Origin of the sequence: Paraburkholderia sp. RL17-337-BIB-A, from assembly GCF_046025895.1 — a bacterium.
Classification (GTDB): Bacteria; Pseudomonadota; Gammaproteobacteria; order Burkholderiales; family Burkholderiaceae; genus Paraburkholderia; species Paraburkholderia fungorum_C.
Map to the genome: position 1 here is coordinate 2,476,739 of NZ_JARESY010000002.1, position 56,672 is coordinate 2,533,410.

The window sequence follows — 56,672 nt, forward strand, 5'->3', positions numbered from 1 at the left end:
TGCGCGCGGTGCTGGCCGCCGGCGCGCTCGGCTTCGTGCCCAAGCGGCAACCCGCCAGCGTCATGCTCAAGGCAATCGAACTGGTGTTGTCAGGCGGAGCCTATGTGCCGATGGAAGCGCTCAGTCTGCTGGGTTCGCGTGAGACGCAAACCGCACCGGCGCACGCCGACACGGCCGCCGACCTCGCCGCGCAGGGCGCCGCACACGCCTCTACTCAGGCCGGCGCTGCACTCACTGAACCGATCACGCAAATCCAGGCGCTGCAACCGCACCAGCAACATTTGCTGGAGAACCTGTCGCCAAGACAGCAGGACATCATGCGGCTGGTGCATCGTGGCTGGACCAACAAGATGATCGCGCGCGAGTTGGGCGTCGCGGAAGGGACGGTCAAGGTACATCTGTCGGTGATCTTCCGGGCGCTCGGCGTGCACAACCGATCCACTGCGATCGCCGTGATCAATGGCTGGCTCGAGGCCGGGAAAACCCTGTAATACCGGGTGGGCGGCTGGCTGCTTCTACTTACAGCTCGCGTTGGGATTGATCTGCGATCGAGCACTCGCCAAGGTGAGCAGCGGCGCTCCGCTTCTCACGTCGCGTCCTTCAGCGCTCCTTTCTCCAGCCCGGTTCCCGCTGCGTTGTGCACGCTCGGCGCTTCGCCCGCACGCATTTCCAGCGTGGGCGCCGGGCGCCCTTTATCCAGTTCCGCCTGCTGCCACAGCATTTCCAGGGTGCGCCGCAAACGCGCCGGCGTGACCGGCTTATGCAGCACCGGAATTCCCTGCAAGGCCAGCGCCGCCAGTTCCGCCGATGCCATATCGCCCGTAATCAGCAACGTCACCACACCTTCATGCCCCGCCCGTGCGAGCACATTGCGCACGGCGGTAAGCGCCTGCGCGCCGGTTCGGTGATTCGCCAACTGGTAGTCGCATAACACGGCGTCCGGCACGAAGCCCTCCTCCAGCGCCGCGAGCGCGTCTGCCTCGTCGCGTGCGCCATGCACGATGCAACCCCAGCGTCCCAGCAGACTGCTGAGGCCTTCGAGAATCGACGGTTCGTCGTCGATGCACAGGACGCGCCGCCCTTGCGCCGACGGCCCGCCCGGCACCGCCTCGTTCAGGCTGGCGACAATCCCGCCGGCGTCGCCCGCCTGCACCGGGAAGCGGAACACCGATCCGCGGCCCGGCGCCGAGCGCATCTGCAACTCCCCGCCGAGCATCTCGACGAGGCGCTTCACCGTAGGCAAGCCCAAACCGTGGCCCTGGCGTGCGTCACGCTGCGGATTGGCAACCTGATAGAACTCTTCGAAGATGCGCTCATGTTCCTCAGCCGGAATGCCGATGCCGGAATCGCGCACCTCGATATACCCACCCGAACGACGCCCGGCGCGCCGATAGCCGACCCAGATCGCGCCTTCCTCGGTATAGCGCACCGCATTCGAAAGCAGATTGCTCAGCACGCGTTCGAGCAGCACCGGATCGTCATGCACGACCGCCGAGGCCGGCGCGATCCGCAGCGCCAGGCCCTTGGCCGCGGCTTGCGGGCGGTACTGGCTGCCGACCCGCTCGAACAGTTCCGAAAGCCGGAAATGCAAGCGGATCACCTGGGTCACGCCGCTTTCGAGCCTGGCGAGATCGAGCACCTGGTTGAACAACTGATTCAACGCCTCGACGTTGTAGACGATGTGCTGGGCCGTCTTCGCGTGCTGCACGGGCGTCGCCGCCGGGTCGTTGAGCGAAGCCGCCAGCAGGCCGATCGCATGCAGCGGCTGGCGCAGATCGTGGCTCGCGGCCGCAAAAAAGCGCGTTTTAGCGAGACTGGCCTCTTCGGCGACACACTTTTGCGCCGCCAGCGACTCCGCCAGGTACTGCTGATCGACACGCGCCTGCACGACCTGCTGGAACAGCTTGCGATAGCTCAGCGCATAGACGTTGATCGCGCAGAAGAAAAACGCGAGGACGATCGCGAGGATCGTGCGGTCGAATGTATGCGCGCCGAAATGCAGCACGATAGTCGGAAACAGCAGAAACGGGATCGCGGTCGAAAAGTTCAGCAAGTCGAAGCCGTTCGACATGAACACGCCGGCCGCCAGCGTGACGAGCATCACCGTATGGAGCAGCGGCAAATCGGTTTGCGGGCTCTGGAACGCGAACCACACCGCGAGGCCAGGCGCACTGTACAGCAGCACGCCACGCACTGCGTGCAGGTTGATCCAGCCGCGCGGCGTCGTGAGATGCGGGTAGCGGCGATTGCAGATCCACAGCGCGAGGCTGCCGCAGTTGGCCACCGCATAAAACCCGAAGCACGCGATGAACAGCGGCGGCGACGGCACATTCGGCCAGTAGATCGCCACCAGCACCGCGATCGAGAACCAGTGCGAAAAGAAGGCGATCGGATCTTGCGCGTACAGCACGCGCACCAGATCTTCGTCGATTGCACGCTGGATGGGGTCGGCCCGCATCATGCGGTCTCCTTTGTCGACCGCAGTTAGTGCTTTAGCACCTACTGCGGTCCCATGCATTCTGCGGTCGACCAGAGTTAGCGCTTTAGCGTGTCGACCCGAGTTGGCGCTTTAGCGCTTACTCGAGTCCAATGCAGAGCACTTACTCCGGTCCCATGCAATTTTGCGGTCGACACGCAAAACGGTTGCTGTCGGGCACGGCAGATTCGATGGCGTGGAACGCAAGCGCAGCGACGCGGGCACGGAAGGCCTGGCATGCCGCGCAGGCGCTCGTGCACAGGTGTTGCGATGCTGCGCCGCGCCGCTGCAGCCTTTTGGTGCAGCGCACGGTTTTCAAACGACAAACAGACAACCAACAACGCCGACGCGCGGAAGGTTTACCCGGCAGTTTACCCATCAGCTACCACTTAATCCATATAGGCGAAGGCGCCGCCGGAAACCATACTGGCTTCACATTCCCGCGCGGCTCACCGTTTCAAACACCCCGTTTCCTTGCCTGCAGTCGAGGCCCCCCGCGCTCCTTGTCTTACCCCTTATGGAGGTTTTCATGGGCGCAGTTCCGAGCCACGCGTTCGTCCGCAATCTCGACGATGCGATCCTGCCCGACCTGTGGCGTCGGCGTACCCAGTTGTCCGCCGACGAAATGGTGTCGATGGTCGAGCTGGTCAAACGGGCGCTGCGGACCTATCACCCGCTCGAGTTGCAGGCGCTCGGCGAGGACAAGGAAGAACTGGTCGCGCAGTTCATCTATTCGAAAGTACTGCGTCTCGCGCCGGGCCATACGGAAACCAATGCCTGCGCCGACAGCGCGCCGTCCAATGGCTACGCACTGTGCGCGTATTTTCGCCGCTACCTGATCGACTGCCTGCGTAGCGCCGGCCACCAGCGCAACGTGTCGATGGAAAACGAAGGCATGGCGCAGGAAATCGATCTGCACGCGCACGCGCTGGAAGACCCCGTCGAAAGCGTGCTGCTGCAATACGGGCTCGATGAACAACGTGTGCGCGTCGCGGCGCGCGCCTTTATCGACAGCCTCGACGAGCCGGAGCGCATCGTGCTGGCCGGCAGCCTCGGCTGGTGCTCGGAAGGAAAAGGCGGTCTGTCGGCGGTCGCTGCTCAGCATCGTGTGCCCTCGTATCACTATCGTGCCGTCAAACTCGGCGTCACCATGAAAAAGACGGCCGGCGCCGACGATTTTTCCAATACCAAGATCGGCCGCTGGCTGACCGACGTGCTCGGCATCGAGATCGCCATCGACAATCGCGCGGCGATGCTGCTCGTGTTGAACCTGCTCGCCGCGGAATCGAGCGACAGCGAAATGAATGAAGTAGCCGCCTAATAGCGCATTGACAGACTCGCGTGGGGCGGCGGCTTCCCCCTTCTGAAAATCGCGCCCGCTTCACGCATACGCCACCCTTCACGCATACGCCACGCGCCACGCGCCACGCGCCACGCGCCACGCGCCACGTACGATGCGCCTTTTTTTGTCATCGCGCACCGCCTACGATAAAAAAGCCTTAGCCACACACCGTCTTCCTTCCGAAGTCCGGGTTCCCCTACCCGGCAGCTCCTTCCTGACGAGGTGGTCTCCATGAACCGCTTATCGAGCGCCCTGACGGCGATGCAAGCGCATTACGACGTGGTGATAGTGGGTTCGGGTTATGGCGGTGCAATTGCCGCGAGCCGCATGGCGCGTGCCGGCAAAACTGTGTGCGTGCTCGAACGCGGACGGGAATTCATGGCCGGCGAATATCCGCGCACGCCGCTCGAAGGCGCCGCGCAGATGCAGTACAACACGGCATTCGCGCAAATCGGCTCACCGCTTGCGCTGCTCGAAGTGCACGTGAATGAAGCTGTGAATGCAGTGGTGGGCTGCGGGCTGGGCGGTACGTCGCTGATCAACGCGAACGTCGCGCTCGAAGCTGAACCGCGCTTATGGAACGACGAGCGCTGGCCCGCTGCGCTGCGCGACGACAAGGCGGGTCGCGACAAGGGCTACGAACTGGCTCGCGCCATGCTGCAGCCGTCGGCGGTATCCGGTGATTTCTTGCAGTTGCCGAAATTGCAGGCGCTCAAAAAATCCGCGCAAGCGCTCGGCATGGAGGACCGCTTTTATCCCCCGCCGGTCACCGTCACCTTCGAGGACCGTGTCAACGCTGCGGGCGTCGAGCAGCAGGCCTGCGTCGGATGCGGGGATTGCAACTCGGGTTGCAATTACGACGCGAAAAATTCGACGCACATGAACTATCTGCCCGATGCGGTCGCGCACGGCGCCCATATTTTCACGGGCACGCCGGTGCATTCGGTGTTGCGCGACGCAACCACGCAAAAATGGATCGTGCGTTTTCAGGAGGTGAAGCTGGGCCGCGAGAGCTACGACGCGCCTGATCTGTTCGTGAGCGCCGATATCGTGATCGTATCGGCCGGCACGATCGGTTCCACCGCGCTGCTGTTGCGCTCGCGCAAGGAGGGGCTGACCGTTTCGGACCTGCTCGGCAAACGCTTCACCGGCAACGGCGACGTGCTGGCCTTTGCGTACAACACCGACGAGGTGATCAACGGCGTCGGCTGGGGTACGCACAAGAAGGGCGACATTGCGCCGGTCGGGCCGACCATCACCGGCATCATCGACCACCGCAACACCGCCGACGTTAAAGACGGCTTCGTGATCGAAGAGGGTTCGCTCGCCGGACCGGTCGGCGCCGCGCTGGTCGCCTTGCTCGGCGGCGCCGCGCCGCTCGAAGGCGTCGAGATTCCCGCGCCGCGCGCCGCCGGAGAACATCCAGGCTACGGCGCACGCGTGATCGAAAGCTTCCTGCGCGGCCCCTATCACGGCGCCCTCAACCACACGCAAACTTACCTGGTCATGGCGCATGACGACGAAAGCGGCCAGATCAGCGTGAATGACCAAGGCAGGCCGCGCATAGACTGGCCAAACGCCGGCAAACAGCCGATCTTCCAAACCGTCGAAGCAACCCTCGAGAAGGCGCAAACGCCGCTCGGCGGCAAATACGTGCGCAATCCCATTTCGACCAAAATGCTCAAGAACCGCACCGTCACCGTGCATCCACTCGGCGGCTGCGGGATGGGCGAGGACGCCGAGCGCGGTGTCGTCGACCATCAAGGCCGAGTCTTCAGCGGCACGACGGGCAATGCGGTGCACGAAGGACTGTATGTGATGGATGGCGCCGTCATGCCAATGTCGCTCGGCGTCAATCCGCTGTTGACGATTTCCGCGCTCGCGGAACGCAATTGCGCGCTGCTCGCAAACGCACGGGGCTGGAAGATCGACTACGTGGCGAAGGGCACGGCCGCCACACCCCCGCCCCAAAAAATCGGCCTGCGCCTCACCGAAACGATGATCGGCACTTACACGCCGGCCGTGCAGGGTGAAGCCGCCACCAGTCCGATCGAATTCACGCTGACTGTCGAATCGGACGATCTGGCCGGGATGCTGAGCAATCCGCAACATCTGGCCCACACCACCGGCACGCTGACCTGCCTTGCGCTCTCCGCGCAACCCATGACGATCACGGACGGCACCTTCAACCTGTTCGTGGTCGATGAATCGGATGTGGACGAGCGCAACATGAATTACCGCATGACGCTCAATTCCATCGAAGGCAAGACGTACCATCTGACCGGGCAAAAGATCATCACGCGCACGTCGCCGATCAATCTGTGGGAACAGACCAACACGCTCTACGCGGAAATCCGCGACTCGGCGCAAGCGGATGCGCCGCCAGTCGGCCAGGCAACGCTGATCATCACGCCCGAAAATTTCCTCAAGCAGCAACGCACGCTTGAAGTGACCAACACACCGGATCTGAAAACGCGTCTTGAATGGACCCTGAAGTTCGGCAAGTTTTTCGCCGGCGTGCTGTTCGCCGAATACGGCGGCGTCGCCGCGCCCTTGCAGTTTTATGATTCGAAGGCGCCGCCACGGCTAAAGCGCGTGCTGCGCGCTCCGACGCCGCAAGTGGTCTTCTTCGACACGCCCGATGGGACCCGCTTGCGGCTCACGCGCTACGCCGGGCCGCCCGACAAACCGCTGCGTCCCGTGCTGCTGATCCACGGCTCAGGCGTGTCGAGCCGCATCTATTCCACCGATCTGATCGCGACCAACCTGGTGGAGTTTCTCAGCGCGGCCGGCTACGACGTGTGGCTGGTCGATCTGCGCGTCAGCATCGAAATGCCGAGCGTGCTGGTACCGACCAACGTCGACAAGGTCGCTCGCGAGGACATTCCCGCGGCAGTCGCCAAAGTGCGGGAAGTGACCGGCGCGCCGGACATTCAGGTGCTGGGCCACTGCCTGGGTGGGTTGGCGTTGACCATGTCGCTGCTGTACGGCCTCGAGGGCGTGCGCTCGGCGGTCATATCGCAGGTGTCCGCGCACCCGGTGCCGGGCACGCTGGAAAAGATCAAGTGCGGCCTGCACGTCCCTGACATCATGGAACATCTCGGCGTGCTCGACCTGACCGCCTTCACGGAGCACAGGTCGTGGCCTCAGAATCTGCTCGATGAAGCGTTGCGGCTCTATCCGCTCAATCACAAACAGGGCTGCGGCAGCCCGATTTGCCATCGGGCGACCTTCCTTTACGGCTTGCTCTACGAACATGAAAAACTGAACGAGACGCTGCATGCCAATCTGCAGGAAATTCTCGGCGTACATGATGTCTCCGTCTTCAAGCATCTCGCCGCGATGGTGCGAGCGGGCAAGGTCGTCAACGCCGAGGGCCGGGACGTCTACCTGAACGGCGCCGACGGCATGAAAGGCCTGGCGGGTATGCGTTTGCCGATCGGCTTTATCCACGGCGAAAAAAACGAAACCTATCTGCTGAAGAGTACGCAACTGACGTACGACATGCTGGTCAAGCACTTCCCCGAGCAGCCTTACGAGCGGCACATCATTCCAGGCTACGGGCACATTGACTGCATCTTCGGCAAGAGCGCGGCGGTGGATGTGTATCCCGTGATTGCGCGGTATCTGAATGCGCATTGACTAAAGTTGAGGGCGGCATCGAGGATCAGGTTAAGACGGCCGGGCGTACCCGGCGAACGTCTGCTGCGAAACCGAAACGCCTTGCCAGCTCCATGTCTTACGGCTGTTCCTCGCTGTTGCAGCTTGAGCCGGTATATACCTACATGGCTCGACTCATATTCCGTATGGACTCGGAAGCATAGTTCGAGACACAATGTGCCCGGCGACGGGCGGTCGGCGCGCGAACTCCCGCTTTGACATTCTCGCGTACACGGAGCACGTGCCATCCGTCCATCTTGCCTGGCAGAACAAAACCAAGCCCCTCCTTCGCTAGCTGCAAAGCCAAGGGGCATCACCCATCAAGGCGATTTCACTAAAAGCTATGGAACAGTTGACCTTCGGGGCCTGCGTAAAAAAAGGCTGGATCAGTTCGTGGCAAGCCGTCACGCAAATGCCCTGGTTGTTCCTGGGCGTTTGCGCGGTACTGGCCTGCACGTCGTTGCTGGCCGGCCCGCACCCTGCCGCCGTCACGCCCGCCAGCGGCGTCGACGCGATGGCAAATCTCGGGCAGCGGCTGCTTCCGCTGGTCTGGACCGCGCTGCAATTGGCCGTTGGTGGAACGCTGACCATCAAGGTCCATCGTTTCGTGCTGCTCGGCGAAGGCGTGCAGCCGCTCGTACCGCTCAACGGCAAGCCGCTCGGCCGCTACGCGCTGGTCTCGCTTGCCGTCGTGCTGACGATGCTGGTGTTTGCCGGCCTGGGTTTCGTCGCCATGCGCACGGTGCGGCTGGGCGTCCTGATCTACCTGCCCATGCTGGTGATCTATCTGTTCGTCACCATGCGGCTGATTCTGCTCTATCCGGCCATTGCGCTCGGCAGCAGGCTCGCGTTGCGGGCCGCCTGGAGAGACAGCCGCGGGCATGTGTGGAGCATGGTCGCCGTGGGCTTCGTCACGTATCTGCCGGTCTTCGTGCTGAGCGCCATTTTCCTCTTCATCGCGGGCCCCAAAATGCAGGCCGCGCATGCGACCCAGGAGGCGGCTGTCATCGCGATCGTGCAGGCGCTGCTCAATGCCATCTTCATCGTGTTCGCCGCGGCCTCACTGTCATGGCTGTACCGGCGTTATGCCAGCGAACTGCTGACACACGCCGAAGGCGCATCGCAGTAAATGGCGCGGCAGGGAGTTCCGCGCTGAGTGTATGGCGGCGTTGCGCTGCGTGCCTCGCCTCTGCGGACCTCGCTTCTGCGGACCCCGCAGCGGCCTGCACGCGTTGCTCAAAACAGCTTGCCCGGATTCAGAATGCCGTGCGGGTCCAGCGCATGTTTGATCGCGGCCATTGCGGCCAATTCAGCAGGCGAGCGCGAGATCGGCAAGAACTCGCGCTTGAGCAGACCGATCCCGTGTTCAGCCGACACCGACCCGTGCAACGGCCCCAGCATCTCGTAGACGAACGCATACACCGCGTGATGGTCGACGCCGGGGATCGAATGGCCGTCAACGGTGACATGCAGATTCGAATCGCCGATATGGCCGAAGAAATACGACGCATTGCCCGGCCAGCGTTGATCGAGCGCCGCGCGGCAACGGTCGACGAAAGCGCCGATCTCGCTGATCGGCAGGCTCACGTCGAAGTTGATCGCATCGAGCCGCACCGGAAATTCCGCGGTGCATTCGCGAATCGCCCATAACGCCAGGACGTCGGCCACCGATTGCGCGATCACCGCGTCACGAATCGCTTCCGAGTCGAGTGCATCGGTCAGCGCGGCGGAGAAACGTTCGCCGTCGTCGCCGGCGTCGAAACTCGCGTGTTCGATCAATGCATAGAGCGAGTGCGATTCCCCGAACGGCGAGCGCGTGCCCGTCAGCTTCACGCCGAAATCGTAGAAATCCGGCCACATGATTTCGAACGCGCCGATGTCGTTGCCAAAGCGCGTCGACAGGTGGCGCAGTAGGCTCACGGCGGCCTCGTAACCGTCGAGCGCGACGAGCGCCGTGTGCCGCGCCGCGCGTTGCGGATGGAGCCGCAGCACCGCGCGCGTGATCACGCCGAGCGTACCTTCCGAGCCGATGAACCAGTGCTTCAGGTCGTAGCCCGTATTGTTCTTGACCATCTTGCCGAGCGACGTCAGCACGTCGCCATTGGCGAGCACCACTTCAAGGCCAAGTACCTGGTCGCGCGCGGTGCCTGACTGGATCACGCGATTGCCGCCTGCGTTGGTCGCCAGATTGCCGCCGATCTGGCACGAGCCGCGCGCGCCGAGATCGAGCGCGAGTTCGAAGCCCGCTTCGGCGGCGGCTTCCTGCGCGGTTTGCAACGTGGTGCCGGCGCGTACGGTCAGGGTAGCCGAGGCGGTGTCGATTTCCTCGATGCCGGTGAGCCGTTCGAGCGACAGCGCGATATCGGTGGCGCGCGCAATCGCGCCGCCGGCGAGACCGGTCATGCCGCCCTGCGGCACCACCGGTTGATGCGCGTCGTGGCAAATGGCCAGCGCACGCGAGACTTCTTCCGTGCTGCGCGGTAAGAGCAATGCAGCGGGACGCGTCGGATCGTGACGTGTCCAATCGGTCATCGCGCGTTCGCCGATCTGCTCGCCGACCCGCACCGCGTCGTCACCGAGCGCGGCACGCAGCGCCGCGAGTGTTGCGGAAAGCGGCGCTGCGCTGCTGCTTGCGTTATTGCCTGCGTTGGTGGCCGCGCTACTGCCTGCGTGGCTACCTGCGTTGGTACCCACGCTACTGCCTGCAGTGCTGCTTACGTTGCTGCCCGCGTTGCTGCCTGCGTTGCCCGCCGCGCCACTTGCCAAACTGTTATCTGTCATGCAGTGGTTCCTTGCGTGCCTGCAACGGCCGCTTTCTTCCGATAACCCATCGAATCGTTGATTCGCCCGAGGATATAGTCACCCGCGGCGACCGGCTGGTACCTGAGGTCCGCGTCGCTCGTACCGAGCTCACGCGGATCAACCATCGCACCGTAAGTGGGATCATAGAACGTCGCGATCGAATAGCGCTCGCGCCCCGACGCATTGATCACGCGATGCAAGGTGGAGCGAAAGCGATCATTGGTCCAGCGCGCCAGCAGATCGCCGACATTCACCACGAAGCTGCCTTCGACAGGTGGCGCATCGACCCACGTATCGTTGGCGATCTCACGCACCTGCAAACCGCCCACCTGATCCTGCCACAACAAGGTAATGCAACCGTAGTCGGTATGGGGCGCGACACCGAACTGATCCGCGTCCGACTGAGGCGGTTGCGGCGGATAGTAGACCATCTGCGTGCGCTGCATCCGCTTCGTATAACGCGGCGCGAAGAACTGCTCGCCGACGCCAAGACTTAGCGCCACTGCCCGCAGCAGATCGGCGCCGCACGCGGCGACCGCTTCGTAGTAGCCATAAAGCGCGGGCCGCAGTTCCGGCATGAAATCCGGCCAGTTGTTCGGCCCACGCAGCGCCTGCCCGGCGAGCACATCGGGATCGTCCTCCGGCAACTCGAGGCCGATGCTGAAAAATTCCTTGTAGTCGGGGCGCTTCGCCTGATACATGGTGGCGTCGCCAAGCGCATTGAAACCCCGATGCCTTTGATTGACCGCCGCGCGCCGCTTCGTCTCCACCGGAAACGCAAAAAACCTGCGTGCCGCCTGTTCGGCTGCGTCGATCGCTGCTTGCGGAACGCCATGATTGACGATGTAGAAGAAGCCGATCGTCGTGCATGCTTCGCGGATTTCGTGCGCCACGCGCGTCACCGCCTGGGGATCGCCCGCGCGAACGCCGGCGAAATCGATGATCGGAATGCGGGTCACGGCCATGACGTTGCTCCCTAGAGGGGTGTGCCGATTTAGCTGATGAAAGAGGCCCGCAAATCCCAGGCTTGCAAATCACGCGCGCGACTCGCTCGCGTGCCTCGTTCATCCCAGTTGTATATACCGCCAAAAGCGCACTCGCAAGTGGCTTGCCGGTGCTTCACGTAAGGGCTTTTCTCTACTCGCGCGATTATTTATTTCGCGCGAAAACTGCGGTATATACTGCCTCGCATGACTCGCGCCGGGCCCGCTGCCGAACTGCTTGCGCGCGACACCGCTTTGCCAACCGGAGAATCCCATGAGCATCCTTGCAGGCTGGAAGTGTCGTTTGGTCATGCTGGCGTTGTGCGCGGCAAGCGTCACCGCCCATGCGGAAGACCAGCTCGCCAAAGTGAAAAAAGCAGGCGAACTGGTGGTCGGCACCGAGATGCAGTTCGCGCCCTTCGACTTCCTTGAAAACGGCCAGCAAGCGGGCTTCAATAAGGATCTGTTCGCCGAGGTCGGCAAGGAAATGGGCGTGAAGGTGCGCTTTATCGACTTGCCGTGGCCAAGCGTGCTGCCGGGTCTCGAAGCCGGCAAGTTCGATATGGTGGGCGGCCCGCTGACGGTCACCAAGGCGCGCATGGAGCGCTACACTTACACCCTGCCGGTCGCGGACGCCACCGACGCGCTGCTCAAGCGCGCCAACGACACCTCCGTCAAGCAATCGTCGGATATCGTCGGCAAAACGGTCGGCGCGGGCAAAGGCTCGGCCCAGCTCGACCAGTTGAAGACCTACGTCGCCACCTTGCCGAAACCGCCTGAAATCCGCGAATACGTCGACAACAATCAGGCTTATGCCGATCTCGCCGCCGGCCGCATCGCCGCGGTCGCGAACTCGATGACCAACATCGCGTACGTGGCCAAGCAACGCCCCGAAACCTTCGCCGTGGTGCAACCGCCGTTCGGCGCGAAAGTGTACTTTGCTTACTGTCTGCGCAAAGACGCGGACAGCAAGCCGCTCGCCGATGCCTTCAACGCCGCGCTCGTGAAAATGCACAACGACGGGCGCCTCGCGGCCTTGCAGAAAAAGTGGTTCGGTGTCGCGATGGATGCGCCGACCACGATGCCCGCGCCGAACTATTGATGTTCAGCACAAGATGTTCAGCGCAACCGTCTTTCTCCAGGGCTTGCCACTGCTGCTGCATGCGGCGCTCGCCACCATCGGCATTTCGCTGACGGGCCTTGTAATCGGCTTCTTCGTCGCGATCGGCGTGTGTGCGGCACGCCTCTCCCCGAAGCGCGCGGCGCGCATGTTCGGCGGCGCCTACGTGTTCTTCTTTCGTGGCGTGCCGATGCTGGTGCAACTGCTGCTGGTGTACTACCTGCTGCCGTTCGCCGGAATCAATGTATCGCCCATCGTCGCGGCACTCAGCGCTGTGTCGCTGTGTTCCGCTTCGTATATCGCCGAGATTCTGCGTGGCGGCTTCCTCAGTATTCCGCCGGGTCAGATCGAAGCCGCGCGCATGCTCGGGCTTGCACCGTTCGATATGCTGCGGCGCATTCTGGTGCCGCAGGCGTTCCGGTTGACTCTGCCCTCGCTGGTCAATGAAATGGTGCTGCTGATCAAGGCTTCGTCGCTGATCTCGGTAGTGGGGGTCGCCGAGTTGACGCGTACGGCGCAGAACATTGCGGCCAGCACCTATCGGCCGCTCGAAGCCTACGTCGCGGCCGGGCTGATCTACTTCGTGATCTGCGGCACGTTGGCGCTCGCCGCGCATACAGCCGAATATCGTTTGCAGCACGCCTGAGTGCCCTTGAGCTTGAGATCGACCCAGTCATGCAAAAGCTCGACCCCACCGTCATCACCCACAACCTGCAGCCCATCGCCGCCGGTCTGGCGACCACGCTCGGCACCTGGGCCGCTGGCGTGGCGATCGGCATGCTGATCGGCTTTCTGATCGCCGTGCTGCAACTCTTTTGCGGACGCTGGGTACGCGGCATATTGCGCTTCTATATCGAACTGTTTCGCGGCACGCCGTTTCTCGTGCAACTGTTTTTGCTGTACTACGGCGGCCCATCCTTGGGCCTCACGCTCGAACCGATGACGGCCGGCGTGCTCGGCTTAGGCCTCTACGGCAGCGCGTATTTCGCCGAAGCATTCCGCTCGGGCTTTCAATCAGTGCCGCCGGGCCATCTCGAAGCGGCGTCCTGTCTCGGACTCACTCGCTGGCAGGCCGTCCTGCGCATTCAGGTGCCGCAGATGCTGGTGCTGATCGTGCCCGCGCTGACCAATCTGATCATCGTGCTGAGCAAGGAAACCGCAGTGCTGTCGATCGTCACCGTGCCCGAACTCACGTTCGTGCTGACCGGCATCGGCTCGGCCACCTTCGCTTTCGTCGAAACGCTGCTGGTGCTGTGCCTGTGCTACCTCGCGCTGGTCGAACTGACTTCGCGCGTGGGGATGTGGGCCGAAACCCGCATCTCGCGCTTCATGGCATGAACGGAATCCGCACCATTTTATGAACGCTATCGCCGACATGCCGTCCTCCACGTCCCCTGCTGCTTTCGATACGCCGTCCGGCGCGCCGCTGATCGAAGTGCGCGACCTGAAGAAACGCTTTGGCGAAGTTGAAGTGCTGCGCGGCGTCGATCTCGAGATCGCCCGCTCCGAAGTGGTCTGCATCATCGGCCCGTCGGGCTCGGGCAAGAGCACGCTGCTGCGCTGCCTCGCCGCGCTCGAAACCTACGATCAGGGCGACGTGCGCATCGAAGGCGAACTGCTCGGCTATAGCGAGCGCAATGGAAAACGCGTGCGAGCCTCGCAAAGCGAAATCAATCGCGTGCGGCGCAACGTCGGCATGGTGTTTCAGCAGTTCAATCTTTGGCCGCATATGACGGCGCTCGGCAATGTGATGGAAGCCTTGCTGCGCGTGCGCCAGATGTCGCGTGACGAAGCGCGCCGCCGCGCCAATGCGATGCTGGACACCGTCGGCCTTGCGCACAAGGGCGATGCGTACCCATCGAAACTCTCTGGCGGCCAGCAGCAGCGCGTGGCGATTGCACGTGCGCTGGCGATGGAGCCGCACCTCATGCTGTTCGACGAGCCGACCTCGGCGCTTGACCCCGAGCTGGTTGGCGAAGTGCTGCAGGTGATGAAGCAACTCGCGCGCGACGGCATGACGATGGCCGTCGTCACGCACGAAATGGGCTTCGCCGCCCAGGTCGCCGACAAGGTAATGTTCATCGACCAGGGGCGCATCGCCGTGCAAGGCAAGCCGCGCGAAGTCTTTCACGATGCCGGGCAGCCGCGCTTGCGGCAGTTTCTGCAAAACTACTTCGACCGCAATGCTTTCTGGGCGCGCGGTCCTGAGGATGCGGAGCCGGTATGAAGAAGCTGCGCAGGCGCTCGCAGGGTTCGTTCGGCTTGTGCGGTTCGCCGGGCTTGTGCGGTTCGCCTGGTTCGCCTGGTTCGCCTGGTTCGTGCGGCTCGTGCGGCTCGTGCGGCTCGTGCGGCTCGTGCGGACTGTAGCGTAAAGGCCGCCGATGACCCCCCCCGTTCGCAGCAACGCTCACGACACCCCGCCCGCCGCAGCGATGAAAACCGCGCGCGTGGCGACCGACGCACCGGCCGCCCGCTACGAACAGGTCAAGAACCACATCCGCCAGATCATCGAATCGGGCGCGCGGCAAGCGGGCGATCGCCTGCCGTCCGAGCTGGACCTCGTCGCGACCTTAGGCGTGTCACGCATGACGGTGAATCGCGCGCTGCGCGAACTCGCCGATCAAGGTCTCGTCACCCGCGTGTCAGGCGTCGGCACCTTTGTCGCACAATCCAAGCCGCAATCCACGCTGCTGATGATCGCCCATATCGGCGACGAGATCCGCTCGCGCGGTCACGAATACAGCTACGACACCGTCCTCTCGCAACGCGAAACCGCGCCGGTGACGGTGTCGAACGCGTTAGGGCTGGCGCCCGGCGCGTCCGTGTTCCATGTGATTTGCGTGCATCGCGAGAACGGCTTGCCGGTGCAGCTCGAAGACCGCTATGTCAATCCGGTAACCGCACCGGACTTCCTCAAGCAGGATTTCTCCACCACGAGGCCGTCCGAGTATCTGTTCGAAACCGTGCCGGCGCACGACGTCGAACATGTCGTCGACGCCGGTTTGCCGACGCGCGCCGAAGCCGAGTGGCTGGAAATTCGCGCCGATGAGCCGTGCCTGACGCTGATGCGCCGCACATGGACGAGCGGCGTTGCGGTCACGTTCGCGCGTTTCGTGCATCCGGGCTCGCGGTATCGGCTAGGTTGCCGGTTCACGCCCGATCTAGCGCAGCGGCAAGGCTAGGTTAGCGGTGCGAACGCCCCCGCGCCCGCGCGCGCGTCTTGCCGCTCACACGTTGCCTGCCAGATGAAAACGCGATGCCGGATGCCACAACTGCACCGACGTCGCGACATCATCACCGACCCATGTGCGGCGCCATAGCTGCAAACAGGGCTCGCCGATATCCATCATCAGATTCGGATTGACCCAAGTGCGCGGCAAGCCCCGTCGTTCACGGCTGAGCTTTACCCACAAGTTACGGACCTGAAGCAAAGATGCGGAACATCTCGGTGATTTCGTGCAAGACGAGGAAGCCTCGCCAGATGACCGTGGCGCCGGGTGGTGGATCGTGGCGGCGATTCAGGTAGCCGCCCAAGGCGGCAATCCATCGTATCGCCTGGTGCAGCGACGGCACCGTGTCCGGTGGCCGGGTGGTTCGATGCATGCGGCAATACAGGGCTTGCCATTCGACGGGCTGGAGGACCGCCTCACAAGGCAGGTCACCGTCCAGCCGCGCCAGCAGCGTGGTGTAGAGGATGCGCCAGGCAATGACCGCGAACAGGGAGGTAGCCCGAACAAAGCGTTCGAGCGTGCCGAACTGGCGGGCCTCGATGCGGCAGCCGCTCTTGAGTACCCGGTGCCAGGTCTCAATCGTCCAGCGCCGTGCGTACCATTGCAGCCGCTCAAGTGCCTGCCCGGGCGAGTGCGTGGGCACCGAGGTGAGCAGCATCCATTCGAGTGGCTCGATACCGGCAGGCGGTTCGTCCTCGATGACGTGCACGGCGAAGACGTCCAGCTCGGGCAAGCGGGTCCGTGTCTGAGGCGGTCGCAGACGTACGCATGCGTATCGCAATGTCAGGCATGCGGTGCGCTGGGGACGACTCCCTTTGGCTGGCACCAGCAACTCGGTGTGACCTGCTGCGGGAGCGTCCAGTACCGCCTGCCAAAGATAGCGCTGGGGATGGCGGGCGCAGCGATTCCATGCCGCGCGCACCAGCCAGTCCACCCCGTCCGGGCGTTGCGCAGCAAACAGTTCATAGACATCGCTTTCGCGATCGCCGATGCCAATGAGTTGCGTGTGCTCACAACGCGACTTCAGTGCCGACAGGTGCGCAAGTCCCTCGATCCACTTGATGCTTTCCTTCTCATGGATGGGGCGGGATTTGCGCTGCGCGGCGCTGCCCTGGGTTCCTTCACGACGTGCCCACGTCTTCATGCCCAGTACCCCGAGCGGCAAACCTTCCGGACTGACCGCCAGCAGGCTGTGCATCAAGAACCCGCGCTCATTGCCACCGGTACAGCGCCCCAAACCATCTGTGGCAGGCAGATGCGTCAGGTTAAATTCGGTGGTGTCCTGTATGGCCAGCACCACCGGGATCTGCTCCATACGGTCCAGCGTCTGCGCGATATGCGGCGCCAGTACACCGTCAGTGTCGACCTGGTCGTTGTCAAAGAACCGGTAGGCCGCCTTCAGTTCAGCAGGCGACAGCGCCTGCGGCAGCGATGTGTGAGGACTAGCGGACAATTGTCGGGCCAACGCCACCAGTCGGGACGATAGACGTGCGTCACCGAGATTCGCCGATGCGAATTCGTCGCTCGCCCAGTCCGTCGTATCGTCGTCGATCGCCAATCCGCTGCCACCGCTTCAACAGATTGGACGAAAGTTAACATCGTTCGATCCAGTTTACAACCGGACTTGTGGGTAAAGCTCAGTCGTTCACGGCGGGGAAGGAAAGCGCGGACGCCGTAGGCGTCCTTCCAGGGCCTTAGTGCGGCGTTCGCTGTTGCTCGATGTATTGGCGAATCACTGAGACAGGCGCCCCGCCGCAGCTACCGGCAAAATAGGACGGCGACCAAAGCGCACCATTCCACAGTTTGCGCCGAATGCTCAGGTAGTTCTTCTTGCGGATCATGCGGCTCGAAACGCCCTTCAGGCTGTTCACGAGCGCCGAGACGGCGACTTTGGGCGGGTAGGTCACCAGAAGGTGTACGTGGTCGTCCTCGCCGTCGAACTCCACCAGTTCGGCCTCGAAGTCGGCGCACACGCTGGCGAATACCACGCGCAGGTCGTCGATGATTTCTTTCGTGAACACGCCGCGCCGATACCTGGTCACAAAGACCAAGTGCACATGCATCACGAAAACGCAGTGTCGCCCGTGTCGAATATTGTTGTCGGTAGTCATAGACCAAAGTATATTTTCAGCTATGGAACGACTTCAAGCCTTCAAATTCGAATTCATGCCGACCGGTGAGCAAGCGCGCAAGATGCGCCAGTTCGCCGGAGCAGGCCGGTTCGTTTTTAACAAGGCGCTCGCGGAGCAGCAGAAGAATCGCGAGGCTGGCGGGAAGTTCGTAGGCCATGCAGGCATGTGCAAGTGGCTCACAGATTGGCGCAACAGCGCTGATACGCCGTGGCTCAAGGATGCGCCGGTCCATACCCAGCAGCAGGCACTGAAGGACCTCGATCGCGCGTTCGTCAATTTCTTCGGGAAGCGCACCGGTTTCCCCCGTTTCAAGCGCAAAGGCATGAGCGATTCGTTTCGCTATCCCGACGCAAAGCAGATCAGGCTGGACCGCGAGAGCGGTCGCATCTTTTTGCCGAAGCTCGGCTATGTCCGCTACCGCAACAGCCGCACCGTGCCCGGCGAGCTCCGCAGCGCGACGGTATCGCTGCGCGCGGGCAAGTGGTTCGTCTCGATCCTCACGAAGCGCGAGGTCGAACAGGCGGTTCCACACGGCCCGGCGGTCGGTATCGACGTCGGCGTGACGCGCTTCGCCACGCTGAGCGACGGCTCGTTTATCGCGCCGCTCGCGAGCTTCAAAAGGCACGAACAGCGGCTCGCGAAGTATCAGCGCCGCATGTCGCGCAAGGTCAAGGGTTCATCGAACTGGAAAAAGGCGAAGGCCCGCGTGCAGCGCATCCATGCGCGCATCGCGAACGCGCGTAACGACTTCCTGCACAAAGCATCGAACACGATCAGCAAAAACCACGCAATGATCGCCGTCGAGGATTTGCAGGTGCGCAACATGGCCAGGTCATCAAAGGGCAGCGTAGAAGCGCCAGGGCGCAATGTCCGCGCCAAGTCGGGCCTCAATAAGTCGATTCTCGACCAGGGCTGGTTCGAGTTTCGCCGCCAGTTGGAGTACAAAACGGCATGGCGCGGCGGGTTCTTCGTCGCCGTGCCGGCGGCCAACACGAGCCGCACGTGCCCATGCTGCGCCCATATCTCAACCGATAACCGCCGCACGCAATCGCTGTTCGCGTGCGTGCGCTGCGGCCACGAAGCAAACGCCGATCACGTCGGCGCGATCAATGTTTTAGAGCGCGGACAGCGCTTGTTAGCCTGTGGAGAGAGGGTGCGCTCGGGCCGCTCGAAGAAGCAGGAACCCGCCGAAGTGACTCAGGCCATCGCGGCCTAAGCACCGTAGGAATCCTCGTCCTTCAGAGGCTGTCGCAAAAGGTACAACTCGAAACAATTCGGCTTTGTAAGTGCTTGAATTGTCAGGGCGAGAAAAGCCGTCGCGTTCGGCTATGTACCCTTTTGCGACAGCCTCTTCAGGGCGGGGAGGATGTCAAGTAGCGATCTTCGTACTGGATCGGCTCGCCCTCTTCGCTATGCACGATGCACGAATGAAACGCGGGACCGCCGGCGAGGCCGAGCGCTTCGAGCGCGTGCGGATCGCCACTCGGTCCGAGCGTCAGCACACGCGCTGAATGACGATGGCCGCGCGCGGCGATTTCGTCGGCGATAGTGCGGATTTCCAGCACCGTCGATTCGTGGCGCTGCGGCGCGACGAAGGTGCCGGAACCTTGCACGCGCGTCAGGACACGTTCGGTGGTGAGCTCACGCAGGGCGCGCGACGCCGAATTCCTTGACCAGTTCCGTTTCTGAGGGGATCAGGCCGCCCGGCTTCCAGTCTCCCTCGCTAATGCGCCTGATCACGTAGCGCTTGATCTGCTCGTAGGCGGGCATCGCCTTGGCGGGCCGTCTCATGGGTGCGATCCGGGCGGTCCTGCGTGGCCCCCCCCGGCGAGAATGCCGCTATCGGCAAGCGCGGTACGCATCCGTTCGCCGACCAGGTTCAGGCCCGGTTAAATGCGCAGCGCCAGCGAGTCTTCATCGAAGGCCGCGAGCTGTCCCCGCAGATTCTCGAAGCTCATCGCGGCGACTACGTCGGTCCAGTCGAGCAGACGTGCGGCGCGCGCGAGAGCCAATGCGGCGAGCCCCGTCACGCACGGCGAGCCGTTGATGAGGCTCAAGCCCTCCTTCGCTTCGAGCATGAGCGGTTCGAGGCCGAGCAGCTGCAACGCGTCACGCCCTTTGAGGCGTTCGCCGCGATAGCGCACGACCGACGCAATATGCGCCATATGGCTCAGATTACCGACCGAGCCGAACGCCGGCACTTCCGGCAGGCAACCGGCATTGAGCAACGCGACCAGCTGATCCGCGACTTCGAACCGAATCCCCGAGTGCCCGTGCGCAAAATTGTTCACGGCGGCCGCCATGATCGCGCGCGTTTCGGCGACACCGAGCGGCGCGCCCACGCCGACCGCATGGTTCATCAGAATGTTGCGCGACAGCATGCGTTGTTCGGCCGGCGACACGATCACGTCGCACAGCGCGCCGACGCCGGTATTCACGCCATACGCGCGAATCCCGCGCTCGACGATCTGCTCGACGAGCACTCGCGCCGCCGCGATGCGCGAGCGGGCGTCGGCGGAAAGCTCGAGCGGTTCGCCGGCGGCGATGGCCACCACCTGAACCCAGTCGAGAGGACGATCGGAACGGATCACGGCCATGATGGTGCTTTGCCCGGTGAAGTGACGAAGTGGTGAGCAGCGAGTGCTGTTCGGTTAGTTAGTCGTGCGATCCTGGTTGCTCGACACGAATTGGCGGAAGCGATCCGACTTGCATTCGACGAACACTTCGTCCGGCGTACCGTCGGCTTCCACCTGACCCTGATGCACGAACGTCACGCGATTCGACACATGGCGCGCGAACCCCATCTCGTGCGTGACGACCAGCATCGTGCGGCCCTCGTCGGCGAACGAGCGCATCACGCGCAGCACTTCGCCAACCAGTTCGGGGTCGAGCGCCGAAGTGGGTTCGTCGAACAGCATTACCTTGGGATGCATCGCCAAGGCACCCGCGATCGCCACACGCTGCTGCTCACCACCGGACAAATGTGCCGGATAGTGACCGCGCTTTTCCGCGAGACCAACCTTCGCGAGCAGCGCTTCCGCTTCTTTGACCGATTCGGCGCGACTGCGCTTTTGTACGCGCATCGGCCCCTCGATCAGATTCTCCAGCCCGGTCATATGCGACCAGAGGTTGAAGTTCTGAAACACCATGCCGAGTTGCGAGCGCACCCGGTCCACCTGGCGGCGGTCGCTCGGTTGCAGCTTGCCGTCGCCACGGCGTTTCATTTTGAGTTCTTCGCCACCGAGCGCCACCGAGCCGTCATCCGGCGTTTCAAGCAGATTCAGGCAGCGCAGAAACGTGCTCTTGCCCGAGCCGCTTGCGCCGAGAATCGAAATCACGTCGCCTTGATGGGCATCGAGCGAAATACCTTTGACCACGTGGTGGTCACCGAACGACTTATGGATGTTCTTGACCGACAGTGCGACAGGTGCCGTAGCGTTCATGAGATTCTCCAGATTCTGCAGGACGTGCGTTCGTTCAGGGTGCGGCGCGGCGTGCTTCGGTCGCGCTGGAAACCGGCCGGTTCGGTGAGCTTGACGCGGGCGCTGCACGCAGATGGCGCGACAGACGCGTTTCGAGGAAGCCGAGCAAACGCACGATGACGAAATTCAGGAAAAGATAGATCAACGCGGCGCAGATGAACAATTCAGTGGTGCGATAGGTTTCCTGAATGATCTGCTGCGCCACGCCAGTCACTTCCCACACGGTGACAAGACTCGCGAGCGCGGTCGATTTGACGAGCAGCACGGCCTCGGTCGAATACGCGGGCAGACATTGCCGCAATGCAATCGGACCAATCACACGGCGCAGCAGCGCGAAACCCGACAGGCCGATCGAGTAGCCCGCCTCGATCTGACCGACCGGCACGGCCATCAAACCACCGCGGATAATCTCGGCGGTATATCCGGCGGTGCACAGTGCCAACGATAAAACCGCGCACATGTAGGGCTCGCGCAGCACCGGCCACAGGAAGCTCTCGCGAATCACGCCGAACTGACCCATGCCGTAGTACACGAGGACCATCTGGATCAGCAACGGCGAGCCGCGGAACACGAGGATGTAAGCGCGTGCAAAGCGATTTGGCAGCCAATGCGGCGAGACGCGCATTGTCACGATGACGAGCAAGAGCAAGCCGCCGAGGATCAGCGAGCAGAAGAACAGGCCGAGGGTGGTCGGCACCGCCGCGATCAGTTGCCGCAGCGTGTCGAGCAGAAAATCGAAGTCGAAATGCATGATGTCCGGTCCCCGTCAGTTGCGCGCGAAGTTGCGCTTGAAGGATCGGCCCACGCGCGCTTCGGCGCGGTTGAAGACCCGGTTCGAGATGCTGGTCATCAACAGATACAGCGCGCCGCCCACCACGAAGAACGTGAAGTACTGATGCGTCGAACCCGCCGCCACCTGACTGGCGCGCAGCAGTTCAGCAAGACCGGTGACGGAAATCAGCGCCGAATCCTTCAGGCTCAATTGCCAGACATTGCCGATGCCAGGCAACGCGAATCGCAACACTTGCGGAATCAGAATGCGGCGCGCCATGGTCATGGTGGGCATGCCGATCGAGCGCGCGGCTTCGAGTTCGCCGCGCGATACCGCGAGCACCGCCGAGCGATACACCTCGGCCTGATACGCGCCTGAAATCATGCCGACCGCGAGCGCACCGATCACGAACGGGGGCACGCCGACAAAGCCGTCCGCGCCGAACCACTGACCGATCGTGGTCACGAGCGTCGAGCCGCCGAAATAGAACAGATAGATGACGAGCAACTCAGGCACACCGCGAAACACCGTGGTGTACACGTCGCCGATCACGCACAGCGTGCGAAACCGCGACAGCTTGGCCGCCGCGATCAAGGCGCCGAACACGGCGCCGACCGCGAGTGCGGCCAGGGTGAGCGCGATCGTCATCAATGCCGCGAGCAGCAACACGCCGCCCCAGCCTTCCGGCCCGAAGCCGAGCATCTCTATCAGAGCCATTCCCTATTCCTCCTCCATGACGGCGGATCGAACCGGCCGGCATGCACGCTTCTTCGCACCGCGTATGCCGCTACAGCTGAACGCTCAGGCGAATCAAGGCGTGACGTCGGTCTTGAACCACTTGGCGGAGAGCTTCTTGACGGTACCGTCGGCAAGCGCGGCGCTGATCGCGGTATCGAACTTCGCTTTCAGGTCGGCGTCCTGCTTGCGGAATGCGAGGCCTTCGCCCGGACCCCAGATCGGGCCGCCGATCTTCGGGCCGGCCATCACGATCGACGACGTTTCCTTTCTGTCGATGTTGGCGGCGTATTAGGTCACGTCCTCGAACGAGGCGTCGATGCGGCCGTTGGCCAGATCGAGGTCACGCTCAGGCGAGGTCTTGTAGACGCGGATCGTGGCGACGTCCTTGAAGCCGTCGTTGATGAACTTGGTGTAGACCGTGCCTGACTGAATGCCGATGGTCTTGCCCTTCAGCTGTTTGCGCAAGGCGTCGACGGTGGGCTGGTCGGTTTTCGGATCGCCCGACAGTTTGACGACGCCCGCGGTCGGCACGGCTTTCGGCAGCACTTTCGCGTCGGTCACGGCGAACGTGGCCGGCGTGGTGGCGTACGGCTTCGAGAACGCGATGATCTTTTCGCGCTCCGGCGTGATCGAGATCGCATCCATCAGGACGTCGACCTTGCCGGCTTGCAGACCGGGGATCATGCCGTCCCAGTCTTGCGCGACGAGGTTGCACTGCAGCTTGATGCGCTCGCACAGATTCGCGACCAGTTCAGGTTCGAAACCGCCCAGCTTGCCGCCCGGCAAGGTCAGGTTCCACGGTGCGTAACCGCTCTCCAGCGCGATCGTCACGGTCTTCCAGTCTTTGGCCTGCACCGGTGCCGCGAAGATCGTCGCGGCGCCGACAACGGCGCCCATCAATGCTTTTGCTAACGTCGTGCGTTTCATTTTCACGTCGAAACTCCTTGGATTGAGGAAATCGTCGAGCTGGATTTTTAACCGGCGCTTAATTTGTATAGACAAGTCTGCATAGTCAAAAAACCCTCGCAAGCGGAATTTCAAAATCGCATGGATCATCGGGTAAGCCCCTACGAACCGACGCGCGACAAGGCTTTTAAGGGAGCTTTGAAAGCAGGAAGAGGATGCAGCGGACCTCAGCGTGTGCGTCAGCGTGGTGCGCTTTGTCTAGACAGGTTGGTGCTGGAGGTGCTGGAGGTGCTGGAGGTGCTGGAGGTGCTGGAGGTGCTGAGGTGCTGAGGTGCTGCGGTGCTGAAGATGCTGAAGGTGCTGAAGCTGAGGCTGAGGCTGAGGCTGAGGCACTGAGGCACTGAGGCACTCAGTGTTGCAACACTTCGAGTGGCGGCAGTGCGCGCCCTACCAGATAAACGGCACGAAGCGGTAACGCACGCGTGACGTGTAGTCGGTATAACCGTCGAGTTGCTCCGCCAGTACGCGCTCCTCGCGCACCGCGCGCCAGCCGAGACCGACGATCAGCAGCGGCACGCAGGCAAGACCCCACCACGAGCCCAGCAACAGCGGCGTGCCGACGAACAGCAGAAGCGCGGCGGAATACATCGGATGACGGACATGGGCGTAAGGGCCCGTGTCGATGACTTTGTGACCACGGCTTGCCTGAATCTTCACGACGGGCGCGGCATAGCTATTGGCCCGGAAGACGATCAGACACATGAAAAGACAGACGAAGATGCAGAGCGAGCCGAAGCTCACCAGCCAAACCGGCAACGGCGCCGACCAGCGATAGCGCATGGCGTCGAGTCCCATCAGGACGAGCCAGGCGCACCACGTTACCGCCACGGCCACCATGAAGACGCGGTCCCAGCGGTTTTGTTGCGCCTGAATGATCGGCGCGAGACGTTCGGCAAGCAGGCCGGGATCGTGGCGCGCCAGCCAGAACCCGATCCATAGACTCAGCCCGCCGGTTTCGATCAGATACCACCAGCCGGCCGGCCACGCGAAGGTGCCCGCGGCGCCGAACAGCAGCGCACCCATGCATGCCAGCCAGACCACCGTTTGCAGGATGAGGCGCGTGATCATGGTGCGTTCGTGGCGCTCGTTGATGGTGGTTCGTGGCTACGAGGAGTTAGCTGTTATCGTGGGCGCCCGCTACCTTGTCTCAGGCGGAAGCCGCCGCCGGTGAGCGCACGCGCCCGAATACTTCCGCCATGTCGATGTCCCCCGTGTTCAGACCGAATTGATCGCGTAGACAGGTTGCGAGTTCGTCCGCGCTTTTCAGTTGCCGTTCGCTGATGACGTGGCCGTCCGCCGCGCGTTCGTTCAGTTGATCGTTGAGCAGTGTCAGGCGCGATTCCGCCAGGACCCGGCAAACGATCAGATTGTTCAGGAAGACAGAATCCGGCGCGGTCGAGGTGTACCAGTTCGACGTCTCATAGTCGATCCATTCGACCGGGTGCAGATCGAAACGGTAGATGCTCGCCCAGGTTTCATCCGGGGATTGCACTTCGAGGTAGAGCGCGTCGTGCGATGCATCGGCGAGCCGAAACGTGCCAAGTGGCGTGAACTGCGCGGCACCTGCGATCAGGCGCAGCGGCGCTGTCAGCGTCACGCTGCCGAAACCGACATCGGCGATCCATGCTTCGTTGTTGACGTCGACACGCAAGACCATGTGCGTGCGCGGGGGGACATCGGCGGATTCGCGGCCCCAAAGAACCCGCCCTAGCAGAGGCGTGACCTCGAAGCCCAACTGCATCAGCACGTTCGCGAAGAGTGCGTTCTGCTCGAAGCAATAGCCACCGCGTTTTTGCGTAATCAGTTTTTGTTCGACCGATTCGTGATCGAGTTTTACCGCGCGGCGCGTGAGCGGATTCAGATTCTCGAAGGGAATCGTTCTTGGATGCAGCTGGTGGAGCGCCTGGAGCACTTCCAACGTTGCCGCGCGAGGCCCTTTGTAGCCTATGCGGGTGAAGTAGTTTTCCAGATTCACTGTATGTGACATCGGTGTCGTCCCGGTATGGATTTTGAGCGCTGGGTACTCGCTCGGCAATCATGGGCCTCGCGCTACGGCGTGGCTTCGGGAGATGATCATAGCGTCTTTTGTTGCCGGCCCAAGGCGTGGGTCGTTGCCTGTTTTTCGTCGTGGCGCGTGGTGATCTGTTGGCGCCGTCCCTGTGCGGGGCGGCGCCTGCTTCAGAGAACGCTCACTACTAACGCTCTACTGCCCGCCCTTCAACGCCGACGTCGCGATCGACGGCACACTGATCCCATGGCTCGATGCGAACTGCACCGCCGAGCTCAGCGTCGACATCAGCGACTGCAATTGCCCCGGCGCGGACTGCGCGATATACGACGCGCTCTGCGCCGTCTGCGGGTTCATTCCCGACTGCAAGAGCGACGATGGACTCATCTGACCGATACTCCCCAGCCCCGACTGCAAACTGGAATACTGGCTCACACCTTTGCCCAACGATGACAAGCCGTCCGTGAACGCCTGCTTGTTCACCGGCGTGGCCGACGCGCCACCGCTCGCGCGGCTCGCGAACGCCTGGGTCAACGTCTGCGATAACGACTGCTGCGTGCTGCCCACCTGGGTCAGCTGACTCACCGAGGGCGTTCCGCCACTCAGCAATCCCGCCGCCTGTTGCGCCTGCCCCGCGGCGCTGCTCATGCCCATCGCCGACGCAAGACTCGATTGGCCGCTCAGCACCTGCTGGTTCGCGCCCACGTAGGTCTGCAACAACTGCGATATGCCACCCGACGAAGCAGTTGCGCCGGCATCCGCCGAAGTATTGCCGCCGCCTATGCCGAACTGCTTCAGATTCAACTGCGCGCTCGATACGCCACTCACGAGCAAACCGGCGCTCGCCAGCAAGGTAAGCAAAAGGATGCGTTTGTTCATATCTATCTCCTGACATTAGCCTTTCGGGTACTCGTGCCCTTCGACATCGCTCTCCGGCCCCGGTTCGATACGACCACCGACATACTGAAACATTACATTTTTATTCGATTTTATTTACATCCAAACAACCTTTAGTAGCAGTACGTAAAGCCCGAAATTACATCCTAGTAATATTGATGCGAATCATTCTCATTTGTGTTGACGCACCTGATTCGCATGCGTACGATCCCGCCATCTGCCGGCACTTGGCCTCGCGAACAATGCGGCACATCGCGGGAACATAGCCACGCGGCACAGCGATGGTTAGATCAGTCGATACAACACTAATAAGGATTTCGATGAAGTTCGCCCAATCCACTGAGCCCGCCGGTCGGGTGCGTTTGCTTCGCGACCCGGCGCCGCGCCTCGGCGCCACACGCCGCTCGCGTTTGCCCGCCATGCGGCACGCCGCCCTCTGTACCGCTTTCGCCTGGGCCTCATTGACTACCGGCGCCGCCATGGCCGAAGCCAATCCCGATGCCGCACCGGAGGCGCCCGAAGCCGACCTGAACATTGAGGCGACTCAAACAAATCAGTGGACCGGCTTCTGGAATCGCCAGACGATGCTCGGCGACATCGGCGGCCTGCGCCCCTGGCTCGGCAAATACGGCGTGACGTTCGCGCTCACCGAGACCAGCGAAGTGCTTGCCAACGTCCGCGGCGGTCTGGCGCGCGGTGCGGATTACGACGGCCTGACGACAGCCGCCTTGCAAATGGATACGCAAAAGGCGTTCGGTCTGCCGGGCGGGCTGTTCAACGTCAGCGCCTTGCAGATCCACGGCGCCAATCTCAGCGCCAACAAACTCGGCACGCTGAATACGGCAAGCGGCATCGAAGCCGATGACACGACTCGCCTGTGGGAACTGTGGTATCAGCAGTCGTTCCTGAACAAGCGCGTCGACGTCAAGATCGGTCAGCAAAGTATCGACCAGGAATTCATCACCAGCTCGAATTCGGCACTGTTCGTGAATACGATGTTCGGCTGGCCTGCCCTGCCGTCCTACGACATGCCGTCCGGCGGTCCCGCTTATCCGCTCTCCGATCTCGGCGTGCGCGTGCGTGGCCAGATCACGCCTTCGTTGACGGCGCTCGCCGGCGTATTCGACGGCGATCCGCTCGGCAACAACCCGAACAACAAGAGCGGCACCAACTTCAACCTGCACAACGGCACGCTGTTCATCGGCGAATTGCAATACGCGATCAACCAGCCGGCCGACGGCGAAATGGTCGGCATGAGCGGCGGCGGTCTGCCGGGCACCTACAAGCTCGGCGTCTGGTACAACAACGGCAGCTTCGCCGATCAGCGCTTCGACAACACCGGCCTCTCGCTGGCGAATCCGGCGAGCACCGGCGTGCCGCAAAATCATCACGGCGACTACAGCTTCTACGCGGTCGCCGACCAGATGATCTGGCGTCCGGATCCGGACGAGCCGCGCAGCCTCAACGTCTTCGCGCGCGTGATGGGCGCGCCGGGCGACCGCAACCTGGTGAGCGTCGCCGCCAACCTCGGCATTGTGATGAAGGCGCCGTTCGCCGGCCGCGACAACGACAGCGCCGGCATCGCGCTCACCTACATCAAGGTCGGCAACCACGTGAATGGTCTCGATCAGGATAACCTGGCATTCAGCGGCGGCCCCTACGGCGTGCGCACCAGCGAAACCACGCTCGAAGCGACCTACCAGTATCAGGTCAATCCGTGGTGGCAGCTGCAAGCCGATGCGCAATACACGTTCAATGCCGGCGCCGGCCAGAATCCGAACGATCCGACGCAGCCGCTGCGCAACACGTTCGTCATCGGCGTGCGGACCAACATCACGTTCTGATGCCGTCGCGCCCATTACATACGCTCACCCTACGCTCACGATAAATCGAATCCATGCTTTCGATCATGACCGCAACTACCGCTTTGTGCGCTGGCACCGAGGCTCATTCATGAACAATCCCACGCGCAAATTTTCGCCGCACGCCGCGCGCGCCTTGATCACCGCAACCGTCAGCGCCGCCGCATTCGCGACTGCTGGTGTTGCGCACGCCGAGCCGCAAGGTTTTCTCGAAACCGTCAAGCATCACACCACGCTGATCAACACGGTGCCGGGCAACGGCGACCAGAATCCGTACGCGGTGGTGGTCGCGCCGGTCAGCGCGGGCACCGTCAAGCAGGGCGACGTGCTGGTCGGCAACTTCAATAACTCGACTAACCTGCAGGGCACCGGCAGCACGATCATCAACTATCATCCGGACACCAAACAGATGACGGTGTTCGCCACGGTGCCGCGTGATCTGAAGGAATGCCCGGGCGGCATCGGCCTGTCGACCGCGATGACGATGCTGAAGTCGGGCTACGTGATCATCGGCAGCACGCCGAGCAACGACGGCACCACCGGCACCAAAGGCGCCGGCTGCCTGATCGTGATCGATCCGAACGGCACGGTCACGTCGACCATCACCAGCCCGAATATCAACGATCCGTGGGGCAACATGGCGGTCGTCGACAACGGCACCAGCGCGACGCTGTTCGTCAGCAACGCGGGCTTCGGCGTGGGCGGTGCGCAAGGCAATCCGCCGGTGTTCAAGCAGGCCACCGTGCTGCGCCTGGACCTCGACGTGCCGGCCGGCAAGCCACCCGTCGTGAAGAAGGAAACCGTGGTGGGCAGCGGCTTTGGCGCGCAGGCCGACAAGGGCGTGTTCCTCGTCGGCCCGACCGGACTGGCGCTCTCGAACGATCAGAAACTGCTGTACGTGTCGGACGCGATCGGCAACCGCATCACCGAAATCGACGATCCGATGACGCGCGACACCAGCGCAGGCGTAGGTCGCCAACTGACGGCCGATGGCCTGCTGCATCGTCCGCTCGCCATGGTCACCGCGCCGAACGGCCACCTGCTCGTCACGAACGCGTTGAACGGCCAGATCGTCGAAATCGATCCTGCCAGCGGCAAGCAGATCTACGCACGCTGGATCGACACCGACAAGGCGCAATCGCCGCCGGGCAACGGCGACCTGTTCGGTCTCGCGATGACACCCGAAGGCGACGGTTTTTATTATGTGCAGGACGACGTGAACACGCTGGTTCTGGCTAAGTAGGTGACGCAAATTCGTGCCGCAAATTCGTGCCGCAAATCAGCGACGCAAACGCGTGACGGAAAGCAGCGAATCAACGAACCGAACCAGCGAACCGCACCCGGCCCCAGAGCCGGATGCAAACCCGGCATATCCCACGGCCAAATGAAGGTGAAGTAACCATGGCAAACGATCAACCCCCGCGGCCATCACGGCGCGGCTTTCTCAAGGCGGGCGGCGCAGCGGTAGCGGCCGGCGCGAGCCTCGGTGCAGGCCTTGCGACGCCGCAGACCGCCCAGGCCGCGCTCGCCAGAACGCCGGCGCACCACGCCGATCCGCAAACGGCGGTCGAGCCGTTCTACGGCTTGCATCAAGGCGGCATCGTCACGCCGCAGCAGAGTCACACGTACGTTGCCGCGCTCGATCTGACGACCGACAAACGCGACGACGTGATCGCCTTGCTGCGTGCCTGGACCGACGCCGCCGCGCGTCTCACGCAGGGCGCCACGGCAGCGCCGCTGCCGACCGGCACGGCGGCCAAAGCGGAACTGGCGGACAGCAAGATTGATACGCAGGTCGGCACGAAGACCGATGCCAAGGCCGACAACACGGCCTACAGCCCGACCAACACCAAAGCCGCCCCCGATTCCGGCGACGTGCTCGGCCTGGGCCCATGCGGCCTGACGATCACGTTCGGTTTCGGCCCTGGTCTCTTCACGAAGGACGGTAAGGACCGCTACGGGCTGGCCTCGCGCCGCCCCGCCGCGCTCGTCGATCTGCCGCGCTTCAACGGCGACCAGCTCATCGCCGAAAAAACCGGCGGCGACCTGTTCATTCAGGCCTGCGCGAACGACCAGCAAGTCGCGTTTCACGCGGTACGCCAGCTGGCGCGCCTCGCGTACGGCGTCGCGACGATGCGCTGGGGCCAGTCCGGTTTCCTGTCCGGTCCGCGCGGTCAGACGCCGCGCAATCTGATGGGTTTCAAGGACGGCACCAACAATCCGTCGATCGCGAAGCCGCAGTTGATGAACGAATTCGTCTGGGCCGGGGCCAGCGCCGACGCGCCGTGGATGGAAGGCGGCACCTATACGGTCGTGCGTCGCATCCGCATCACGCTCGAACACTGGGACAACACCGAGCTCGATTTCCAGGAGCAGGTGTTCGGCCGTCACAAATATAGCGGCGCGCCGATCGGCAAGAAGAACGAATTCGACGCAGTCGACCTGAAGGAAGAGGACAAGGACGGCAATCCGGTGATTCCGGAGAACTCGCACGTGCGTCTGTCGAATCAGGCAAGCAACAACGGTGCGCAGATTCTGCGCCGCTCGTACTCGTACAACGACGGCACGAACTTCTACATCGAGCGCTGGCCGCCGTGGCGCCAGGAAACCGAATACGACGCGGGGCTGATTTTCGTGGCTCACCAGAGCGACCCGCGTACCGGCTTCATTCCGATCAACGACAAGCTCGCGAAATTCGACATGATGAACCAGTTCACGACGCACGTCGGCAGCGCGGTGTTCGCCGTGCCGCCGGGCGCGAAGCCGGGTTCGTATATCGGCGCGGGACTGTTCGAGACGTAATGGAAGCCGGGAAGTAAGCCGCCGGGCCGCAAGGCAAGCGGCAAGCGGCAAGCGGCAAGCGGCAAGCGGCAAGCAACTTATCAAAGATCGACAACAACATCACTAACGGATTTTAGAATCATGGCTCATTCCTGGTTTGGCACCCGCCTGCGCCTCCTCAGCTGCGCAGCGCTCACGCTGGCTGCATTCGCAATGGTGCCGTCGGCGGCCCACGCTGCATCGATCACGCTTTACAGCGCGCAACACGAGCAGGTCGTCAATCTGCTGGCAAAAGACTTCGAAAAAGAATCGGGCATTTCGGTAAAGATCCGCAGCGGCGAAGGCCCGGCCATGGCCGCGCAACTCGTCGCGGAAGGGGCCGCCACGCCCGCCGATGTCTACTTCACGGAAAACTCGCCCGAGTTGGTGCTGCTCGAAGAGAAAGGCCTGCTGAGCAAAGTGAACGACTCGACCCTCGCCACCGTGCCGGCGCGCTTCAATTCGCCGAGCGGCGTGTGGGTCGGCGTGACCGCGCGTGAAAACGTGCTGGCCTACAACACGAACAAGGTGCAGGCATCGCAACTGCCGCAGTCGCTGTTCGATCTGGCCAAGCCGGAATGGAAAGGCAAGGTCGGCATTGCACCGAGCGACGGCGACTTCCTGCCGCTCGTGAGCGCCGTGCTCGCGCTGAAGGGCGAAGCGCAAACCGTCGCATGGCTGAAGGGCCTGAAAGCCAACGCGCAGATTTTCGACGACGACGAAGGCGTGGTGGCCGCCGTGAATCGCGGCGGCGTTGCAACGGGTCTGATCAACAACTACTACTGGGCGCGTCTGCACGCTGAACTCGGCGATGCGAAAACCCGCAGCGCGATCTATCACTTCGGCAACGGCGACGCCGGCGCGCTGGTGAACGTGTCGGGCGCAGCGGTGCTGAAGTCCGCGCACAACACGGACGGCGCGCAGAAGTTTCTCGCGTATCTGGTGAGCGAACGCGCGCAGAAGCTGATGGCGAACAGCCACGTCATGTTCGAATATCCGCTGCATGCGGGCGTTGCGCCGGACCCGATCCTCAAGCCGTTCACCGAACTGAACCCGCCGGCACTGACGATCCAGCAACTCGGCGACGACAGCCAGGCCGGCAAGCTGCTGCGCCAGGCAGGCTTGCTGTAAATGAGCGAGGCCGTGTCAGCCGGGCCTCCGGCTGTAATCCCCGCCGCGGCGCGCGCCCGTGCGCGCGCGCCGCGCGGTTTGTTTGCGGCGGCAGCACTCAGCGCTTTGCTGGTGTTGCTGCCGATTGCGTTCACCTTCTGGCGCGCGGCGAGCTTCGGGATCGGCGAGGCGGTCGATCTGATCTTCCGGCCGCTGGTCGGCGAACTGCTGGTCAATACGCTGCTGATTACCGTATCGACCACCCTCGTGTGCGCTGCCGTCGGTACGGCGGCCGCATGGTTCGTCGAACGCACGCATTTGCCTGGGCGGCGCGTCTGGGCCGTCCTCGCGGCCGCGCCGCTGGCCATGCCGGCCTTCATCTCGAGCTATGCGTGGGTGTCGCTGAGCCTGGATCTGCAGGACTTCAACGGCGCGTTGCTGGTGCTGAGCTCCGCGTATTTCCCGCTCGTTTATCTTCCGGTGGCCGCCGCGTTACGCAGCATGGACCCGGCGCTCGAAGAAAGCGCGCGCGCGCTTGGCTGCAATCGCTGGACCACGTTCATTCGCGTGGTGCTGCCGCAACTGCGTCCGGCGCTGCTCGGCGGCATGCTGCTGGTCGCGCTCGGTGTGCTGTCTGAATTCGGCGCGTTTACGCTGCTGCGCTTTCGCACCTTCACCACGCAAATCTACGCGGAATACCGCACCAGTTTCGATGGCGGCGGCGCTTCGCTGCTTGCGTGCCTGTTGATCGTGATCTGCCTGATCGTGCTGGCGTTCGAGTTTCGCGTGCGCGGCGCGGCGCGCTACGAACGCGTGGATCGCGGCACACGCCGCGCGGTGTTGCGCTACGACCTCGGCGCATGGCGCTGGATCGTCGTCGCCGGCTTCGCGGCGCTGGCAATCGCGACGCTCGGCGTGCCGCTCGGCATGATCGGCTACTGGCTCACGCAACCGGGCGCGGCTGCCGTCACACCGGCCGACGTGTCGCCCGAACTGCTGTTCAACGCGACGCTCTCGTCGCTCGGTTTCGGGCTCGCCGCCGCGCTGCTGACCACGCTGCTGGTCGTGCCGCTCGCGTTCCTGCTGGTGCGCTATCCGACGCGTTTCGCGACGCTGTTCGAGCGCACCGTGTTTCTGGCGCAAGGCATTCCGGGGCTGGTGATCGCGCTGGCCATCGTGTCGCTCGCGGTGCATGCGCTGCAAGCGCTTTATCAAAGCGCGACGCTGCTGGTGATCGCCTACGCGATGCTGTTCATGCCGGTGGCGCTGGTGAGCGTGCGCGCCGCCTTCATGCAGGCGCAGCCGCGCCTCGAAGAGACTGCCCGCGCGCTCGGCCTGAGCTGGTCGCAGACGCTGTTCCGGGTGGTGTTGCCGCTGGCAGGCCCTGGACTCGGCGCGGCGGCGGCGATGGTGTTCATCTCGGTCGTCACCGAACTGAACGCGACGCTGCTGCTCTCCCCCATCGACACGCAAACGCTCGCGACGCAAGTCTGGGCCGACACGTCGACGATGGCGTTCGCCGCCGCGGCGCCCTATGCGGCGCTGCTCACCGGCATTTCGCTGTGCGCCTCCGGCCTGCTGTTCGCGTTGCTCGGCAAATCGGCATTACTCGGCGAACGCAGCTGAATGTTGCGTCCTATCTCCCTGTTCCTGGACAACGGATTTTCATGAGCGAACTTCGTATCCGCGGACTGCAAAAATCGTTCGACGGCCATCCGGTGCTGCATGGCATCGATCTCTCCGTCGAGCGCGGTACGCTGCTCGCGCTGCTCGGACCGTCCGGCAGCGGCAAGACCACCTTGCTGCGGCTGTTGTGCGGTTTCGAACGCGCGGATAGCGGCAGCGTCGACATCGACGGCCGCCGCGTGGCCGGCGACAACCTGCATATGCCTTCCGAGCAGCGCCGCATCGGCTACGTGCCGCAGGAAGGCGCGCTGTTTCCGCATCTGTCCGTGGCGGACAATATCGTGTTCGGCTTGCCGCGCACGCAGCGCCGCGCGCGTCATCGGGTGGCCGAATTGCTGGAGCTGGTCGGCTTGCCGGCGAACTTCGGCGAGCGCGCGCCGCAACAATTATCGGGTGGTCAGCAGCAGCGTGTCGCACTGGCGCGTGCGCTCGCGCCGTCGCCTACTTTGGTCATGCTCGATGAGCCCTTCTCTTCGCTTGACGCCGCCTTGCGGCTCGAAACGCGACAAGCGGTGGCGAGTGCTCTCGCCGCGACGGGGGCGACTGCCGTACTCGTCACGCACGATCAATCGGAAGCGCTGTCGCTCGGTCACGAGGTCGCGGTGTTGTGGAACGGCCGGCTGATCCAGACCGCGACGCCGGAGACGCTGTACCGCCGGCCGGTGACGCGCGAACTCGCGTCGTTCGTCGGTGAAGCGGTGTTGTTGCCGGGCGTGGTCAAGCAGGATCGCGTGAACTGCGAACTCGGCGATTTACCGCTGTGCGAGCCGATGGGCAACGGCACGGTCGATGTGATGGTGCGACCTGAACAGATCCGCCTGTTGCGTGCCGGAGAAACGATGCCGAATGGCGTGGCGTCTTATGACGCCGTCGTACAGGACGTGATCTTTCAGGGGCAGGACGCGGGCGTTGCGCTGCAATTGCAATCCGGCGCGCGGACGGTGGTGCGCGCTCGCGTGCCAGGGTATCTGTCGCCGCGGCCGGGCGAAAATGTGCGGCTTGCCGTGGATGGCGAGGTGACGGCTTATCCGCGAGTTTGAAGCGGCGTAGTCAAGCTGGAGATTAGCCTCACATCAAGCCGCGCGTTTAAACCACACGGCCAATCAGCGCGGCTGAGCAACGCCCTTTTAGGGCATGCCCATCGCAGCATCATCACGCCGTCGCCCCCGCCCCGCGCCCCGGCGTGCGCAGCGACAAATCCTGCACCATCTGCGCGGCCAGATAATCGCACGTAGGACGGTCCGATTTGGCGCTGCGCGCCACCACGATTTCCAGCGGCGCGATCTTCGGCAAGCCTTGTGCTTCGCCGAGAATCGCGAGCCGCGGCGGCACGCTGCAACGCGTGAGCGCGATCACCGAAAGCCCTGCATCCACCGTTGCCACCAAGCCCATCAGACTGGCGCTGCTAAATGCCGCCCGATAGCGGATACGCGCACCGTCGAGTGCCGCGAGCGTATGCTGCCGCGCGACGCAGCCCGGCTCGTAAAGCCCAACCGGTAAAGGCGACGCCGCCAGCACCGGCGTATCCGCCGACGCCCCCACCCACACCATCGGTTCGCTGCGCACGAATTCGCCGCGCAATTTGCGGTCGCGCGTGACGAAGGCGAGATCGATCTTGTTATCGGCCAGCATGGGCGCGAGCGACGTGCTCTGCGCGCAGACGATCTCGATCTCCACGTGCGGATACAGGGTCGAGAAGCGTCGCAACACCGGCGACAGCAGCGACGACACGTAATCATCCGGTGCGCCCAGCACCACCCGCCCGGTCACCTCGGGACGCACGATCGCCGACCACGCCTCCTCATGCAACGCCAGCACGCGCCGCGCGTATTCGAGCAGGGTATTGCCTGGCCGCGTAAGCGAGAGATTGCGCGTGTTACGGGCGAACAGCGTGGTGCCGAGCATGGTTTCGAGCCGCTTGATCTGCATGCTGACCGCCGCCTGCGAGCGATGCACGGTGGTCGACGCCTTCGTGAAGCTGCCCGTTTCCACCACCGCGACGAAAGTGCGCAACAAATCGACGTCGAATTCGGGGTGCATGATTTATCAATCCAGCTTATGGAATTACTCAATTTAATTCGTTTGTCGGTGGCGTGCAAGCCGCGCAATACTCGTGACTCCACCTTATGTGACCCATTTTCGGAGCTGCTTCGCATGTCCCTCACCCAACGTCAACAAGGCGCCCTCACGCTGGCCAGCGGCGGGCTTCTGATGGGCACGCTCGGCATCTTCGTCGAGGAAGCGCGGCTTGGCGCGCTGACGCTGGTGTTCTTTCGCTGCCTGTTCGGCTTCCTCTCGCTCGCCGCCTACTGCGCGTGGAAGGGCTTCTTCACGCGCGCGCATTTCACGCGGCGCACCGTGGCGCTGGCACTGATTTCCGGCGTACTGATGGTCACGCAATGGGTCGGCTTCTTCGATGCGATTCATCGCACCAGCATTGCGGTGGCGACCGTGGTGTTTCACGTGCAGCCGTTCTGGGTCGTGCTGATGGGCGCGGCGCTGTTCAACGAGCGCCTCGGTGTCGACCGGCTCGGTTGGATCGCAACCGCGTTCGTCGGGCTCGTTTTGGCCTCGGGTGTCGCGGCTAGCGAAAATCTGCAGGGGCATACGAGCTACCTGATCGGGATCGGCGAGGCTTTGGCGGGTTCGGTGCTGTACGCGAGCGTCACATTGATCGCCAAAGGACTCGGCAATTTGCGCCCGCACCTGCTGACGCTCGCGCAATGCGCGGTCGGCGTGGTGTGTCTGCCGTTCATTGCGCCGCTCACTGCCGTGCATATCGGGCCGATGCAGTGGTTCTGGCTGGTCGGCATGGGCGTGCTGCACACAGGGCTGGCGTATGTGCTGATCTACGGCGCATTGCCGAAACTGACCACGCCGATCATCGCCGTTTTGCTGTTCGTCTATCCGTTGACGGCGATCGTGGTGGATGCCGTCGTGTATGGGCGGGCGCTTTCGGTGCCGCAGCTCGCGGGCATGGCATTGATCGTGATCGCGAGCCTCGGGGTCAATCTCGGCTGGCCGCTGCTGTCGATGCTGCGTTCAGGCGGACGGGCGCGGCGTCACGCTGATTGAGAGGCCAGCGTGACGGTCGCGCGCGCGGAGCGACCGTCGCCTGACTTGCGCGCTGCCGGTCGCCGCGCTGCATACGCTGACGGTGTCGGCGCAGTGGCACTTGCCAAGGTCGTCACGCGCGGCACGCGCTTGACGTGTTTAGTTAGAAAACCGGGCAGTACGCCCGGCTATCTTCAGTCGTCGTAGTGAAAGCGGCAGGCAATCACACAGATCTTTCCGGCTTCCGGCAAGTAGACCAGACGATCAGTGAGCGTGATACGGCGCGACCAGAAGCCACTTAAGCTCCCAACTAACGGCTCCGGTTTTCCAGTGCCGCGATAAGGATCGCGCCGGCACTCTTCCAGCAATGTGTTGATCTTGCGCAAGACCTTTTTGTCAGTGACTTGCCAATACAAGTAGTCGTGCCACGCGTCGTCGGTGAACATAAAAACACTGTCAGCCTTTGCGGCCTCCTCGTTGCGGCTTTTCTGTTTGTTCATCGGTCAGCAGTTCGCGCGCAGTCGCACCGCCGGCGTTCAATTGGGCGATAGATCTAGCGAGCCGCTGGGCGTTCTTCGACGAACTCAACAGATACAAGGTCTCCTGCATCGCATTGAAATCCTCGAGCGAAACCATGACCACATTTTCGCCGCCCTGTCGGGTTATCAGCATGGGTGTGTGATCGCGGCAGACGTCGTCCATCGCTTGCTTAAAGCCGGCACGCGCCTCGCTGTAAGTAAGGACGTTCATTCGTTTTATCGATCTGAGAGGCTTCCCTCCAGTCGCTCCTGTTGAAAGTTAGAGACGATCACCGCCGAATTGACTTCTTGCACCGCGGGGGTGGCCGGTGAGCCGGTGGCACAGACAAAGAAACACATCTGCGCCACCGGCAATCATTGTACAGAGTACCGTACAAATCAACAAACCCAAAACGATGGAAGAACACGTCGTCTAACCGATAGAAAGCATGCCTGCCGCCGCCCGCGCCCGCCACTCAGCCAAACGGCCAATCTCACTGCGGCAACACCTCCCCTTTGGTCTCCGGCGCAAATGGAATCACGAACAAACCGACGATGAATGCGAGCGCCGTCAACGCCACCGGCACCCCGAGCGTATGCATATGCAACACGGCCGCGCCCAGCAGAAAGTTGACACCGGCACCGACAAACCGCCCGAACGATGTGCAGAACGCAAACGCCGTCGCCCGTACGCGGGTCTCGAACTGCTCAGGCAGCCACAAACTGAACAGCGCGAAATTGCCGCCAAAGAAACCCAGCACAAAGAGCCACGCAATAAACGGCGCGAGCCCGTTCGGTAGATAAAACGCCCAGCCGAAACTGCCCACGATCGACACCGCCATGCCGATAAAGTAAATCGCCAGCGTCTTTTTGCGGCCGATGCGTTCAGCCAGCGGCGGCAGCGCAAGACAACCGAGAATCGTCGCAATCGACAGCAGTCCGGTGGCCAGCGACGCTGTCCTGATCGCATCGTTCTTCGCCATGCCTGCCTTCGTCGCGAGCTGGATCACCGCCGACGGCTCGTACACCGCGCCTGCCCACAAACCGATGATCGCGATCGTCAGCAGAATGCAGGCGACCCAGGTGCGACGCCGATACATCGGCCCAAGGATTTCGCGCAGCGGTTTGGCGCGCACGGTGCTCGCTTCCGCCTTCTCCCACTTTTCCGATTCCTTCACCCGCAGCAGCACCAGAATCGCGACCACGACCGGCACCGCGCCGGTCAGGAACATCGCGCGCCAGCCGTAATGCACGCCGATCGTGTAGTTGAGCGCCGCAGCCAGAAAGAAGCCGGCGTAGTAGCCCGTTTGCAGATAACCGGCGCCCATTTTGCGGCGATCTTCCGGCCACGCTTCAGCGACGTACGTCCCCGCCAACGCCCACTCGCCGCCAATGCCGACCCCGGCAATGAAACGATAGATGGCGAGCTCCCACACGTTGTGCGAGGTCGCGGCAAGTCCCGTGAAAATGGCAAACGTGAAAATGGTGCCCGCCAACACCTTGGTGCGGCCGAAGCGGTCCGCCAGCGGCCCCCAGATGAACGACAGCCCCCAGCCGACCAGAAACAGCGCGAACAGAATCGAACCGGCGAGGCCGACATTCGCGGGCGTTGCCGCATAGCCCGAACGCGGCAGCAGCTCGGTCAACGCCGGCGTCAACACGAGTGCGTAAATGAACGAGTCCATCCCGTCGAGGGTCCAGCCGGCCCACGCTCCCCAAAATCCGGCGATTTGCGAACGATTGAGCGGCGTACGGCGCCGCGCGACCGGCGTGCGGTCGGTTAGTGAATTCATCATGCTCCTCCGGCCCTACAGTTGATGTACTGGCTTACTTGCCTGACATAAAGGCAACGACGAGATGGCGCGCTTCTGGGTGAACCGATATGCCTCGTATGACGTTGAATAGGCACCGCAGGCCGCCGGTGCTGAAAATTTCCGGGTTTGCCCCGCTGTAACACGCGCATTTTTATATATAATATTTGATCTTATGAGCGACGCAATAGATGGTTTTCCCCTGGACGCCCCGGCGCGCAGCCCGCTTTTACCCGCGGCGGCGCCGCGTGAGAGCACGTCCCGCTTGATTGCGGAGGCGCTGCGCGCGGCGATTGTCGACGGTACGCTGGCGCCTGGTGCGCCGCTGCGGCAGGACGCAATCGCGCGGCATTTCTCCGTCAGCGCAATTCCTGTGCGTGAAGCCTTGCGCCAGCTCGAAAGCGAGGGCTGGGCGAGAGCCGCCGTGCATAAAGGTGCCACCGTCGCGCCGTTGTCGGCGGACGAAGCGCGCGAAATCTACGAGATTCGCTCCGCGCTGGAGAGTCTCGCCATCGGCCTCGCGATTCCGGATCACACCGCCGCCACGCTGCGCGAATGCGCCCGCCTCTGCCGCGCCGCCGAGCGCGAGTCGAATCCGTCGTTGTACGTCGCGCGCAATGTGGCGTTCCATATGAGCCTGTATGCGCCCGCCGCCCGCCCGCAGCTCGAGGATATGATCGGCACACTGCATCGGCGCGGCGAACGGTATCTGCGCCTGAAGTTCGGCTTGCCGTCGTACAAGGGCGAATCGGACAATGAACACGCCGCCTTGCTCGACGCTGTACAACGCCGTGATATTCCTGCTGCACAGTCTCTGGTCGTCACGCATCTGCTCGGCACCGGCGACCTGCTTCATCGTTTCCTGACCGAACGCGCGCAGGCGGAAGCCGCGCTTGCGAATCAACCCAAGCCGCGCGCCAGACGCACGCGCACCACCAGTGGGAGCTGAATCCGCCGATGAACCGACCCGCCGAAGCATCCCCCACCGCCCGTTCCTGGACCACGCGTCGCGACGAGAAGAACCGTCGCCTCGCGGCCATCGCGCCGTGGCTGGAAGACGGCATCCTGCCGACAAACCGTATCGTCGATGCGCTCGAAACGCTGATCCAGCCAGGCGAGCGCGTCGCACTCGAAGGCGACAATCAGAAACAGGCCGACTTTCTGTCCCGTTCGCTCGCCAGGGTCGATCCGCAAAAGATTCACGACGTGCATCTGCTGATTTCGAGCATCGGCCGTCCCGAGCATCTGACGCTGTTCGAGCGCGGCATCGCGCACAAGGTCGATTTCTCGTTTGCCGGGCCGCAGAGTTTGCGGGTCGCGCAGTTGCTCGAAGACGGCCAGCTGGAAATTGGCGCGATCTATACATACGTCGAGTTGTACGCGCGGATGTTTGTCGATCTGACGCCGCACGTCGCGCTGCTGTGCGCGGAAAAAGCCGACCGTCACGGCAATCTGTACACCGGCCCGAACACCGAGGACACGCCGACCATCGCCGAGGCCGCCGCGTTCCGGCATGGCATCGTGATCGTGCAGGTCAACGAGATCGTCGATGAATTGCCGCGTGTCGATATTCCGGGTTCGTGGGTGGACGTAGTCGTGCAGGCGGACACGCCCTTCGCCGTCGAACCTTTGTTCACGCGCGACCCACGGCATATCGGCGACTTGCAGGTGCTCACCGCGATGATGGTGATTCGGGGCATCTACGAGCCCTATGGCGTGAGCTCGCTGAATCACGGTATCGGCTTCGATACCGCGGCGATCGAATTGCTGCTGCCCACTTACGGCGAATCGCTCGGCCTGAAAGGCAAGATCTGCCGCAACTGGACGCTCAATCCGCATCCCACCATGATCCCCGCGATCGAATCGGGCTGGGTCGACAGCATTCATTGCTTCGGCAGCGAAGTCGGCATGGAGGCGTATATCGAGGCGCGCCCCGACGTATTCTTCACGGGCAATGACGGCAGCCTGCGCTCGAACCGCGTGCTGTGCCAGCTGGCGGGTCAATACGGCGTCGACCTGTTTATTGGTTCGACCTTGCAGATCGACGCGGACGCGAATTCGTCGACGGTTACGCGCGGCCGCCTCGCCGGTTTCGGCGGTGCGCCGAACATGGGTCACGATCCGCGCGGCCGGCGTCATTCGAGCGAAGCGTGGCTCAAGCTGCTGAAGGATCAGGGCCCGGTCTCGCGTGGGCACAAGCTGGTCGTACAGATGGCCGAGACCTACAAGAAAGGCGGCGAGCCGACCTTCGTCGATGAACTCGATGCAGTTGCCGTCGGCGCGAAGAGCGGCATGCCGATCGCGCCCGTGATGATCTACGGCGACGACGTGAGCCATGTCGTCACCGAGGAAGGCATTGCGTATCTGCATAAAGCCGAAGGCATCGACGAGCGGCGTGCGGCGTTGGCAGCGGTGGCCGGCGTGACGCCGATCGGGCTGCGCGCCAGGCCGGAGAAGACGGCCGAGTTGCGCCGGCGCGGCGTTGTCGCGTATCCGGAAGATCTCGGTATTCGACGTGGCGAAGCCAAGCGCTCGCTGCTGGCGGCACGCAGCATCGATGACCTGGTGACGTGGTCGGGCGGATTGTACGAGCCGCCGGCGCGCTTCAGGAGCTGGTGATGATGGGCTCGCGCGAAGCTTTGCTCGAGCGTGCCGTCAGCGCTGCGGTCACGGCACAGCCGGGCCTGTCCGACGTCCAGCTCGCCTGTTACGCGGTCAACGCGCTGATCGAAGAAGCGCAACTCACGCCGAAACCCGCGCTGGTCGACCGGCGCGGCAGCGGTGCGCATCGCGACCTCGATCTCGCCACCATGCTGCGCTCGGCACATGCGCTCGAACCGGCCTTCGCGGCGCTCGCACGCACGGCGCGCCGCCGTGGCGAGCCATCCGCGCTTTTGCGCGCTGAACTCGCGCAGATCGGCCGCGCCGGCGAGCAGGCCATGCTGCATGCCACGGGCGGCAGCAACGCACATCGCGGCGCGATCTGGATCGTCGGCTTGCTGGTGGCCGGTGCCTCGATGCGAAGCGGCTTCCTGGTGCCAGGCGGCTTCTCGGCGCCAGGCGGCGCTTCGGTGCCAAACGGTGCTTCGGTGCCAAACGGTGCTTCGGTGCCAAACGCTGCTTCGGTGCCAAACAGTGCCTCGGTGCCAAACGGTGCCTCGGTGCCAAACGGTGCCTCGGTGCCAAACGGTGCCTCGGTGCCAAACGGTGCCTCGACGCCATGCGGCGTCTCGGTGCCAAGCGGCGCATCTCTGTCAGCCGGTGCCTCGATGCGAGGCGTCTCTATGCCAGGCGCCACCACGCCTCTAAACGCGTCGCACATCTGCACGCTCGCAGCGCAAATTGCCTGCTTCCCGGATCGCTTCGCCGCGCCCGCCGATAGTCACGGCGAGCGCGCGCGGCAGCGCTATCAGGTAGGCGGAGCGCGCCGTGAGGCACAAGACGGTTTCCCGCACGTCATCGATATCGGTTTGCCCGCGTTGCTCGCGGCGCGAGCCGGCGGCGTCGACGAAAACGCCGCGCGCGTCGACGCCTTACTCTCGATCATGGCCTCGCTCGACGACACCTGCCTGCTGCATCGCGCGGGCTTGCCTGGCTTGCATGCCGCGCAACACGGCGCGCGCCGCGTGCTGCAAGCCGGCGGGAGCTCGACGCGGGACGGGCACGCCGCGCTCGCCGCACTCGAACACGAATTGCTGTCGCTTAACGCATCCCCTGGCGGCGCAGCCGATCTGCTCGCCGCCACCCTCTTTCTCGACATGCTGGCGCATCACGACGCCGGCGGGAGTTCAGCCTCATGGAACATCTGACCTTCGACTATCCGGCGCAACGCGCTGTCACGACCCGCGCGCATGTCGGCGTGGTCGGTTCGGGCGATCTGGAAGTGCTGCTGTCGCCTTCGGATAACGCTGGCGCGCTGGCCGCGCATGTGGTCGTACGTACCAGCGTCGACGGCTACAGCCACATCTGGAAGAGCGTGCTCGACCGCTTCTTCACGCGCTACGACGGCGCGGCGCAAATCGAAATCAACGACTTCGGCGCGACACCCGGCGTCGTGGCGCTGCGGCTCGCGGAAGCCATCGAAGCTGCAGAACAGGGAGGCGACGCATGAACACCGTCGACACCGCACGTCCCGCGCCCATGCTGCGCGAAAGCTTCATCGAACTGCCGGCGCGCGAACGCGCCCGCTCGCTGCTCGACGCGGGCACATTCCGCGAACTGCTCGGACCGTTCGACAAGATCGAGTCGCCGTGGCTGCCGCTGCAAGGTGTCGTCTGCCAGGCGGATGACGGCTGCGTGATCGCGCGCGGCACCATTGACGGCGAGCCGGCCGTGGTCGCCGCGATCGAGTCAGCGTTCCAGGGCGGCAGCATCGGCGAAGTGTCGGGCAGCAAGATCGCTGCCGCGCTCGAAATGGCCTTGCGCGACTGCGAGCGCGGCAAGCTCGTCCGCCCCGTCGTGCTGTTCGAAACCGGTGGCGTCAGGCTTCAGGAAGCCAATCTCGGCCTCGCGGTGATTGCCGAGATGCAGGCCGCGATCGTCGCGTTGCGCCGGCACGTGCCGGTGGTCGGCGTGATTGCGGGGATGGTCGGCTGTTTCGGCGGCATGTCGCTGGCGGCGGCGCTGTGCTCGTATCTCGTCGTGACAAAGCAAGGGCGGCTCGGCATGAACGGCCCCGAGGTGATCGAACAGGAAGCCGGCATCGAAGAACTCGACGCGAGCGATCGCCGCCGCGTGTGGCAATTGATCGGCGGCGAACAACGCGCGGCGACCGCGCTCGCCGATCAACTGGTCGACGACGATGCCAGCGCGGTGCACGCCGCCGTGCGCTCAGCATTCACGCAAGGCGTGCCGGCTGCGCATCGCAGCGAGCAGGTCGACACGTTCCTTGACCGGCTCGCGCGAATCGACCCGGCCAGCGTCACGCCGGAAACAATGCGTGATGTGTACAACCCGGGGTACAACCCGGCGTACAACCCATCTATCTCCGGCAAGGAGCAGGCATGAACGACACCACTCTCAGCCGCGGCGCGCGCTGGTTCCATGCCCTCGCCGGCGGGCCATCCGGCAACGCGCCAGTATGGAGCGGCGACGCGCCGCTCGGCGGCGAGACCGCGCGCTTCATTGCGGTCGTCCCCGACCCCGATAACCGCTTTCCGCGCGCGACCGATAACGTGGTCGGTCTCGAACAAGGCTGGCAGCTCGCGCGCGCTGTACGCGAGACCATTGCGCAGGACGCCACGAGCGGTACGCGCCGCCCGATCGTCGCGATCGTCGACGTCAAAAGCCAGGCGTACGGCTATCGCGAGGAAATGCTCGGCATTCACCTCGCCTGCGCTGCCGCGGTCGATGCCTATGCGTCGGCACGCGACGCCGGCCACCCGGTGATCGCGCTGATCGTCGGACCCGCCATGTCGGGCGCGTTCCTCGCGCACGGCTATCAGGCCAACCGGATCGTCGCACTCGACGCGCCCGGCACGATGGTCCACGCCATGGGCAAGGAAGCGGCCGCACGCGTCACGCGCCGCACCGTCGAAGCACTCGACGCGCTCGGCGAAACCATTGTGCCGATGTCGTACTCGATGACGTCGTTCGCCAAACTCGGCCTGCTCGATCAGTTGATCGAAGGCGTCGACGCCGATGCGCCGGATGCCGCGCAAATCGAGCACGTGCGTGAGGTGTTGACCGGGCAGATTCAAAGCACACGCGATGGCAAAACCGATCTGTCGCATCGTCTGGAATCAGCTGCGGCTCAAAAGAATCGCGCAGCGTCGATCGAAGTACGACGCCGTCTCGCCGAACAATGGGATGCCGTGTAATGCAGGTCTGCGCAGCGCCGCCGTTTGCAGCCGATCACGCGTTGTCGCGCGAGGCGCGCTGGCGGCCGCATGACCTGTTGCGCCTGCAGCGTTTGCGGCAGTTTGAGGGCGAACCGGCATGGGTTCGCGAGTCTTTCGAGCGCGCGCCCTATGCCGTGGTCAGACGCGCGCTGGCCGCCGACGGCTTCGTTGCGATCGGCTTGCGTGGCGTGGAGCGGTCGCAGCGCTACGGCACGTGGGCACATCTGGACGAGATTGAAACCGCCGTGCCGCCGGAAGCGCTAGCGCTCCGCAACCCGCTTGCAGAACGCAAAGCGTTGCCGGCTTTCGCGGCCCTCGCCACGTTACAAGGCGACACGACCGGCGCACTGGTTGAATTCGGCTGGGGACCGACCGGCAGCACAGGCTTCGAACTGGCCACTCAGGCACCCATGGTCACGCTCTCGAGCGACCTCGATCTGCTGATCCGCGCGGCGGAAAAACTCTCGCACGCGAGCGCCGTTCAATTGCTGAATTATCTGCAAACTATCGCGCAACGCGCCGGCATTCGCGTGGATGCGCAGCTGGAAACGCCCGCGGGCGGCGTTGCGCTGGCCGAGTGGGCCGCGCACAAAGCACGCGTGATGGTGCGCCACGCTCGCGGCCCGCAGCTCATTGCCGATCCGTGGGCACCTGTTCACGGCGATGCCTGATGCTTGCCCTTCTGTTTCCCGGCCAAGGCGCCCAGTCGGACGGATTCCTGCACAGTCTGCCCCAGCACCAGGCTGTGCGCGCAACACTCGACGAAGCGTCTCAGGTGCTCGGCATCGACGTACTCACTCTCGACACGCCAGATTCGCTGGGCTCGACCGTAGCCGTTCAGATTGGCTTGACGGTCGCGGGCGTGGCGATCACACGCGCACTGGCAGAGGAACAGCTCACGCCGGGGATTAGCGCGGGTTTGTCGGTGGGCGCGTATGCAGCGGCGGTCTGTTGCGGCGCGATTCGCTTTGAGGACGCGTTGAAGATGGTTCGCAAGCGCGCCGAGCTGATGGAAACGGCATACCCGTCCGGCTACGGTCTTGCGGTTGTATCGGGTTTGACCGAACACCAACTGGAAACACTCGCCGATCAGCACGCGGAGGCGAACAGTCAACGTGTGTATATCGGCAATGTGAATGCGCCACGTCAGATCGTTATGGCGGGTGCGAACGCCGCGCTGGACGCATTCATGGAGCGCGCGCTAGCGGCGGGCGCTCGCAAAGCCACCCGTCTCGCCGTGAGCGTGCCGTCGCATTGCGAACTGCTCGCCCATGCCACAGACGAGTTGCTTGTGTACGCACAGGATGTGCCTTTTCATGTGCCTCAAAGCACCTATATCGGCAATCGCGGCGGTCGGCCTTTGTACACGGCTCAAGCGATTCGCGACGATCTCGCGACCAATATGCGCTACACCGTGCGCTGGTTCGACGCGCTCACCGTCATGCAGGAAATGGGCGCCCGCGTGCTGATCGAAGCGCCGCCGGGCCAGGTGTTGACGGACATCACGCGTGATAATTTCCCGGACACCATCGCCCTTGCTGCGAGTACCTTCTCGTTCGACAGACTCGTGGCGACTGCCCGACGGCGCCTCGGAGCCGCTTGAACGCGTAGATTGAACGCCTGGATTGAGCACCCGGGTTAAGCACCCGGGTTAAGCCCCACTACGCCACCACTCGGCCTACGCCACCTGCCATCCTTCACTCGACGAAGATTTCCTGCAACGTAGACAACGCATTCGATAGCGCCGTATCCGATACGGCGCCGGCACGCTTCACAAGCCGCGTCTTGTCTACCGTGCGAATCTGGTCGAGCAGGATCAAACCTTTCTTGCGCAAGAAAGTGAGCGGGACGCGAAACGGCGCCGCTCGGCCGGCTGTGGTCATTGGCGCGACGATCACCGTGCGCAGGTGATCGTGCAATTCGCCCGGCGAAACAATTACGCATGGACGCGTTTTCTGAATCTCGCTGCCGACGGTTGGATCCAGCGCGACAAGCCAGACTTCGCCGCGCGCTACCACTCGAGCCCCGCGTCATCGGCATTGGGAAACTCGCCCATCACCAGCGCGTCGTCTTTGGACGCCGCCAACGAACGGCTCGCGTCGGCCCACCCCGCACGCGCTTTTTTTTGCGGACGCCGTATCACGAGGGCGTTCCCTTCTACTTGCATATCCACTTCGTCCTCCAGCCCAAGTTGGGTCAAGATAGGTTTCGGAATCAGTACACCATGGGAGTTACCCATTCTGCGGATGGTCGTTTTCATGGCAGCACCTGGACTGGAATCCTAAAGGGTAGGCATTTAAAAGTAAACACAATGTTATTACAGTGTAGCACGGCAAATGGCATAAGACGAATGACGCGTTTTCCGTGCCTTGTTGATTGCTCGCCTCACCGCCTCTCAATCAACTGCCGCCCCCTCGCCTTCGCATACTGATCACACGCGCTGCGCGCGACGCGTGAGGCCGCCAGCACGCCGACGTCGGCGTCGTCGCGGTAATACATCGCAACGTCGATCGGCGGCGGCAGCGGACGCACCTGCAATTGCCCCAGTTCACCGCTGCTCAGGAAAGGCTCGACGAACAGCGCCGGCACCGCCGCAACCCCATAGCCATCGCGCAACAGTTTCACGATCACTGCCACCGACGGCATGCAGGTCACCTGAGTGTCCGCAAGCGGCACACCGGCGCGCTTCGCGAGCGTCTCCACGATCGCCTCCACGGCGACCTGTGGCGCGGTGCCACGGCCGAACGTCAGCACGGGTTTCTGCAATACCGTCTGCACATGTTTCGCGCGGCTCGCCGGAATCAGATCGTTGCGCGCGATCCAGCGCACCGGATAACTCGCCAGCAAAGTCGAGACAATCGACGCTTCCTGCTCACCGGTTTCCTCCACCTGAATGACGAGATCCAGCTCGCCCGCGCGCAGCCGGGGCCCAAGCACGGCGCTCGAGTCGACGCTCAGGTCTACGACGATGCGGTTGTACTCGGCGTTCAGCATGCGGATGTAGTCCGGCAGCCAGCTATGCACCACCGTTTCGATGACGCCGAGCCGCAGCCGCTTGGTCACCTGGGTTTCGTCCTGCGCGGCCAGTTGCAGCGAGCGCGTGGCCTGCACCACCGAGCGCGCATGCGCGAGCAGCCGTTCGCCATGCGCCGTAAGTTGAAACTCAGCGGCGTCGCGCTCGATCAACTCGACGCCCAACTCGGCTTCGAGCGTTTTGATGCGCAGCGAAATCGCCGCGGGCGTCGCGTGCATGGCGGCAGCGGTCGCTCGAAAACTGCCTAGACGAGCGAGCGTCAGAAACGTTTCGACAAAGCGGGTATTCATTGCATCAGCTCCCCCAACAGCATTCCCGAAGGCATTCGATCATCACCGCAAAAGCACCACGGTGCTGTTAAGTTTAATTTAACGAAACGCAAGAATAACTCGCTGGATGGATATTTTTGACGTTACTAATCTGGCTTCCATCAGTCACCCGGACCTAGCTGGAGTCGAGCCGTTCATGTCCTACACACCATCCGAGTTTCGTCAGCAGATTCGCAGCCGCCGCCTGTCCGGGCCGACGGCGGGCTACTGCGGCGACTATGCGCAAGCCAACCTCGCCATCCTGCCCAGGCAATACGCTGACGACTTCCTGCGTTTCTGCACGCTCAATCCGAAGGCTTGCCCGTTGCTCGGCATCGGCGAACCCGGAGATTGGCGTGTCCCGTCGCTCGGTGCCGATCTCGACATACGCAATGACGTCCCCGCGTTTTACGTGTACCGCCACGGCGAACGTGCCGAGGAGGTGCATAGTCTCGACGAACTGTGGCGCGACGACCTGGTGGTGTTCGCGATCGGTTGCTCGTTTTCGTTCGAGGAGATGTTGCGGCGCGAAGGCATTCCACTGCGCCATATCGAACAGCAGGTCAACGTGCCGATGTATCGAACGCGCGAACCCAACGTGCGCGCTGGCGTGTTCGGCGGCAACCGCGTGGTCTCGATGCGGCCGATGAAAGCCGCCGACGCGATCCGCGCCATCCAGATCACCAGCCGTTTTCCCGCGGTACATGGCGCGCCGGTTCATATCGGCGATCCCTCGCTGATCGGCATTCGCGATATCACGCGGCCCGATTTCGGCGACGCGGTAGAAGTGCGCAGCGACGAGTTGCCCGTGTTCTGGGCCTGTGGCGTCACACCGCAAGCCGCAATAGAAAGCGCGCGCTTGCCGTTTGCGATCGCGCACAAACCGGGACACATGCTCGTCACCGACATCCCCAACACCACGCTGGCGGTCCTCTAGCCGCGGCGCTTTATCCACTTATCCCAACCACGAGCCGCGCGGCAAGACGCGGCCGCTGACTACGACCGGAGCCCAGACATGAAAACCGAAGCGCAATTGACCGCGGACGCCGAGTGCTACGACGCGCCCGGCACAGGGAAAGGACCGTTCGCGTGGTATCGGCAGAGTTCCGCCGGCGAGAAGCGTGCATTCTGGAGTTGCAAGATCGGCTACGTGCTCGACGCAATGGACACGCAATTCCTGAGCTTCGTGATTCCGACGCTGATTGCGACATGGGGCATCACGCGCGGCGACGCCGGTCTCATCGGCACCGTCACGCTGCTGAGTTCGGCACTCGGCGGCTGGGCGGCCGGCGTGCTGTCCGATCGCATCGGCCGGGTGAAGACCTTGCAGATCACGATCCTCTGGTTCGCGGTGTTCACGCTGGCTTGCGCGCTGGCGCAGAACTTTTCGCAGTTGCTGTGGGCGCGCGGACTGATGGGACTCGGCTTCGGCGGCGAATGGACGGCGGGCGCAGTGCTGATCGGCGAAGTGATCCGTCCGCGTGACCGCGGCAAGGCGGTCGGTCTGGTGCAGGCAGGCTGGGCGATCGGCTGGGGCGTGTCGACGCTGCTGTTCATGGCCGTCTTTTCATGGATACCGGCCGATTACGCGTGGCGCGTGCTGTTCGCAATCGGTATTGCGCCGGCGCCGTTCGTGATCTGGATCCGCCGCTTCGTCGAAGAGCCGGAGGTACATCGGCAGCAGAAAGAAGCGCAAGCCGCCGCGCACACGCGCCCTTCGCTGCTCGACATCTTCCGCGGCGATATCGTCTGGACGACGCTGCGCGCGTCCATTCTCGCGACCGGCGTGCAAGGCGGCTACTACGCGGTGACCACATGGCTGCCGACATATCTGAAAACCGAGCGGCATCTGAGCGTGATCGGCACCGGCAGCTATCTGGGCGTGGTGATCGTCGGTTCGTACTGCGGGTATCTGGCGGGCGCTTACGTCAGCGACACAATCGGCCGCAAGCGCGCCTTCATCGCGTTCGCGCTGGCCTCATGTGCGATCGCGTTGATCTACACGCAACTGCCGCTCGATAACCTCACCATGCTCGTGCTCGGTTTCCCGCTCGGCTTCTGCGCGTCCGGCATTTTCTCGGGGATGGGCGCGTTTCTCACCGAGCTGTTTCCAACCCGCATTCGCGGCTCCGGCCAAGGCTTCTGCTACAACTTCGGGCGCGCGGTCGGCGCGACGTTTCCGTTCCTGATCGGCTACGTCTCGCAGACCATGACGCTCGGCCACGCGATCGGTGGATTCGCCGCCGCGGCCTACGGTGTCGTGATCCTTGCCGCGCTGACGTTGCCGGAGACCAAAGGACGCGAACTCAACGCTTGAGCCGCGTCACTGCCCCTTCGCGCTACAGCGCCTGCTCCGGTGCGCGTCCGATCACATGTGAATCAGGTGCCGCTGCCGTGTCGCCTCGCCCATGCTCGCGGCCCGGCGTCACGACAGCACCCGTGCCACCGGGACGCCGCACCGATTTTGCATGGCGCTCGATCAGCCGTTGCAGCAGGCAGAACGCGCACAGCAACGCGCCGATCACGATGCGGGTCCACCACGAACTGAGCGTGCCGTCGAAAGTAATCAGCGCCTGGATCGTGCCGAGAATGCCGACGCCGAACAGCGAGCCGATCACATAGCCGACACCGCCCGTCAGCAAGGTACCGCCGATCACCGTCGCTGCGATCGCATCGAGTTCCATGCCCTGCCCTTGCAGGCCATAGCCCGATAGCACATAGAACGTGAACACCGCGCCACCGAGGGCCGAGCAGAACCCGCTCAACGCATACACGCCGATTCGCGTACGCGCGACCGGCAAGCCCATCAGCAACGCCGAGCGCGGATTGCCGCCAACTGCATAGACATTGCGGCCAAAGCGGGTGAAGTGCGCGACGTAGATCGCCGCGACAAGCGTGACGAGGGCGATCAACACATTGGCCGTCACCGAACCGACGCCAAGGTTGAGGCGAAACGCGGAAATCTTCTGGAACGTCGGATCGTTGATGGTGATCGACTGCGTCGTGATCAGAAAGCACAAGCCACGCGCGAAGAACATGCCGGCCAGCGTGACGATGAACGCCTGCAAACGGAAGAAATGAATCAGCGCGCCCTGTACCGCGCCGAACACCGTGCCCATCAGCAACACGATCGGCACGATCAGCCAGACCGGCCAATGCAGATGTTCGGACAGCACCGCTTCGACGATGGTGGTCAGCGCCACCACCGAGCCCACCGACAGATCGATCCCGCCGGACACGATCACGAACGTCATACCGATCGCGACGATCAGCAGGAAGGCGTTGTCCACCAGCAGATCGAGCAGCACTTGCCACGAGAAAAAGCCGGTGTACATCACCGAGCCGAAACCGAACAGCGCGCAAAACAACAGAATGGTGACGGCGATCGGCAGCGTGCGCGGATCGACGATATGGGCCCAGGCTTCGAGGAGTCGTCTCATCGCGCCACCCCGCGCTGCGTGAAGAGCGACATGGCGAGTGCGCGCGCCGAGGGCGACTGGATCACGCTCACCGCGAGCACCACGGCCGCCTTGACGACGAGCGTCGCTTCCGGCGGTACGCCGATCGAATAGGTCGTGTAGGTGAGCGTCTGGATGATCAGCGCGCCCAGCACGGTACCTGTCAGACTGAAACGGCCGCCGAGAAGCGACGTGCCGCCGAGCGTCACCGCGAGAATCGCATCGAGTTCGAGCAGCAGCCCGGCATTATTGCCATCCGCGCTGCGCACGTTCGAGCTGATGAGGATGCCCGCCATCGCGGCCGTCAATCCCGAGAAGCCGTACACCGCGAATACCAGCGCTTTCGAGCGCAGGCCGACGAGACGCGTCGCCACCGGATTGACGCCGATCGCGCGAATGAAGAGCCCGAGCGCCGTGCCTTCAACGAGCGCTGCGGTGGCCAGCACGGCCACGCTCGCGATCCACACGGAGCACGGCACGCCAAGCCAATAACCGCCGCCGACGAACAGATAGCCCGCTGCGCCGATTGGAATGATCTGCCCCGCCGTCAACAATTGCGCGATGCCACGGCCGGCGACCATCAGGATCAACGTGGCGATGATCGGCTGCATGCCGACGAACGACACCAACAGCCCATTCCACATGCCGCTCAACACGCCGACGATCAACGCCGCAACCAGGGCCTGCGCGATCAACCCGGCGCCCGGCTCCGTTTGCGTCGCGAGGATCGTGGCGGCGGCGGCACCGGCAATCGCGACCACCGCGCCAACCGAAATATCGATGCCGCGTGTCGCGATCACCAGTGTCATGCCGGTGGCGACCAGCACCAGCGGCGCCGCGCGATTCAGGACGTCGATCGGCGCGCCGAACAGATGGCCATCGAGCATCCTTAAAGAAAGAAAATGCGGATTCACCCACAGGTTCAGGACGCACAACAGCACCAGCGTGACGCACGGCCAGATCAGCGGACGTTCCGCGCCATCGCGCGCGAACCAGTTCGATAGCTTCATTCGCCGCTCCCCGCGATGAGTCGATAAATGTTGTCTTCGTTCGAAGCCTTGCCGGCCACTTCAGCGATCTTGCGGCGGTCGCGCAGCACCGCCACGCGATGACTGACGCGCAGCACCTCGCTGATCTCCGACGAAATGAACAGGATGCCCAAACCGTTCGCGCACAGCGCCAGCAAGCGGTCCATGATGTCGAACTTGGCGGCGACGTCGATGCCGCGGGTGGGTTCGTCGAGAATCAGCAGCCTGGGATCGGTGGCGAGCCAGCGCGCCAGCAACGCCTTTTGCTGATTGCCGCCGGAGAGCAGCCCGATCGGCTGTTCGGCGTCCGTCGCCTTGATGCCGAGGCGCTCGATCCACATGTCCGCGATTTCATGCGCGCGATGCCGTTTGATCTTGCGCCACCAGCCGCGCCGCGCCTGCAACGCCAGCAGAATGTTCTCGCGGATCGACAGTTCGGCGACGATGCCCTCTTTCTTGCGGTCCTCCGCGCAGTAGCCAATGCCGTGACGCACGGCGTCCCGCGGTGAACGCAGCCGCACAGGCCGGCCTTCGACCAGGATGGTGCCGCTGTCGGCGCGGTCCGCTCCGAACAGCAACCGCGCGGTCTCCGTGCGGCCCGAGCCTAGCAGGCCGGCAAGGCCCAGGATCTGGCCCGGCTGCACGTCGAGGTCGATCGGCTGCAGGGTGCCGCGCCGTCCGACGCCGCGCAGTTGGACGAACGGCTGAACGGACTGCTTGCTCTGCGGTCCTTCGTGCGCGGTGTGCCCGTCATGCGCCGCTTCGCGCAAGCGCGCGCTCATGCGTTCGTGACCGACCATCTTCGCGACCAGTTGATCGGCCGGCAGATCGCGTGCGAGGTACTCGCCTTCACGTTCGCCGTTGCGCATCACCGTGATGCGATCGGAGATCGCATACGTCTGCTCGATAAAATGCGTGACAAACAGAATGGCGATACCCGATTGCTTAAGATGACGAAGTATTTTGAAAAGCTGGGCCACTTCTCCGTCGTCGAGGCTGGAGGTCGGCTCGTCGAGGATCAGCACGCGTGCATCGACCGACAACGCTCTGGCGATCGCCACCATCTGCTGCACGGCGATCGGATAGGCGTCGAGCGAGCGGGTGACGTCGAGTGTCACGTCGAGACGAAGAAGCGCGGCCTGCGCGCGGCGCTTGATGTCGGGCCAATCGATCGCGCCAAAACGCTTTGGCTGCCGGCCGGCAAAGATGTTCTCCGCCACCGAGAGGTTCGGGCATAGGTTCACTTCCTGATACAGCGTGCGCACGCCGGCCGCTTCCGCCTCCTGCGGCGAAGCGAACGCCACGATCTCGCCGCCCAGGCGAATCGTGCCGGCGTCGGGCGCGACTACGCCGGTCAGCACGTTGATCAGGGTGGATTTGCCGGCGCCGTTCTGCCCCATCAGCGTGTGGATTTCACCGGGAAACAGACGGAAGTCGACTCGCTGCAGCGCTTTCACGCCCGGGAACGTCTTGCTGACACCGGCGGTGGCCAGAATGGGCTCGAGTGCACTCGAGGCGGCGCCGGCGCGAGCGTCGCCTGTAATGGCTCCATGGGTATGAGTGCCAGCGGCCGGCGGATTCGGTTCAGAAGCGGGATGCGTCATAGACCTCGCTCAATCGGCGGTGCGTTGGTCGGGTGGGCACAGGCAGGCCAGCTTGGGCGCGACCTGACTCAGCGGAAAAGAGACCGCCCGCTGCCGAAGCAGCCGGGCGGTCAGGCACCACTGGAGAAACCCCTGCGATCTGTCCGTACTGCTTTTATCCTGCGACCATTGTATGGATAGCTAACCAGTTAGCCGCCAGACTCGGCATCAAGACCGTCCGCCTCAGTACTTGCGCGTCGGCAGAGTCTGCGCCGCGACGCTCATCGGGAAGACGGTCTCTTCCGTCAGGATACGCTTGGGCAACGGCTTGCCGGCCACCACGTCCTTGACCGCCGACATCAGTTGCGGTCCCAGCAACGGGCTGCACTCCACGTCGACGTTCATCTTGCCCGCGGCCATCGCCTGGAAGCCGCCCTTGGTCGCGTCGAACGAGACGACGACGATGTCCTTGCCCGGATGCATGCCGGCCTCTTCCATCGCCTGGATGGCACCGAGCGCCATATCGTCGTTATGCGCATAAACTACATTTATTTTATTTCCATAAGTTTTTATAAACGCTTCCATCACCTGCTTGCCGCCGGCAAGCGTGAAGTCGCCGCTTTGTGACGCAATGATCTTGAATTTGGGATCGCTTTTGATCACTTCAATCAGGCCGGAATGCCGGTCGTTGGCAGGTGCCGAGCCGACCGTTCCCTGAAGTTCCGCGATGTTGACGGGACCTGGCTCATTTTTGTAGTGATCTGCGAGCCAATGACCACCGCGCCTGCCCTCTTCCATGAAGTCCGAGCCGATCATCGTCACGTACAAAGACGTGTCTTTCACATCGATGTTGCGGTCGGTCAGGATCACCGGAATCTTTGCGGCTTTAGCTTCGCGCAGTACCGGCTCCCAGCCGGATTCGACGACCGGAGAGAATGCGATCACATCGACTTTCTGCGCGATGTAGGAGCGGATCGCCTTGATCTGGTTTTCCTGCTTTTGCTGGCCGTCGGAGAATTTGAGTTTGATCTTCGCATCCGCGGCCGCTGATTTCACTGACTCGGTGTTGGCGGTTCGCCATGCGCTTTCGGCGCCGACCTGCGCGAAGCCGAGCGTGATCTGTTTGTCCTGCGCGTAAGCACCCGGCGTTGTCAGCGCCAGAGCGCCGATGCTCGAGCAAAGCGCGAGCGCGCCCAACGCACGACATGCGGCGCGTCGTGTATTCGCCATGACTGTCTCCTGATCGTTGTTGTGTAGGCGACCCATCGAATCCGCCCAGCGCTTGCGGCTCTTACGGCGCGTGGATCGTGATGTAGCGTAGTGTCTGGGGCGTTAACCGTCCAATCATATGATTCGCGCCGGCCATACCAATTTCGGTATCGTGGGCGGTATCGGCTGTGCCGTGGGCGTAGGCGATGCAGTGGGGTTCGCCTGGGCGCGAACGACGACGGAGCGCGACGTTGGGCGTGCTTCTTATGTGCTTACGTGCTCGGCGTGGCTTCGCGCGGCGTCACCCACCGAAACGTCAGATTGATTCGCTCTCCGGCCACCCGCGGCTCCTTCGGCACGCGATGCCGCCAGTCGGCCTGCGTGTCACCCTTCATCACCAGCAGGCTGCCGCCCTTCAGCGAAAACGACTGCACGACGCCGGTCTTGTTGTGCCGCAAATCGAATGTGCGCGCCACGCCCAGGCTGATTGACGCAATCACCGGCCGAGCGCCGAGCTCGAGCTCGCGGTCGGCATGCCAGCCCATGCTGTCGGTGCCACTGCGATAGCGGTTGATCAGCACGCTATTAAAGCGCGCGTGGCAAGCTGCCTCGGCAGCGGCCCGCAGTTCGGCGACGGTCGGGGTCCACGATTGCGGCAAGTTGCGAATTCCGGAGTAGACGTAGACCGCGTCCGGCTCGCCCTGCCAGGCAGTCAGCCGCGGCAGCGGCACACGGCCGGCAGG

The 56,672-nt window shown here is 63.3% G+C and carries 50 protein-coding genes and 4 pseudogenes (2 of these 54 running past the window's edge); 27 read left to right on the forward strand and 27 right to left on the reverse strand.

Annotated elements, in window-relative coordinates; all coding sequences use genetic code 11:
• Positions 1-491, forward strand: the 3' portion of a protein-coding gene (locus P0D84_RS31760; protein WP_408343188.1) for a response regulator transcription factor. 268 nt of this gene lie to the left of the window's left edge; the window shows 491 of its 759 coding nt (coding positions 269-759); its start codon lies off the left edge, out of view; the stop codon is at positions 489-491.
• A 95-nt stretch (positions 492-586) separates the two neighbouring features.
• Here P0D84_RS31760 and P0D84_RS31765 read toward each other — a convergent pair whose 3' ends face one another.
• Positions 587-2,458 carry an ATP-binding response regulator gene (locus tag P0D84_RS31765; protein ID WP_408346191.1) on the reverse strand — a complete coding sequence of 624 codons (1,872 nt, stop codon included), beginning with the start codon at positions 2,456-2,458 and terminating at the stop codon, positions 587-589.
• Positions 2,459-3,005: 547 nt separating this feature from the next.
• On the opposite strand from P0D84_RS31765, the gene P0D84_RS31770 reads away from it, so the two are divergent.
• From P0D84_RS31770 to P0D84_RS31780, 3 genes are all read left to right on the forward strand, one after another.
• Positions 3,006-3,797 (forward strand): hypothetical protein, encoded by a 792-nt coding sequence (locus P0D84_RS31770; RefSeq protein WP_408343190.1) that lies wholly within the window; start codon positions 3,006-3,008, stop codon positions 3,795-3,797.
• Between the two features lie 252 nt (positions 3,798-4,049).
• A complete protein-coding gene (locus P0D84_RS31775) occupies positions 4,050-7,460 on the forward strand; it encodes an alpha/beta fold hydrolase (protein ID WP_408343192.1) in 3,411 nt (1,136 codons plus the stop codon).
• A gap of 361 nt (positions 7,461-7,821) precedes the next feature.
• Complete coding sequence (locus P0D84_RS31780) at positions 7,822-8,607, forward strand: hypothetical protein (protein ID WP_408343194.1); 786 nt, start codon at positions 7,822-7,824, stop codon at positions 8,605-8,607.
• A 107-nt stretch (positions 8,608-8,714) separates the two neighbouring features.
• Here the strand turns inward: P0D84_RS31780 and P0D84_RS31785 are convergent, their stop codons facing one another.
• Both P0D84_RS31785 and P0D84_RS31790 read right to left on the reverse strand, forming a co-directional pair.
• The gene (locus tag P0D84_RS31785; RefSeq protein ID WP_408343196.1) at positions 8,715-10,259 is read right to left on the reverse strand and encodes an FAD-binding oxidoreductase; all 1,545 of its coding nucleotides are present in this window, start codon (positions 10,257-10,259) and stop codon (positions 8,715-8,717) included.
• Positions 10,256-11,245: an isopenicillin N synthase family dioxygenase gene (locus P0D84_RS31790; RefSeq protein ID WP_408343198.1), complete on the reverse strand. Its 990-nt coding sequence runs from the start codon at positions 11,243-11,245 to the stop codon at positions 10,256-10,258. The genes P0D84_RS31785 and P0D84_RS31790 overlap by 4 nt, the downstream gene beginning before the upstream one ends.
• 292 nt (positions 11,246-11,537) lie before the next feature.
• On the opposite strand from P0D84_RS31790, the gene P0D84_RS31795 reads away from it, so the two are divergent.
• From P0D84_RS31795 to hutC, 5 genes are all read left to right on the forward strand, one after another.
• Positions 11,538-12,365 (forward strand): transporter substrate-binding domain-containing protein, encoded by an 828-nt coding sequence (locus P0D84_RS31795; protein ID WP_408343200.1) that lies wholly within the window; start codon positions 11,538-11,540, stop codon positions 12,363-12,365.
• A gap of 13 nt (positions 12,366-12,378) precedes the next feature.
• Positions 12,379-13,029 (forward strand): amino acid ABC transporter permease, encoded by a 651-nt coding sequence (locus P0D84_RS31800; protein ID WP_408343202.1) that lies wholly within the window; start codon positions 12,379-12,381, stop codon positions 13,027-13,029.
• A 29-nt stretch (positions 13,030-13,058) separates the two neighbouring features.
• The gene (locus tag P0D84_RS31805) at positions 13,059-13,721 is read left to right on the forward strand and encodes an amino acid ABC transporter permease (protein ID WP_408343204.1); all 663 of its coding nucleotides are present in this window, start codon (positions 13,059-13,061) and stop codon (positions 13,719-13,721) included.
• Between the two features lie 19 nt (positions 13,722-13,740).
• Complete coding sequence (locus P0D84_RS31810) at positions 13,741-14,610, forward strand: amino acid ABC transporter ATP-binding protein (RefSeq protein WP_408343206.1); 870 nt, start codon at positions 13,741-13,743, stop codon at positions 14,608-14,610.
• 154 nt (positions 14,611-14,764) lie between these two features.
• Positions 14,765-15,565 carry a histidine utilization transcriptional repressor HutC gene (hutC, locus tag P0D84_RS31815; RefSeq protein WP_408343208.1) on the forward strand — a complete coding sequence of 267 codons (801 nt, stop codon included), beginning with the start codon at positions 14,765-14,767 and terminating at the stop codon, positions 15,563-15,565.
• A 45-nt stretch (positions 15,566-15,610) separates the two neighbouring features.
• On the opposite strand, the pseudogene P0D84_RS31820 reads toward hutC, so the two are convergent.
• From P0D84_RS31820 to tnpA, 3 genes and pseudogenes are all read right to left on the reverse strand, one after another.
• Positions 15,611-15,742: pseudogene (locus P0D84_RS31820) on the reverse strand (histidine utilization repressor); the annotation flags it as partial.
• Between the two features lie 55 nt (positions 15,743-15,797).
• A complete protein-coding gene (locus tag P0D84_RS31825) occupies positions 15,798-17,171 on the reverse strand; it encodes an IS4 family transposase (RefSeq protein ID WP_408343210.1) in 1,374 nt (457 codons plus the stop codon).
• Positions 17,172-17,307: 136 nt separating this feature from the next.
• Entirely contained in the window at positions 17,308-17,724 is a 417-nt protein-coding gene (gene tnpA / locus P0D84_RS31830) for an IS200/IS605 family transposase (RefSeq protein ID WP_408343212.1), read from the reverse strand.
• Positions 17,725-17,746: 22 nt separating this feature from the next.
• Here tnpA and P0D84_RS31835 point away from each other — a divergent pair, with 22 nt between their 5' ends.
• Complete coding sequence (locus tag P0D84_RS31835; protein WP_408343214.1) at positions 17,747-18,961, forward strand: RNA-guided endonuclease InsQ/TnpB family protein; 1,215 nt, start codon at positions 17,747-17,749, stop codon at positions 18,959-18,961.
• 154 nt (positions 18,962-19,115) lie between these two features.
• Here P0D84_RS31835 and P0D84_RS31840 read toward each other — a convergent pair.
• The 9 genes and pseudogenes from P0D84_RS31840 to P0D84_RS31880 all read right to left on the reverse strand — a co-directional run.
• A pseudogene (locus P0D84_RS31840) lies at positions 19,116-19,588 on the reverse strand (GntR family transcriptional regulator); the annotation flags it as partial.
• Positions 19,572-20,342: pseudogene (locus P0D84_RS31845) on the reverse strand (aromatic amino acid lyase); the annotation flags it as partial. The pseudogenes P0D84_RS31840 and P0D84_RS31845, both read right to left, overlap by 17 nt.
• A gap of 54 nt (positions 20,343-20,396) precedes the next feature.
• Positions 20,397-21,188 (reverse strand): ABC transporter ATP-binding protein, encoded by a 792-nt coding sequence (locus P0D84_RS31850; RefSeq protein WP_408343216.1) that lies wholly within the window; start codon positions 21,186-21,188, stop codon positions 20,397-20,399.
• A 34-nt stretch (positions 21,189-21,222) separates the two neighbouring features.
• Entirely contained in the window at positions 21,223-21,978 is a 756-nt protein-coding gene (locus P0D84_RS31855) for an ABC transporter permease (protein ID WP_408343218.1), read from the reverse strand.
• 15 nt (positions 21,979-21,993) lie between these two features.
• Complete coding sequence (locus tag P0D84_RS31860; protein WP_408343220.1) at positions 21,994-22,716, reverse strand: ABC transporter permease; 723 nt, start codon at positions 22,714-22,716, stop codon at positions 21,994-21,996.
• A gap of 93 nt (positions 22,717-22,809) precedes the next feature.
• Positions 22,810-23,664, reverse strand: a pseudogene (locus tag P0D84_RS31865) (transporter substrate-binding domain-containing protein).
• Positions 23,665-24,090: 426 nt separating this feature from the next.
• Positions 24,091-24,771, reverse strand: a complete 681-nt coding sequence (locus P0D84_RS31870) for a methyltransferase family protein (RefSeq protein WP_408343222.1) — start codon at positions 24,769-24,771, stop codon at positions 24,091-24,093.
• 79 nt (positions 24,772-24,850) lie between these two features.
• Complete coding sequence (locus tag P0D84_RS31875; RefSeq protein ID WP_408343224.1) at positions 24,851-25,690, reverse strand: arylamine N-acetyltransferase family protein; 840 nt, start codon at positions 25,688-25,690, stop codon at positions 24,851-24,853.
• Between the two features lie 216 nt (positions 25,691-25,906).
• Positions 25,907-26,590, reverse strand: coding sequence for a hypothetical protein (locus tag P0D84_RS31880; RefSeq protein WP_408343226.1), 684 nt, complete (start codon positions 26,588-26,590; stop codon positions 25,907-25,909).
• Positions 26,591-26,928: 338 nt separating this feature from the next.
• On the opposite strand from P0D84_RS31880, the gene P0D84_RS31885 reads away from it, so the two are divergent.
• The 6 genes from P0D84_RS31885 to P0D84_RS31910 all read left to right on the forward strand — a co-directional run bounded on the left by P0D84_RS31885 (position 26,929) and on the right by P0D84_RS31910 (position 35,126).
• The gene (locus tag P0D84_RS31885; RefSeq protein ID WP_408343228.1) at positions 26,929-28,452 is read left to right on the forward strand and encodes a carbohydrate porin; all 1,524 of its coding nucleotides are present in this window, start codon (positions 26,929-26,931) and stop codon (positions 28,450-28,452) included.
• 109 nt (positions 28,453-28,561) lie between these two features.
• Positions 28,562-29,713, forward strand: coding sequence for an NHL repeat-containing protein (locus tag P0D84_RS31890; RefSeq protein ID WP_408343230.1), 1,152 nt, complete (start codon positions 28,562-28,564; stop codon positions 29,711-29,713).
• A 158-nt stretch (positions 29,714-29,871) separates the two neighbouring features.
• Positions 29,872-31,272 carry a Dyp-type peroxidase gene (locus tag P0D84_RS31895; protein ID WP_408343232.1) on the forward strand — a complete coding sequence of 467 codons (1,401 nt, stop codon included), beginning with the start codon at positions 29,872-29,874 and terminating at the stop codon, positions 31,270-31,272.
• Between the two features lie 120 nt (positions 31,273-31,392).
• Entirely contained in the window at positions 31,393-32,421 is a 1,029-nt protein-coding gene (locus P0D84_RS31900; RefSeq protein ID WP_408343234.1) for an iron ABC transporter substrate-binding protein, read from the forward strand.
• Positions 32,422-34,026 carry an ABC transporter permease gene (locus P0D84_RS31905; RefSeq protein WP_408343236.1) on the forward strand — a complete coding sequence of 535 codons (1,605 nt, stop codon included), beginning with the start codon at positions 32,422-32,424 and terminating at the stop codon, positions 34,024-34,026.
• A 41-nt stretch (positions 34,027-34,067) separates the two neighbouring features.
• Complete coding sequence (locus tag P0D84_RS31910; protein ID WP_408343238.1) at positions 34,068-35,126, forward strand: ABC transporter ATP-binding protein; 1,059 nt, start codon at positions 34,068-34,070, stop codon at positions 35,124-35,126.
• 112 nt (positions 35,127-35,238) lie between these two features.
• On the opposite strand, the gene P0D84_RS31915 is transcribed toward P0D84_RS31910, so the two are convergent.
• Entirely contained in the window at positions 35,239-36,126 is an 888-nt protein-coding gene (locus P0D84_RS31915) for a LysR substrate-binding domain-containing protein (protein WP_408343240.1), read from the reverse strand.
• Between the two features lie 114 nt (positions 36,127-36,240).
• Here P0D84_RS31915 and P0D84_RS31920 point away from each other — a divergent pair, with 114 nt between their 5' ends.
• Complete coding sequence (locus P0D84_RS31920; protein WP_408343242.1) at positions 36,241-37,161, forward strand: DMT family transporter; 921 nt, start codon at positions 36,241-36,243, stop codon at positions 37,159-37,161.
• 173 nt (positions 37,162-37,334) lie between these two features.
• On the opposite strand, the gene P0D84_RS31925 is transcribed toward P0D84_RS31920, so the two are convergent.
• The 3 genes from P0D84_RS31925 to P0D84_RS31935 all read right to left on the reverse strand — a co-directional run bounded on the left by P0D84_RS31925 (position 37,335) and on the right by P0D84_RS31935 (position 39,451).
• Entirely contained in the window at positions 37,335-37,586 is a 252-nt protein-coding gene (locus P0D84_RS31925) for a Txe/YoeB family addiction module toxin (protein ID WP_087753740.1), read from the reverse strand.
• Between the two features lie 10 nt (positions 37,587-37,596).
• Positions 37,597-37,890, reverse strand: coding sequence for a type II toxin-antitoxin system Phd/YefM family antitoxin (locus P0D84_RS31930; protein ID WP_408343244.1), 294 nt, complete (start codon positions 37,888-37,890; stop codon positions 37,597-37,599).
• A gap of 262 nt (positions 37,891-38,152) precedes the next feature.
• Entirely contained in the window at positions 38,153-39,451 is a 1,299-nt protein-coding gene (locus P0D84_RS31935; protein ID WP_179737837.1) for an MFS transporter, read from the reverse strand.
• Between the two features lie 193 nt (positions 39,452-39,644).
• On the opposite strand from P0D84_RS31935, the gene P0D84_RS31940 reads away from it, so the two are divergent.
• Genes P0D84_RS31940 through mdcH form a run of 8 tightly spaced genes read left to right on the forward strand, consistent with a single transcriptional unit; the run spans position 39,645 to position 46,912 of the window.
• The gene (locus P0D84_RS31940; protein WP_408343246.1) at positions 39,645-40,418 is read left to right on the forward strand and encodes a GntR family transcriptional regulator; all 774 of its coding nucleotides are present in this window, start codon (positions 39,645-39,647) and stop codon (positions 40,416-40,418) included.
• An 8-nt stretch (positions 40,419-40,426) separates the two neighbouring features.
• On the forward strand, positions 40,427-42,088 hold the full coding sequence (gene mdcA, locus P0D84_RS31945; protein WP_408343248.1) for a malonate decarboxylase subunit alpha: 1,662 nt from the start codon (positions 40,427-40,429) through the stop codon (positions 42,086-42,088).
• Positions 42,088-43,278: a triphosphoribosyl-dephospho-CoA synthase gene (locus P0D84_RS31950; RefSeq protein ID WP_408343250.1), complete on the forward strand. Its 1,191-nt coding sequence runs from the start codon at positions 42,088-42,090 to the stop codon at positions 43,276-43,278. The genes mdcA and P0D84_RS31950 overlap by 1 nt, the downstream gene beginning before the upstream one ends.
• Positions 43,266-43,580 (forward strand): malonate decarboxylase subunit delta, encoded by a 315-nt coding sequence (locus P0D84_RS31955; RefSeq protein WP_408343252.1) that lies wholly within the window; start codon positions 43,266-43,268, stop codon positions 43,578-43,580. The genes P0D84_RS31950 and P0D84_RS31955 overlap by 13 nt, the downstream gene beginning before the upstream one ends.
• Positions 43,577-44,476, forward strand: coding sequence for a biotin-independent malonate decarboxylase subunit beta (locus tag P0D84_RS31960; RefSeq protein WP_408343254.1), 900 nt, complete (start codon positions 43,577-43,579; stop codon positions 44,474-44,476). Before P0D84_RS31955 ends, P0D84_RS31960 begins: the two co-directional genes overlap by 4 nt.
• The gene (mdcE, locus tag P0D84_RS31965) at positions 44,473-45,288 is read left to right on the forward strand and encodes a biotin-independent malonate decarboxylase subunit gamma (protein ID WP_408343256.1); all 816 of its coding nucleotides are present in this window, start codon (positions 44,473-44,475) and stop codon (positions 45,286-45,288) included. The genes P0D84_RS31960 and mdcE overlap by 4 nt, the downstream gene beginning before the upstream one ends.
• Positions 45,288-45,980: a malonate decarboxylase holo-ACP synthase gene (locus P0D84_RS31970; RefSeq protein WP_408343258.1), complete on the forward strand. Its 693-nt coding sequence runs from the start codon at positions 45,288-45,290 to the stop codon at positions 45,978-45,980. The genes mdcE and P0D84_RS31970 overlap by 1 nt, the downstream gene beginning before the upstream one ends.
• A complete protein-coding gene (mdcH, locus tag P0D84_RS31975) occupies positions 45,980-46,912 on the forward strand; it encodes a malonate decarboxylase subunit epsilon (RefSeq protein ID WP_408343260.1) in 933 nt (310 codons plus the stop codon). Before P0D84_RS31970 ends, mdcH begins: the two co-directional genes overlap by 1 nt.
• A 94-nt stretch (positions 46,913-47,006) precedes the next feature.
• Here the strand turns inward: mdcH and P0D84_RS31980 are convergent, their stop codons facing one another.
• From P0D84_RS31980 to P0D84_RS31990, 3 genes are all read right to left on the reverse strand, one after another.
• Entirely contained in the window at positions 47,007-47,327 is a 321-nt protein-coding gene (locus P0D84_RS31980) for a type II toxin-antitoxin system PemK/MazF family toxin (RefSeq protein WP_408343262.1), read from the reverse strand.
• Positions 47,321-47,569 (reverse strand): AbrB/MazE/SpoVT family DNA-binding domain-containing protein, encoded by a 249-nt coding sequence (locus tag P0D84_RS31985; RefSeq protein ID WP_063498748.1) that lies wholly within the window; start codon positions 47,567-47,569, stop codon positions 47,321-47,323. The genes P0D84_RS31980 and P0D84_RS31985 overlap by 7 nt, the downstream gene beginning before the upstream one ends.
• A gap of 125 nt (positions 47,570-47,694) precedes the next feature.
• Entirely contained in the window at positions 47,695-48,633 is a 939-nt protein-coding gene (locus P0D84_RS31990; protein ID WP_408343265.1) for a LysR family transcriptional regulator, read from the reverse strand.
• A 175-nt stretch (positions 48,634-48,808) separates the two neighbouring features.
• Here P0D84_RS31990 and P0D84_RS31995 point away from each other — a divergent pair, with 175 nt between their 5' ends.
• Positions 48,809-49,588 (forward strand): putative hydro-lyase, encoded by a 780-nt coding sequence (locus P0D84_RS31995; protein ID WP_408343267.1) that lies wholly within the window; start codon positions 48,809-48,811, stop codon positions 49,586-49,588.
• 78 nt (positions 49,589-49,666) lie between these two features.
• Positions 49,667-50,968, forward strand: coding sequence for an MFS transporter (locus P0D84_RS32000; RefSeq protein ID WP_408343269.1), 1,302 nt, complete (start codon positions 49,667-49,669; stop codon positions 50,966-50,968).
• A 22-nt stretch (positions 50,969-50,990) separates the two neighbouring features.
• Here P0D84_RS32000 and yjfF read toward each other — a convergent pair whose 3' ends face one another.
• From yjfF to P0D84_RS32025, 5 genes are all read right to left on the reverse strand, one after another.
• Positions 50,991-52,091 (reverse strand): galactofuranose ABC transporter, permease protein YjfF, encoded by a 1,101-nt coding sequence (yjfF, locus tag P0D84_RS32005; RefSeq protein ID WP_408343271.1) that lies wholly within the window; start codon positions 52,089-52,091, stop codon positions 50,991-50,993.
• Complete coding sequence (locus P0D84_RS32010) at positions 52,088-53,119, reverse strand: ABC transporter permease (RefSeq protein ID WP_408343273.1); 1,032 nt, start codon at positions 53,117-53,119, stop codon at positions 52,088-52,090. Before P0D84_RS32010 ends, yjfF begins: the two co-directional genes overlap by 4 nt.
• Positions 53,116-54,741, reverse strand: a complete 1,626-nt coding sequence (locus tag P0D84_RS32015; protein WP_408343275.1) for a sugar ABC transporter ATP-binding protein — start codon at positions 54,739-54,741, stop codon at positions 53,116-53,118. Before P0D84_RS32015 ends, P0D84_RS32010 begins: the two co-directional genes overlap by 4 nt.
• A 222-nt stretch (positions 54,742-54,963) precedes the next feature.
• Positions 54,964-55,950, reverse strand: coding sequence for an ABC transporter substrate-binding protein (locus tag P0D84_RS32020; protein ID WP_408343277.1), 987 nt, complete (start codon positions 55,948-55,950; stop codon positions 54,964-54,966).
• Positions 55,951-56,201: 251 nt separating this feature from the next.
• A protein-coding gene (locus P0D84_RS32025) for an alpha-ketoglutarate-dependent dioxygenase AlkB family protein (protein WP_408343279.1) crosses the window boundary here: on the reverse strand, positions 56,202-56,672 show its 3' portion. Its footprint extends 135 nt past the window's final position; 471 of the gene's 606 nt are visible here — the last part of the coding sequence; the start codon falls outside the window, past its right edge — the gene reads right to left on this strand; the stop codon is at positions 56,202-56,204.

What these genes read in the sequence shown, in the direction of transcription:
- P0D84_RS31855 (WP_408343218.1), bottom strand. Translation starts at nt 21,978, where the DNA reads ATGCATTTCGACTTCGATTTTCTGCTCGACACGCTGCGGCAACTGATC.
- P0D84_RS31850 (WP_408343216.1), bottom strand. Translation starts at nt 21,188, where the DNA reads ATGAACGCTACGGCACCTGTCGCACTGTCGGTCAAGAACATCCATAAG.
- P0D84_RS31835 (WP_408343214.1), top strand. Translation starts at nt 17,747, where the DNA reads ATGGAACGACTTCAAGCCTTCAAATTCGAATTCATGCCGACCGGTGAG.
- P0D84_RS31780 (WP_408343194.1), top strand. Translation starts at nt 7,822, where the DNA reads ATGGAACAGTTGACCTTCGGGGCCTGCGTAAAAAAAGGCTGGATCAGT.
- P0D84_RS31770 (WP_408343190.1), top strand. Translation starts at nt 3,006, where the DNA reads ATGGGCGCAGTTCCGAGCCACGCGTTCGTCCGCAATCTCGACGATGCG.
- P0D84_RS32020 (WP_408343277.1), bottom strand. Translation starts at nt 55,950, where the DNA reads ATGGCGAATACACGACGCGCCGCATGTCGTGCGTTGGGCGCGCTCGCG.
- P0D84_RS31915 (WP_408343240.1), bottom strand. Translation starts at nt 36,126, where the DNA reads ATGCACCCCGAATTCGACGTCGATTTGTTGCGCACTTTCGTCGCGGTG.
- P0D84_RS31860 (WP_408343220.1), bottom strand. Translation starts at nt 22,716, where the DNA reads ATGGCTCTGATAGAGATGCTCGGCTTCGGGCCGGAAGGCTGGGGCGGC.
- yjfF (WP_408343271.1), bottom strand. Translation starts at nt 52,091, where the DNA reads ATGAGACGACTCCTCGAAGCCTGGGCCCATATCGTCGATCCGCGCACG.
- P0D84_RS31765 (WP_408346191.1), bottom strand. Translation starts at nt 2,458, where the DNA reads ATGCGGGCCGACCCCATCCAGCGTGCAATCGACGAAGATCTGGTGCGC.
- P0D84_RS31955 (WP_408343252.1), top strand. Translation starts at nt 43,266, where the DNA reads ATGGAACATCTGACCTTCGACTATCCGGCGCAACGCGCTGTCACGACC.
- P0D84_RS31905 (WP_408343236.1), top strand. Translation starts at nt 32,422, where the DNA reads ATGAGCGAGGCCGTGTCAGCCGGGCCTCCGGCTGTAATCCCCGCCGCG.
- P0D84_RS31900 (WP_408343234.1), top strand. Translation starts at nt 31,393, where the DNA reads ATGGCTCATTCCTGGTTTGGCACCCGCCTGCGCCTCCTCAGCTGCGCA.
- tnpA (WP_408343212.1), bottom strand. Translation starts at nt 17,724, where the DNA reads ATGACTACCGACAACAATATTCGACACGGGCGACACTGCGTTTTCGTG.
- P0D84_RS31970 (WP_408343258.1), top strand. Translation starts at nt 45,288, where the DNA reads ATGCAGGTCTGCGCAGCGCCGCCGTTTGCAGCCGATCACGCGTTGTCG.
- P0D84_RS31785 (WP_408343196.1), bottom strand. Translation starts at nt 10,259, where the DNA reads ATGACAGATAACAGTTTGGCAAGTGGCGCGGCGGGCAACGCAGGCAGC.
- P0D84_RS32010 (WP_408343273.1), bottom strand. Translation starts at nt 53,119, where the DNA reads ATGAAGCTATCGAACTGGTTCGCGCGCGATGGCGCGGAACGTCCGCTG.
- P0D84_RS31935 (WP_179737837.1), bottom strand. Translation starts at nt 39,451, where the DNA reads ATGAATTCACTAACCGACCGCACGCCGGTCGCGCGGCGCCGTACGCCG.
- mdcA (WP_408343248.1), top strand. Translation starts at nt 40,427, where the DNA reads ATGAACCGACCCGCCGAAGCATCCCCCACCGCCCGTTCCTGGACCACG.
- P0D84_RS31960 (WP_408343254.1), top strand. Translation starts at nt 43,577, where the DNA reads ATGAACACCGTCGACACCGCACGTCCCGCGCCCATGCTGCGCGAAAGC.
- P0D84_RS31805 (WP_408343204.1), top strand. Translation starts at nt 13,059, where the DNA reads ATGCAAAAGCTCGACCCCACCGTCATCACCCACAACCTGCAGCCCATC.
- P0D84_RS31920 (WP_408343242.1), top strand. Translation starts at nt 36,241, where the DNA reads ATGTCCCTCACCCAACGTCAACAAGGCGCCCTCACGCTGGCCAGCGGC.
- P0D84_RS31910 (WP_408343238.1), top strand. Translation starts at nt 34,068, where the DNA reads ATGAGCGAACTTCGTATCCGCGGACTGCAAAAATCGTTCGACGGCCAT.
- P0D84_RS31930 (WP_408343244.1), bottom strand. Translation starts at nt 37,890, where the DNA reads ATGAACGTCCTTACTTACAGCGAGGCGCGTGCCGGCTTTAAGCAAGCG.
- P0D84_RS31875 (WP_408343224.1), bottom strand. Translation starts at nt 25,690, where the DNA reads ATGTCACATACAGTGAATCTGGAAAACTACTTCACCCGCATAGGCTAC.
- P0D84_RS31990 (WP_408343265.1), bottom strand. Translation starts at nt 48,633, where the DNA reads ATGAATACCCGCTTTGTCGAAACGTTTCTGACGCTCGCTCGTCTAGGC.
- mdcE (WP_408343256.1), top strand. Translation starts at nt 44,473, where the DNA reads ATGAACGACACCACTCTCAGCCGCGGCGCGCGCTGGTTCCATGCCCTC.
- hutC (WP_408343208.1), top strand. Translation starts at nt 14,765, where the DNA reads ATGACCCCCCCCGTTCGCAGCAACGCTCACGACACCCCGCCCGCCGCA.
- P0D84_RS31940 (WP_408343246.1), top strand. Translation starts at nt 39,645, where the DNA reads ATGAGCGACGCAATAGATGGTTTTCCCCTGGACGCCCCGGCGCGCAGC.
- P0D84_RS31810 (WP_408343206.1), top strand. Translation starts at nt 13,741, where the DNA reads ATGAACGCTATCGCCGACATGCCGTCCTCCACGTCCCCTGCTGCTTTC.
- P0D84_RS31985 (WP_063498748.1), bottom strand. Translation starts at nt 47,569, where the DNA reads ATGAAAACGACCATCCGCAGAATGGGTAACTCCCATGGTGTACTGATT.
- mdcH (WP_408343260.1), top strand. Translation starts at nt 45,980, where the DNA reads ATGCTTGCCCTTCTGTTTCCCGGCCAAGGCGCCCAGTCGGACGGATTC.
- P0D84_RS31885 (WP_408343228.1), top strand. Translation starts at nt 26,929, where the DNA reads ATGAAGTTCGCCCAATCCACTGAGCCCGCCGGTCGGGTGCGTTTGCTT.
- P0D84_RS31870 (WP_408343222.1), bottom strand. Translation starts at nt 24,771, where the DNA reads ATGATCACGCGCCTCATCCTGCAAACGGTGGTCTGGCTGGCATGCATG.
- P0D84_RS31995 (WP_408343267.1), top strand. Translation starts at nt 48,809, where the DNA reads ATGTCCTACACACCATCCGAGTTTCGTCAGCAGATTCGCAGCCGCCGC.
- P0D84_RS31890 (WP_408343230.1), top strand. Translation starts at nt 28,562, where the DNA reads ATGAACAATCCCACGCGCAAATTTTCGCCGCACGCCGCGCGCGCCTTG.
- P0D84_RS31800 (WP_408343202.1), top strand. Translation starts at nt 12,379, where the DNA reads ATGTTCAGCGCAACCGTCTTTCTCCAGGGCTTGCCACTGCTGCTGCAT.
- P0D84_RS32015 (WP_408343275.1), bottom strand. Translation starts at nt 54,741, where the DNA reads ATGACGCATCCCGCTTCTGAACCGAATCCGCCGGCCGCTGGCACTCAT.
- P0D84_RS31790 (WP_408343198.1), bottom strand. Translation starts at nt 11,245, where the DNA reads ATGGCCGTGACCCGCATTCCGATCATCGATTTCGCCGGCGTTCGCGCG.
- P0D84_RS31775 (WP_408343192.1), top strand. Translation starts at nt 4,050, where the DNA reads ATGAACCGCTTATCGAGCGCCCTGACGGCGATGCAAGCGCATTACGAC.
- P0D84_RS31925 (WP_087753740.1), bottom strand. Translation starts at nt 37,586, where the DNA reads ATGTTCACCGACGACGCGTGGCACGACTACTTGTATTGGCAAGTCACT.
- P0D84_RS31950 (WP_408343250.1), top strand. Translation starts at nt 42,088, where the DNA reads ATGATGGGCTCGCGCGAAGCTTTGCTCGAGCGTGCCGTCAGCGCTGCG.
- P0D84_RS32000 (WP_408343269.1), top strand. Translation starts at nt 49,667, where the DNA reads ATGAAAACCGAAGCGCAATTGACCGCGGACGCCGAGTGCTACGACGCG.
- P0D84_RS31795 (WP_408343200.1), top strand. Translation starts at nt 11,538, where the DNA reads ATGAGCATCCTTGCAGGCTGGAAGTGTCGTTTGGTCATGCTGGCGTTG.
- P0D84_RS31895 (WP_408343232.1), top strand. Translation starts at nt 29,872, where the DNA reads ATGGCAAACGATCAACCCCCGCGGCCATCACGGCGCGGCTTTCTCAAG.
- P0D84_RS31880 (WP_408343226.1), bottom strand. Translation starts at nt 26,590, where the DNA reads ATGAACAAACGCATCCTTTTGCTTACCTTGCTGGCGAGCGCCGGTTTG.